Below are 57,671 nucleotides of genomic sequence, written 5' to 3'. Positions count from 1 at the left end.
CGTCGTTCGCCCCGATCAGCACCACCGCCACGTCGGGCCGCTCGCCGAGCAGTGCCCGCGCCACCTGGGTGGCCAGGTCGGTCGCGCGCGAGCCGGAGACACCGACGCTCGACAACTGCACCCGCCGGCCGGCCGGCCCCTCCGCGAGCAGGTTGGCGAGCTGGCCGCCGATGGTGTCCTCGAACCGGTCGACGCCCACGCCGAGCGCCGACGAGTCGCCCAGCAGCACCAGCCGCAGCGGCGGGGCGTCGGCGCGTCCGACCGTCGCGCGCAGCATCAGGCCCAGCTCGGGCTGGGCGTACTCCCGGCTGCGGGCGGCGATGGCCTGGCCGGCGAGGACCGCCGCGCCGCCCACCGTGCCGGCCAGCAGCGACAGGGCCGCCGCCCGGCCCCACCGGGCCACCTCACCGCGCTGGCTCATGCCGTCACTCCGCTTCGCTCCGTGCCGCCATGAGGCACCTTCGCGCTGAGCCGGCCGATTCGCTCGCTGCGCTCGCTCATGCCGTCACTCCGCTTCGCTCCGTGCCGCCATGAGGCACCTTCGCGCTGAGCCGGCCGATTCGCTCGCTGCGCTCGCTCATGCCGTCACTCCGCTTCGCTCCGTGCCGCCATGAGGCATTTTCGCGCTGAGCCGGCCGATTCGCTCGCTCATGCCGTTCCCTCCAGCGTTGCCGAGTCGGCGGCGCTGCCGGTCGGTGGCACCGCGCCGACGCCGAAGAAGGCCCGCCGGCGAAGCTGCGCCCACCGCCCGCCCGGCCCGCGGTCGCGACCCCGCAGCTGGGTGCCGCTGACCTCCGTGCCGGCGTGCCGGGCCGCCTGGTGAGCGGCCTCCGGGAGCGACCGTACGCCTTCCACGCCGGGCAGGACAGGTCTGCGTTCCGGGACCGCGCCCAGCGCGGACAGCACGGTGGGCAGCAACGCCGCCGCGGCTATCGCATACCCCTCGGCGGAGGGGTGGAATCGGTCCCAGGCGAACATCCGCCCGGGGTCGGCGGCGAACCGCGGCCCGAGCATGTCACCGAGCGAGACGGCACGGCCGCCGGCCTCGACCACACCCACCGTCTGCGCGGCGGCGAGCTGGCGGCTCCAGCGCCGGGCCAGCCAGCGCAGCGGCGGCTGGATCGGCCGGATGGTGCCCAGGTCGGGACAGGTGCCGACGACCACCTCGCAGCCGGCTGCCCGCAGCGTGCGGACCGCGTCGACCAGGTAGCGCACGGCCACCGGGAACGGTGTGCGGTTGGTGACGTCGTTGCCGCCGACCAGGATCACCGCCACGTCCGGCTCGACCTCCAGGGCGGACTCGACCTGCGGCTTCAGACCGGACGACAGCGCGCCGACCACGGCGAACCGGTGCAGCCGGACCGGCCGGTGCAGCCGGCGGGACAGCCCGGTGGCGAGCAGCGAACCCGGCGTCTCCCGGCGCCTGTGCACGCCGTAGCCGGCCGCGGAGGAGTCGCCCAGGACGACCATGGTGATCGGCGGGCCGGGCAGCCTCGCCCCGTAGACGCCGTCGCAGCGAGGCGGCGGGGCCTGGGCCATCGGGATGGTGCGGCGGGCCTGCCGGGCCTGGCCGAGCAGCACCCCGCCGGTGGCGAGCGTGGCCGCGACCGTGGCGCCCGTGCCGACCGCCGCGAGGCGGACGATCTGCCGGGCGCGCTGCCGGCGGACCGGCGCGACGGAACCAGCGTCCCCCATGAGCCGACAGTATCGCGCCGGTACGACCACTGCTGTCCGTGATCGGATGGCTGGGCGACGCCCGGAATGGGTACCGGTGGGGTAGCGGGCGCGGACTTGCCACCGGGCCGCACCATGGTCGAGCGGAGAGGGGCGACATCATGGGGAAGACGTTGAAGCGCAGCGCCGCGTTCGCCGCGCTGGCCCGGGCGCTGGCGGCGGGCACGCGGGGCGGGCCGTCGCTCGGGGCCCGGCTGGCGGCGCTGCCGCGGATGATCCGCGCGACCACCCGGGGCGAGTACGACGGTGGCCTGCGCCTGGCGCTGATGGCCGGGGCGACGGCGTACATCGTCTCGCCGATCGATCTGCTGCCGGAGATCCCACTGGCCATCTTCGGGCTGGCCGACGACGCGGTCATGGTCACCTGGCTGGCCGGCAGCGTGCTCGCCGAGACCGAGCGGTTCCTGGAGTGGGAGACGCGTCGCAGCTCCGTCATCCCGGGGCATGTGGTGCCCTGAGGGCACGTACGCTGGTCGGCGAACTGACGGCTGACCGACCGCCCCACGACGGCGGCGCGACGAAGGGCACAACGAGGTGCAGTACTACGACAACGTCGTCGAGCTGATCGGCAACACCCCGCTGGTCCGCCTGCGCAACGTCACCGAGGGCATCCAGGCCACCGTGCTGGCGAAGGTGGAGTACGTCAACCCGGGCGGCTCGGTCAAGGACCGGATCGCCCTGCGCATGGTGGAGGACGCCGAGAAGGCGGGCATCCTCGGGCCGGGCGGCACGATCGTGGAGCCGACCAGCGGCAACACGGGCGTCGGGCTGGCCCTGGTGGCCCAGCTGCGGGGCTACCGCTGCGTCTTCGTCTGCCCCGACAAGGTCAGCCAGGACAAGCAGGACGTGCTGCGCGCGTACGGCGCCGAGGTGGTGGTCTGCCCGACCGCCGTGGCGCCGGAGGACCCGCGCTCCTACTACAACGTCTCCGACCGGCTGGCCCGGGAGATCCCCGGCGCGTGGAAGCCCAACCAGTACAGCAACCCGGCCAACCCGCGTTCGCACTACGAGACCACCGGCCCGGAGCTGTGGCGGCAGACCGAGGGGAAGATCACCCACTTCGTCGCGGGCGTCGGCACCGGCGGCACCATCTCCGGCATCGGCCGCTACCTCAAGGAGGCGTCCGAGGGCCGGGTCAGGGTGATCGGCGCGGACCCGGAGGGCTCGGTCTACTCGGGTGGCACCGGCCGTCCGTACCTGGTCGAGGGCGTCGGCGAGGACTTCTGGCCGGAGACGTACGACCGGCAGATCGCCGACGAGATCGTCGAGGTGTCGGACAAGGAGTCCTTCGAGATGACCCGCCGGCTGGCCCGCGAGGAGGGCCTGCTGGTGGGCGGCTCCTGCGGCATGGCGGTGGTGGGTGCGCTGGAGGTGGCCCGCAAGGCCGGCCCGGACGACGTGATCGTGGTGCTGCTGCCGGACGGCGGCCGTGGCTACCTGTCGAAGATCTTCAACGACAAGTGGATGGCCCGGTACGGCTTCCTCGACGAATCGGGCACCGAGCCGACCGTCGCCGACGCGCTCGCCGACAAGCCCGGTGGCCTGCCCGAGCTGGTGCACGTGCACCCGACCGAGACGGTCCGCGACGCGATCGACTACATGCGCGAGTACGGCGTCTCCCAGCTGCCGGTGCTGAAGGCCGAGCCGCCGGTGGTGACCGGTGAGGTGGCCGGCTCGATCGCCGAGAAGGACCTGCTCGACGCCCTGTTCACCGGCCAGGCGCACCTGCACGACACGATCGAGCGGCACATGGGCGAGCCGCTGCCGATGATCGGCGGCGGCCAGCCGGTGAGCGAGGCGGTCGGGCTGCTGGAGAAGGCGGACGCGGCGCTGGTGCTTGTCGACGGCAAGCCCAAGGGCGTGCTGACCCGCCAGGACCTGCTGGCCCACCTGGGCGCCCGCTGACCCTCCGCGTTGTAAGGAAGGGCCCCCTATTAACACCCGGTGTTAACAAGGGGCCCTTCCTCTACCGGAGGCGTTAATAGGGGGCCCTTCCTTACACCAGGCGGGCGTAGCGGAGCTGGGGGACGAGCGCCGCGCCGATGTGCTCGTCCCGCTGCTCACCGGTGGCGGCCCAGCCGCCACGCTCGTAGAAGCGGCGCGCGGCGGCGTTGTCCCGCAGCACCCACAGCGCCGCCCGGGTCCACCCCCGTGCCCGCATCGCGTCGAGCGCGTCCACCATCAGCGCCCGGCCGGTGCCCCGGCCCCGCTCGGACGGCTCCAGGTGGATCGCGTTGAGCAGCCCGGTCGCCGGATCGCCCTCGTCGTCCGGCCCGAGGTAGCTGAACCCCACCAGCCGCCCGTCCCGCTCGGCCACCGTCATCCGGTGGTCAGCGCCTTCCCAGGTCAGCCGCTCCACCCAGTAGCGGCCCATCGCCGCGGGCGTCGGGTCGGTCAGCGCCTCGGGCGGCAGGAACGACGAGTACGCCGCCACCCGGGAGCGCTGGTGCAGGGCGCCGACCGCCATCAGGTCGGCCTCGGTCGCGGAACGTAGGGAGATCGTCACCCGGGCGACGGTACCCGTCGGGGCGGCACCTGTACCGTCTGAAGATCCTCGGCGATCACCAGATCACCGGAGAAGTGCTCGCGGGCCTCGTCGTGGAAGCGGCGCGGGTCGGCGTACCGCTGGGAGAAGTGGGTGAGCACGAGCGTCCGTACCCCCGACTCGGCCGCCACCCGCGCGGCCTGGCCGGCGGTGAGGTGGCCGACCTCGGCGGCGAGTGCCGCCTCCGACTCCAGGAACGTCGACTCGATCACCAGCAGGTCGGCGTGCTCGGCCAGCGCGTACACGCCGTCGCAGAGCCCGGTGTCCATCACGAACGCGAACCGCTGCCCCGGGCGGGTCACGCTCACCTCGTCCCGGGTCACGCGGCGCCCGTCGCGGTCCAGGTGGCCGTCGCGCAGCAGCTGCCCCACGTCCGGACCGGCGATGCCGTACGCGGCCAGCCGCTCCGGCAGCATCCGGCAGCCGTCCGGCTCGACCAGCCGGTACCCGTACGTCTCGATCGGGTGCCGCAGCCGGCGGGCCTCCAGCGTGCCGACGCCCAGCGTGATCCGCTGCCCGTCGGTGTCGATCGGCTCGACTGCCAGTTCGGCGGTCTCGTAGAAGCTGGACGCGTGGCGCAGCCGGGCGAAGTACTCGGCGCCGCCGGCCGGGAAGTGCACCGCCACCGGACGCGGTACGCGGTCCAGCGAGAGCCGCTGGATCATGCCGGGCAGGCCGAGGCAGTGGTCGCCGTGGAAGTGGGTGACGCAGATCCGGGTCAGGTCGGTGGCGGTGATCCCGGTGTGCAGCATCTGGCGCTGGCTGCCCTCGCCCGGGTCGAAGAGGATCACCTCGTCGTCCCAGCGCAGCAGGTAGCCGTTGTGGTTGCGTTGCCGGGTCGGGGCCTGGCTGGCCGTACCGAGCACCACCAGCTCACGCATGGACACGGCATCCTCCGAAAGGCAAAAAGCGACCCCCGGGGCTTCCGCGCTCGCGCGCGGGCCGGCTGGACTGGGCCGGCACCCCGGGGGTCGGGTGGCTGTCGTGGTTTCGCCGCACCGCTGCCACACGGTCTCGACGATCCTGCAGGTGCCCGCCTCGCGGCGGGCGAGTTTTCACTGTCGAGGACAGCGGCTAGCGGACAGCCACCTCACGAGTCCGATTGCTATACAAGTCTGGACCACCTCCTTTCCCGTGTACCGCCACGCTATCCACTTCGCGGCGGCCGCGGCAACGGATTTCGATCACAGGCCCGGTCAGTCCAGGCCGATCGGGCCCTCGCGCGGGCCGTCCTCGTTCGCCGGCTGCACGGCCAGCGACGGGAAGTCGGCCAGGTCGCCCTCCGGCTCGGCGTCCCACTCCGGGAAGACCAGCGGGCTCTGGAGGTAGAGGCAGAGCAGCTGGGTGAGCTGGTGCAGGCCGTCGAGGTGGGTGCGCTCGTGGCCGTGGGTGGCGTCCACGCCGAACCCGAGCAGCGCCACCCGGGCGTGCGCCCCGGCCTCGACCGCGGCGGCCACGTCCGAGCGGTAGTAGTCGAACACGTCCCGGACCAGGTCGACGCCGTGCTCCTTGGCGATCGAGGCGAGGTTGCGGGTCAGGTGGTAGTCGAACGGGCCGACGCCGTCGCCCATCGCCAGCGTGGCGGCGGTCTCCCGGGACTGCTGGCCCGGCGCGACCACCGCCGCGTCCACCGAGACGATCTCCGCGACGTCCGGGTCCAGGCCGTGGCTGGCGCCGTGGCCGATCTCCTCGGTGACGGTGACCAGCAGGTGCGCGGTGACCGCCGGGGTGATCCCGGCGTCGACCATCGCCTTGAACGCGGTCAGCACCGCCGCCACGCCCGCCTTGTCGTCCAGGTGCCGGGACTTGACGTACCCGTTCGGAGTGATCGTGGGGTTGGGCAGGAACGCCACGAAGTCCCCGGCGTCGATGCCGAGCGCCCGCAGCCCGGCCTCGTCGTGCACGGGCTCGTCCACCCGCACCTCGACCAGCTCCCAGCCGACGCCCTGGAGGTCGACCGCCTCGTTGTAGCGGTGGCCGCTCGCCTTCAGCGGCAGCACCTGGCCGGTGACGACCCGCTCCAGGTCGTCGGTGAAGATCCGCACGTGGGCGCCCTCGGCGAAGCGGGCGCTGTGCGTACCGATCGGGTTGACCTCCAGCCGGCCGTTCTCCTTGAGCCGCTTCACCATGCCGCCGATGGTGTCGGTGTGCACCACCACGGCCCGGTCTGCGCCGGTCGACCGGGGGCCGGGCAGACAGGCGCTCAGCGCCCCGCGACGGGTCAGCGTGGAGCTGATCCCGATCGCGGAGAGCCGCTCGCCCACGTACTGCTGGATGTGGTCGGTGCGCCCCGACGGGCTGGGGATCTCCAGCAGCTCCACCAGCACCTGGCGGAGGTAGTCGAGGTCGAGCTTGAGCGGTTGGGGCTTGCGTGCGGTCATGCCCCAGAGCTTGCCGCACCGGCCGGCGACCAGAGTCGCTGCGGTGCCCGGGTACCCGGGAAGAGCAGGTCGACGAAGCGCTCGGCGGTCGGCTGCGGCTCGTGGTTGGCCAGTCCGGGGCGCTCGTTCGCCTCGATGAACACGTGTTCCGGCTGGTCCGGGGCGGGGACCAGCAGGTCCAGCCCGGTGACCGGGATGTCCAGCGCCCGGCTCGCCGTGACGCACGCCTCGGCGATCGACGGGTGCAGCTCGGCGGTCACGTCGTGGATCGTGCCGCCGGTGTGCAGGTTGGCCGTCCGCCGGACCGCCAGCACCTCGCCCTCCGGCAGCACGTCGTGCATCCGGTACCCGGCCTCCGCCACCACCTCGCGGGTCATGTCGTCGACCGGGATGCGGGACTCGCCGCCGGTGGCGGCGGCCCGGCGGCGGCTCTGCCGCTCGATCAGCTCGGTGATGTCGTGCACGCCGTCGCCGGTGATCTGCGCCGGCCGGCGCACCGCCGCGGCGACCACCTCGTGGTCGATCACCACGACCCGCAGGTCCTCGCCCGCGCGCAGCTCCTCGATCAGCACGTCCGGGCAGAACCGGCGGGCCAGCTCGACGGCCGCGGTCAGGGCCTCCGGCGTACGCACGCCGACGGTGATGCCGTTGCCCTGCTCGCCCCGCGCCGGCTTGACCACCACCGGGCCCACGTCGTTCAGGAACGCCACGTCGTCGGGCTCGCCGGTGGCGGTACGCCCGCGCGGCACCGACAGCCCCGCCTCGGTGAGGATGCGCCGGGTCACCCGCTTGTCGTCGCAGCGGCTCATCGCCACCGCCGAGGTCAGCTCCGACAGCGACTCGCGGGTGTGGATGGTGCGGCCGCCGGTGGTCAGCTTCAGCTCACCCCAGTGCGGGTCGGTCACCTCCACCCGGATGCCGCGGCGCATCGCCTCGTCCGCGACGATCTTCGCGTACGGGTTCAGCTCGTCGTACCCCTCCGGCATGGCGGGCAGGAACAGGCGCTCGTTGATCGGGTTCTTCCGCTTGACGCAGAGCGTGCCGGTGCGGTGGAAGCCGAGGCGCTCGTACAGCCGGATCGCACCCGAGTTCTCGGCCAGCACGGACAGGTCCACGAACGCCCGGCCGCGCTCGTCGAGCCGGTCCGCGAGCGCGGTCAGCAGCGCCTGCCCGGTGCCGGGCGGGGCGGTGTTGAAGTCGACGGTCAGGCACCACAGGCTGGCGCCGTTCTCCGGGTCCCCGAAGACCGCGACGTGGTCCACGCCGGTGATGGTGCCGACCACCTCGCCCGTGGCGTCCTCGGCGACGAGGTGCAGGAACCGGTCCGTGCCCGCGTTGTCCACCAGCACCTCGACCGGTGCGGTGACCATGCCGTTGCGCGCGTAGATCCGGTTCACCGCCTCGGCGTCGGCGGCGTCACGCAACCGCCGGACGGTCAGCCCGGGCACCTCGCCGCCCTCGGTGGCGGCGGGCCGCTTCTCACCCAGCGGCAGCCGGTACGTCAGCGACGGGTCGATGAACAGCTCGTCCGGCAGCCGGGACACCAGCACGTGCGGATCGCGCAGGTAGATGCAGATGTCCCGGGCGCCGACCGCCTCGGAGCGCAGCACGTCGGCCACGTGCACCTGGTCGTCGAACGTCTGCCCGAACACCAGCCGGCCCCAGCCGCAGTCCAGCACCACGCCCGAGGCGTCGGTGGACGCGGTCTCCGGCTGCCGCGGCTCCGGCGTACCCGGTGCGACCGGGTCACCGCCGGGGCCGATGCGTTCCCGGCGGCGCCCCAGCACCCGTTCCCGGTCGGTACGCGCCGTTCCGGTGGCGAGGGTGTCCGTCACGGTCAGTCGATTCCGTGGCTCTGGAGCCACATTTCCAGGAGTCCCAGTTGCCACAGCTTGTTTCCGTTCAACGGGGTCAGTTCGGCATTCGGGTCGGCGAGCAGCGCGTCGACGTAGTCGGCGCGGAACAGGTCACGACGGCGCGCCTCCGGTGCGGTGAGGGCGTCGCGTACCCGGTCGAGGAGCTTGCCCTCCAGGTGGGTGAGGCCGGGCACCGGGAAGTAGCCCTTGGGCCGGTCGATGACCTCGTGTGGCAGGACCCGCCGGCCGATCTCCTTGAGCACGCCCTTGCCGCCCTGGGCCAGCTTCAGCTCCGGCGGGCAGCTCGCGGCGAGCTCGACGAACTCGTGGTCGAGGAACGGCACGCGGGCCTCCAGCCCGTGTGCCATGGTCATGTTGTCGACCCGCTTCACCGGGTCGTCGGTCAGCATGACCTGGGTGTCGATCCGCAGGCCGGCGTCCACGGCGGTCTGCGCGCCCGGGCGGCCCAGGTGCGCGGCCACGAACTCCCGCGCCGGGTCGCCGTCGGCCAGCCACGCCGGGTTGAGCACCCGGGCCAGTCCGGCCGCGTCGCGGTCGAAGAACGCCTTCGCGTACGTCTCGAGCGCCTGCTCCCGGTCCACCCCCGCCAGCGGCGGGTACCAGTGGTAGCCGCCAAGGATCTCGTCCGCGCCCTGGCCCGACTGCACCACCTTGACGTGCCGCGCGACCTCCTGGCTGAGCAGCCAGAACGCGACGCAGTCGTGGCTGACCATGGGCTCGCTCATGGCCGAGACGGCGGCCTCCAGCGGCGGCAGCAGGTCGCCGGTGGGCACCCGGATCTGGTGGTGGTCGGTGCCGAACGTCTTCGCCACCAGGTCGGAGTAGACGAACTCGTCGCCCTCCCGGCCGCCGACGGCGTCGAAGCCGATGGAGAACGTGGCCAGGCCGGAGCGGGCCTGCCCCTCGCCGGCGAGCAGCGCGACGACCAGGCTGGAGTCGAGGCCGCCGGAGAGCAGCACGCCCACCGGCACGTCGGCCACCATGCGGCGGCGTACGGCGGTGGTCAGCGAGTCGAGCAGCGCGTCCTGCCAGTCCCGCTCGGACCAGCCGGCCCGCTCGGCGGCACGGCCGAACGTCGGGTCCCAGTAGACCCGCTCGTGGGTGGAGCCGTCCGCCTCGTACACCCGGACCGTGGCCGGCGGCAGCTTGGTGACGCCGGCCAGGATGGTGCGCGGCGGCGGCACGATGCTGTGGAAGCTCAGGTAGTGGGCGAGCGCCACCCGGTCGATGGTGGTGTCGATGCCGCCACCGGCGAGCAGCGCCGGCAGGGTCGAGGCGAACCGGACCACGCCGGGGCTCTCGGCCAGGTAGAGCGGCTTGATGCCGAGGCGGTCCCGGGCCAGCACCAGGCGGCCGGTGTCGCGTTCGCTGATCGCCACCGCGAACATGCCGATCAGGTGGTCGACGAAGTCGAGCCCCCACTCGGCGTACGCCTTGATCACGACCTCGCTGTCACCGGACGAGAAGAACCGGTGGCCCTTGGCCTGAAGCTCGGCACGCAGCTCCCGGTAGTTGTAGATGCAGCCGTTGAAGACACCGGTGAGTCCGGCGGCGGCGTCAACGATGGGTTGGCCGCTCGCCGCGGACAGGTCGATGATCTTCAGGCGCCGGTGTCCCAGCGCGGTCGGGCCCTGCGACCAGACGCCGCTGTCGTCGGGCCCTCGGTCACTCATCGTGGCCGCCATCCGCTCCACGGCCGAGACGTCGGCGCGTGAACCGTCACGACGGAACTCTCCCGCAAGTCCGCACATACGAGCCAATGCTGCCAGAGCTTGTTGCGGTTCGCCTGTTGAGACGATGACGAACGTGTGACAGCTTGCTACCATGCGCCCCCACGAAGGGGGGTCGCCTCCTGTGGTGTTCTTCCGTGCCTGTCGGCGGCTGATGTCCGACCTCGTCCCACCGGGAGACGTGAGGTAAATCCCAACCGCTCATCGAAGCGACCCCGCATCCGGCCCGGCTGTGCCGGGTCGTACCTGCTGTTGCACGACCACTTCAGGTGCTGCGGCAGGTCCACGGCCCCTCGGTGGGCGCGCGAAGAATCTCCGGGCGATCGGGGCACGATGACCGGCTTGGCATACCCGGTCGGGCATGCGCCGTCCATCGTGCCCTCCTCGTCGTCGGATCCAGACTGACGACCCAGGCCTAGCCCGCGGTACGGGCCACGCCGACCGGGCAGGACATCCCGTTCGGCCCGTGGTTGCAGTAGCCGTTCGGGTTCTTCGTTCCTGGCGAAGGATGTACTACTGTGAGACCATGACCACCGCCCGCCCCGCCGCCTACGTCCGGCAGTCGACCGCCCGCGCGAACAAGTCCGAGGCATCCCCGGCAACCCAACGCACCGCGACCACTGAGCGCGCCAACCACGACCACCCTGGCGCAACCGTCCGCATGTTCGAGGACATCGACCGATCCGGCTTCCAAGCCGGCGTCGTTCGTGAGGCGTACGACCAGATGGTGGCGGCGATCAAGGCTGGCGAGATTACGCACCTGTATGTCTTCTACGTCTCCCGACTAACCCGCCAGGACCCGCGCATTGCCCTAGCCGAATGGCTGCCGCTGCTCGCCGGTGGCCTGACCATCGTCAGCATCACCGAGGGGACATTCGGCCCGGACAACACGATGGACCTGATCCACCTTCTGTTGCGCATGGACGCCGCGCACACAGAATCAAAGAACAAGTCGGCAGCCGTGAAAGCCGCAAAGGCACTCGCGCACGCGGCCGGGGGCCACGTCGGGAACCCGCCCTTCGGATTCCGCACCGTCGAGCGGATGGCCCGGACCCCGGCCGGCGAGCCGGTCGCCATCCGCGTCCTGGTCATCGAGCCGACCGAGGCCCGCGCGCTTCGGGTGGCCGTGCGTGCCGTCCTGCTCGGTCACGCCGTGCACGCCGTGGCCCGTTACTTCGACCGCCGAGGCATCCGCACGCGCGGCGCGACGGTGGGCCGATCCCGCGCGTCGGGTGCCTGGTCGGACCGGAACCTAAACCAACGCCTGCGAGACCCCCGCATTGCTGGCCTGCCGGCCGTCGCCGTGCTCGATGACCGGGGCAACACGGTCGGCTACCGCACCGCGTACGACATGGAAGACGCCCGCGTGCTGCCACCGCCGGCCGAGCCGATCATTACCACCGATGAGTTCTGGCGTCTGCAAGCCATCCTCACCGGCCGCACCCGGCCGCCGTGCCAGTCGGCCGACGGGCCGGCCCTGCTCTCAGGTCTGGGCATCCTGTGGTGTGAGTGCGGGTACCGGATGAAGGCGCGTCGGTTCGTCGCAAACGCCACCCTGGCAAATCGCGACGCCTACATGTGCACCGCCCCGGCGGGCCGGCACTCCAACACAATCAGCCTGACCGCCCTCGATGGCTGGGTCCGCATGCGGATCGACCGCCTGCTCAGCTCGATCGATCCGGCCGACGAGGACCAGACCACCGCCTCGATCCTGGCCGAGGCGACCCGCCGCTACGGCGCAGCGACGGCGACCCCGGAGACCGCCGTGCAGCGGGCCGCCGTGTCCGCCGAGCTGGCCGACGCATCCGCCGCCCTCGACCAGCAATCCGAGGCTCTGGGGACCGCCACGGGTGCCGCCGCCGCTGCGCTTACCCGCGCCGTAACGGCGACCGGTGCCCGCGTCGATGCTCTGTCCGCCCGCCTGGCCGAGCTGGACGAGCAGGCCACCGCCAAGCTGCCGCTGGACCTCTGGACGTCCAGCGCCTACGGCGACGAGCGGACATGGTGGGACGATGCCACGGTGGGGGAGCGGCGCGACTTCGTGACCCTGTTCGTTGACCGGATCACGGTTCGCCGTGCGGCATCGAAGGGTGGCCGCCCGACGAAGGCCGATCCGTGGGGCACCGTGAACGCCCGCGTAACGCTGGATTGGGCCGGCACTACATAGGTCGCACGCCCCCGTCCCGCCAAGCGTCAACAAGCGGCCCGGTACGTGCTCCGTAGCGGGCCGCTGTGCGTCCGGCGGTCAGCTCGCCCAGGTGCTCCACGATGCCCAGGGCCCGACACCCGTGGCACCTGGACAGTCCGCACGGCCGGCAGCGTGGCGTACAGCCCGTTTCCGATGCCATCCCGCCGTAACGAAAACCGCCGGCTGCACGCCCGCGTACGCGAGGCCATAAGCCGCCGGGGGCGCGCATGAGCCACCGGCCGACCCCGCCCACGAGATCGACCGACCCGAGCCGATTCGACCGGTCAAATGACCGCCCCGACGCTGGCCGCCCGGCGCTGCCCCGGCTGGGATCGGAAGCTGCCGCCGGCCGCGTTCGGCCGCGACGGACGCAGGACCGAACTAGTTTTTGGTGATCAGGAGAGGGTCGGTGCCTCAAGCCGGTAATCCGTTGATCGGCAACCATCAAGACCGGAGGGGCCTGGCCCTCGGGCAGCATCGGGATCTGCCGCCAACGTCTGATTGAGTGCGAGCAGCTGCGTGAGGGTGTCTTCGTTGGGGTCTAGCTGATAAGCCTTTATGACTGCGGCATCCAGTGCAACGTGAGCCTCTCTAAGGACATTCTTTCCAGGGCGGCGCAAGGAATCATACTGTGAACTCAGGCTAACCCCGCGTTCCAAGAATTTCGAGCGCACAGCGATGATGTCTTCGACCGCCTTGACGATCGAATCAACATCCTGCCGTGTCGGCGACTGCGGCCACGGAAAAGAGTCCCAGACCGTGGTTGGGGTATAACGTGGATCACCTTTGAAGGTGGAACACCGCGCGTCCAACCACGTCCTGTGAATCGAACTGGAAAGAATGCCAAAAGAATAATCGTCGTCGAGCGCGAACACAGAGAGCGCGTCCCCAGGATGAACGTCCGCCGATACGAACACGAATACGGTCATCCTGTTTTGAGTGGCGTGGCGGCTGGTTGCGATGTAGCGATCGGACTGCTGTATTGCGGTCAACATATCTGAGCGTCGGCGCCAGAGGTGCCACCATCGACTCATAAACCGTTGATGCTGGAGTTCGGGCTTGAATGCGGCATCCTTCGCGACTCCGCTCTCATTGGCTGCCTTTTCTCGTTCAACCAGAGCTTGCCTCTTGGGGAGTACATTCTCTTCTAGGTAAGACATGGCGCCAGCAGCAGACGTCCTGGCATCCAACACGTCATCTGTGGAGACGTCAATAACCCAGCGGTCTATCACTGGCTTATCGAGCATCTCGTTTCCCCCAAGGAACGGAAAGATGACGTCCTCGCTGCCAGGGTCCTTCCTCACAAGCGACACCGCCGTGGGAGTGTCGAGGATGTAACCTATTCCTTTAGTTATTCCGGGCGTTTGCCCCTGGAAACATAGTTGCGGCCGCTGATTCTTCGGGAGAGCTTTTGCGTGCCGAACGTCAACCCGGGAAGAAAGCGAACTAGAAATATAGTCAGTCTCAAGGTACAACTCGCCGTTACTGATCCAAAGCTTCTTCTTTCCCGGATCGATTCCTTTGGTCCAGTTCACGATGGAGATGTGGACAGCGGCATCTCCGCTCCATGGCTTGCTTGATACCGCTTCCACAATCACGCCATCGTTGTCTACGATATAATCGAGAGACGCTTTCCGGGAGTCGTTCTCACGGATCGCTGCTGTGGCCACCAGGCCGGCACGGCGCTGATCTGGCAGGTGGTCATGCGATTTTTGAAACCAATAGGTTACAAAGTTCGACACGCCGCCGATTTGCGGGTATGCGCGAGCAAGCCGCTGTGTGTAATCACTTCCGAGTTCGCCGGCCATATCTCGCCGCGCTACGAATGGCGGATTCCCGATGATCGCATCAACCTGGGGCCACGGGGAAAAAAGCGCGTCGGCGTGGACGATCGTGTTGTCCAAGTTGTCCAGCGGCAGCACTTGCTGGGCATCCCCGAACTCGTCTGCTGCTAGTTTCTTGGCGAGCATCATCGTTACCTTGGCAATTTCAACGGCGAACGCGTTGTTGTCGATGCCATGGAAGTTGTCAGGAGCCACATAGGCTAGGCGGCTCTGTGCGGCAATCTCGCTAGAACGGCGCCGCTCATTGATCATGTCAAGGGCTTCTCGTTCCAAGCGCCGCATCTCACGGTAGGCAACGTAGAGAAAATTCCCCGATCCGCAAGCGGGATCAAGCACACGGTAGGAAAACATCTCTGCCAGAAGCTTCTCGATTTCCGCGATCGAGCTTACCTTATTCAGCCGGTCGCGCCACGGAGTGACGATGGTGGGTATTACTACACTGGCGATATCGGTCTGGCTAGTGAAATGAGCGCCTTGCGCATGCCGTTCTCCCGCGTCCATCGACCCTTCGAACAAGGTGCCGAAGATTTCCGGGCGAACCGCAGACCAGTCCGTTGCTGCGGCATCTCGGAGCATTGATAGCTCTGCATTAGTAAGCTCAATAGGAGAAATATTAGCGAAGAGACCGCCATTGAAGTACGGTGTGCCGATGTACCGGCCTCCCTTCGTTGATCCAGGCGTATTCATCTCTCGAAACAAGCCAAAAAGGAGGTCATACGCTGATGCCCCGTTGCTGGCATCTTCCAGCGCTCGCGTGAAATATTTGCCTGGCAGCAGTCCGATGTCCTCGGCGAACATACCCATGACTGACTGCAAGACGAAGCGTTGAGCGACGGTTCTCTCGACGCCACGGTCATGCAGTCCCCGGAACAATGCGGCAACCATCCGCGCTGCGCCTCGGGTCACTGCGACTAGGTCATTATGGAAGATCGGCTTCGATTCGATCGGAAGCAAAAAGGATAGAGCATCGTGCCGTTTGGGTAGAGCTTCCAGCGAAATTCGGTCGACAGGAGCGTCTAGTTGGCTGTCGAAGTCGTAAACCCATAGCTCATCGAAGTTGCAGAGGATCACATACCGCGGTCGGTCGGGAACCGCCATAATCCAATAGTCGAAAGCCTGGCGGTAATGCTTGCTGAGATCCGTACCGGACTTCTTCATTTCTATGAGACAGCGCGGCTTCCACATGAGATCAGCGAATGCGGTGCCCCTTGAGTTGTTCTTTTTGAGCCGCATCTCAAGAGTCGCGCCAGCTTCCTTGACGCCTTCATGGCCGAATGCTTGAAAAAGGCGATCGCAGAAGACCTGTGCTTCACCCTTCTCGTCCCCACTGAGATACTCGCGCCTATAACGAACGAAGTTGTCCAGGGCCTGACGAAGGACGTTGGGGCTCGGGTTACTCACGTGGCTAGCGTAGTTATCGCCGGGCATCTGCGCTGCTGGCTGTTCAGCGATGTCGTGGGCACCGAGCGGACAATACCACCCATAGGTGCGGTCAAGCGCTGATGGCTCGTCCCGCTTGGCCCCGCTAGCGACCGGCACGGCCGGAACGCGAGGGTGGCGGTCGTAGACCGCGGCAGGCGACCGGCGTACCCATGTGCGCAGTTGACGGGTATTGAGTGAGCCCCGTCGCCTTCGCACATGGGCCACGAGCAGCTCCGATGACCTGCGGACCAGGAAAGAACGAGATCATGAGCACCGCCGTCACGGGGTCCGGCCGCCGCGACAACGCCGAGCCGGGCAGGACGCCGCCGCCCTCACGCTGTACCTCTTCCTGTCTGCTTGACCGCAGATACACGAAACCCCGGCACCTACATGGGTGCCGGGGTTTCGTCGTTCAGGCCCGCCGGCACCTCGATGCGTGCAGCTCGATCGCCTCGGCCAGTTCGGAGAGCGCCGTACATCGCTCGACCGCGACCACCTCGCCGCACTCGCCGCACTCCACCCGCCCGACCCACAACGGCCACCGCCACCCGCTGATGTCGACCGGCACCCGCAGCGGTTTCTCTTCGGACAGCATCGGCACCACCTCCAGAAACGGAACGGGACGCCCCGCCGCTTGCCAGGCGACGGGACGCCCCTCGTTATGTGCAGCGACCCCCGCCGCCTCGATGGCTACCGCCGGTCGCGCCTCTGCCCGCCAATCTAGTGCCAGCAGTGCGAGCAGGGCAATTAGTGCCAGGGGTGTAAGCAGGGCAGGCGTGGGAACGCGCGACCCTGTGCGCGTGCCGATCCCGCACACCGCCCGAGAGATCGAGGCCGACCTAACCCGCCGCATCGCTGCGGGGGAGTTCCGGCCGGGCGCGCGGTTGCCCACGTATGACGCCCTGGCCGAGGAGTACGGCAGCGCCCGCCGGACCGTCGCCCGCGCCGTGGACGCGCTCAAGGCTCGCGGCTTGGTCGTCGGGGTGCCCGGCAGCGGCACCTACGTGGCCGAGTAGCCCCGGCCGCCTGCTCCCCGCAGCGGCGACCGGGGGTGTTTTCGCTGCTCAGCCGCCCATCCGGGCGACCCCCACGGGGCATGTCATGCCGTTCGGGCCAATACCACACCATCCGTCAGGGTTCTTCGTCGGCGCCAGGTATTGCTGGTGGTAGTCCTCGGCGAAGTAGTAGTCGCCGAGCGGGGCGATCTCGGTGGTGATCTCACCCTTGCCGGCCCGGGCCACGATCGGCGCGAACGCGTCCCGCGACGCCTTGGCGGCGGCCAGCTGCTCGTCGGTGGTGGTGTAGATTGCCGAGCGGTACTGGGTGCCCACGTCGTTGCCCTGGCGCATGCCCTGGGTCGGGTCGTGGTTCTCCCAGAAGACCTTCAGCAGGTCCTCGTAGGCGATCTTCGACGGGTCGTAGACCACCTGGACCACCTCGGCGTGCCCGGTCATGCCCGAGCAGACCTCCTCGTACGTCGGGTTGGTGGTGTACCCGCCCGCGTAACCGGCGGACGTGGTGACGACGCCGGGGAGGGTCCAGAACAGCCGCTCGGCGCCCCAGAAGCAGCCCATGCCGAAGACGGCGACCTGCGCGCCCTCGGGGAACGGGCCCTTGAGCGAGGCGGGCAGCACCTCGTGCCGGTCGGCGATCGGCATCGCGATCGGGCGGCCCGGCAGGGCCTGGTCAGGAGAGATCATCTCGGCCTTCATGCGGCGGAGGAACACGGTGGGACTCCTCTCTTGGCTTTCCCAGCGTGTGCAACAGCGCCGGCCCCCGGTTCCTTACCCGCCCACGCCGCCGTCAGGCCAGCGCCGCCGAGATCCGGCCGGCGAACGTCGTCGCCTCGGCGTCGTCGGCGTACCGGGTACGCGGCCAGAAGAAGCCGCGCAGACCGTCGCCCCTGGTTCGGGGCACCACGTGGGTGTGCAGGTGCGGTACGGACTGCGACACCCGGTTGTTCATCGCCACGAACGTCCCACCGGCGCCCAGACCGGCCTCCACCGCCACGGCGATCCGCTGCACCAGCCGGAAGTAGCCGGGCAGCGCGTCGACCGGCAGATCCGACAGGGTGACCAGGTGGGGCCGGGGCACCACGAGCACGTGGCCCTTGAACACCGGCCGGGTGTCGAGGAACGCGACGCCGTCCGGCCCGTCGGTCACCCGGAAGGCGGGCACCTCGCCCGCCACGATTCCGCAGAACACGCACCCGCTCATCCGGGCAGGGTATGCCGTCCGGCCCCGCGCGCGCCGTCCGCGGCCCTGCCGCGCTGACGGGTCGCCCCCACGGCGGCGAGCGATTGTGGTAACTATTCATGAGTCTGGATCAGCACGTTCGGGGGCGATGGTGCTGACGCGCGACGGGACCGGTCCGGTCCCCGTCCGGGTGTGCTCGCCGACCGCCTCCGAGGACGGTCCGGCAGCCATCCGGCCGTGGCCACCGCCGCGGCCGACCTCGTGAAGGGAACACCCTTGCGCCTCGACAGACGCCTCGCGCCGGCCCTGGCCGCGCTCACCGGCATGCTGCTCGCCGCCGTACCCGGCGTGTCCGCCTCCGCCGCGGCCGCGCCCCGGGCCGTACCCCTGCCGATCGCCGACGCCGCCGACGTGGTCGCGGCCGGCGACCGGATCTTCGTCAGCGGCGGCCGGAACTCCACCGACGTGGTGGTGACCGCCGCGAACGGCGACCTGGTCAGCACCCTGTCCGGCCTGCCCGGCCCGACCGACCTCCAGCTCAGCGCGGACCGGCAGACGCTCTACGTGGCGTTGCCGTCGGCGAACGCGATCGCGGCGGTGAACACCGGCACCCTCACCGAGTTCGCCCGGTTCGACACCGGCGCGGCCGCCTGTCCCTCCTCGCTCGCGCTGACCGGCCGCTTCCTGTGGTTCGGTTACGGCTGCGGCGGGTGGGACGGCAACATCGGGCGGCTCGACCTGGGCCGCCAGCCGGCCGTCCTGACCACCGGCCTGGCCCGGGAGACCTACTACGGCGCGCCGCTGATGACCGCCCCCCAGCAGAACCGCACCGTGCTGCTTGTCGGCCAGCCGGGGGTCAGCCCGGCGTCGGTAGACGCCTACGCCATCGGCACCGGCGGCGCGCTCAGCTTCCTGCGGACGAACGACTTCATGGCAGTCGGCAGCAACCTGCGGGACATCGCCCTGAACCCGGCCGGCGACACGATCTACACCGCCTCCGGCGCCCCGTACGAGGTGCAGGCGTTCCCGCTCGCCGCCATCACCACCCCGACGGCGACGTTCCGGACCGGCGCCTACCCCAACGCGGTCGAGCTGACCCGGGACGGCACCCGGGTGGCCGGCGGCGCCGACGCCTCCTACGACCCGGACGTGTTCGTGTTCGGGCTGGACGGCACCGAGCAGGCCCGGTTCGAGCTGGGCGCGGACCTCGTACCCGGAGGGCTGGCCTGGTCTCCCAACGGCGCCCGGCTCTACGCGATCACCTCGGACTGGACCGGCGCCCGGCCGGCCACCCTGCACGTGTTGCCGGTACCTGCGGCTTGATCGTCCCGCGCCGCTCCCGCCATCGGGTGGGAGCGGCGCGGCACCCGCGACGGGGACATCGCGTACCGGGGGCGGACGCAGGGACTAGCCTTCCGGGCATGAGCCACGGCTTCGAGACACTCGCCATCCACGCCGGTCAGGACCCGGAGGCCCGCACCGGCGCGGTGATCCCGCCGATCTACCAGACCAGCACGTACGCCCAGGACGCCGTCGGCGCGCCCCGCGAGGGCTACGAATACAGCCGCTCCGGCAACCCCACCCGGGACGCGCTCCAGGAGTGCCTGGCCGCGCTGGAGGGTGGCCCGGTGGCGCTCGCCTTCGCCAGCGGCCTCGCCGCCGAGGACACGCTGCTGCGGACCGTCTGCAAGCCGGGCGACCACGTGGTGATCCCGGACGACGCGTACGGCGGCACCTACCGGCTGTTCGCCAAGGTGGCCGAGCGCTGGGGCCTGGCGTACACCCCGGCGAAGGTCTCCGACCCGGACGCCGTGCGGGCCGCGATCCGCCCGGGCGCCACCCGGATCGTGTGGGTGGAGACGCCGACGAACCCGCTGCTCGGCATCGCCGACCTCGCCGCGCTCGCCGCGGTGGCGCACGACGCGGGCGCGCTGCTGGTGGTCGACAACACGTTCGCCTCGCCGTACCTGCAGCAGCCGATCGCGTTCGGCGCGGACGTGGTGGTGCACTCCACCACCAAGTACGTCGGCGGGCACTCCGACGTGGTCGGCGGCGCGCTCGTCGCGGCGGACCGCGCGCTCGGCGAGGAGCTGCGCTACCACCAGAACGCGATGGGCGCGGTGAACGGCCCGTTCGACGCCTGGCTCACGCTGCGCGGCATCAAGACCCTCGGGGTACGGATGGACCGGCACTGCGACAACGCCGAGCGGATCGCGGCCTACCTGGACGGGCACGCCAAGGTCGCCCAGGTCATCTACCCGGGCCTGCCGTCGCACCCGGGCCACGAGGTGGCCGCCAAGCAGATGCGCCGCTTCGGCGGCATGATCTCGTTCCGCGCGGCGGGCGGCGAGGAGCACGCCGTCGAGATCTGCAACCGGGCCCGGCTGTTCGTGCTCGCCGAGTCGCTCGGCGGCGTCGAGTCCCTGATCGAGCACCCGGGCCGGATGACACACGCGAGTGCTGCGGGCTCGCCGCTTGAAGTTCCCGGCGATCTCGTGCGACTGTCTGTCGGCATCGAGACGGTCGACGACCTGCTCACCGATCTGGAGCAGGCCCTGGGCTGACCGCTGGCTGGGGAGGGTGGCAGTGCCGGAGATCTTGCCGACGACCTGGGTCGGGACGACCGCGAAACAGATCGCCCGGGCGGTCCGCCGTGGCGACGTCTCCGCCACCCAGGTCGTCGCCGACCACCTGGACCACGTCGACCGCGTCGACGGTGAGCTGGGCGCGTTCCGCACGGTACGCGGCGGCGAGGCGATCACCGAGGCGGAGAAGGTCGACGAGCAGGAGGAACTGGCGAACCTGCCGCTGGCCGGGGTGCCGGTGGCGGTCAAGGAGAACACGCCGGTGGCCGGCCTGCCCACCTGGAACGGGTCGGCCGCGATGCGTACCGAGGTGGCGGAGGCCGACCACGAGGTGGTCCGGCGGCTGCGCGGCGCGGGCGCGGTGATCCTCGGCGTGACCCGGATGCCGGAGCTGGGCCTGTGGGCTCTCACCGACGACGACACCGGAGTGACCCGCAACCCGTGGGACAAGGCGCGCACCCCCGGCGGCTCGTCCGGTGGCGCGGCAGCCGCGGTGGCCGCCGGGCTGGTGCCGATGGCCCACGGCAACGACGGCCTCGGTTCGATCCGCATCCCGGCGGCCTGCTGCGGCCTGGTCGGGCTCAAGCCCGGCCGGGGCGTGGTGCCCTGCCAGCTCGGCGCGGACGACTGGTTCGGCCTGACCGAGCACGGCATGCTCACCAGCACGGTCGCCGACGCGGTGGTCGGCTTCTCGGTGCTGGCCGGGCGCCGGCCGGACAAGCTGGTCCCGCCGGCCCGGCTGCGGGTGGGCGTCTCGCTGCGCTCCCCGGTACGCGGCATCTCGCCGGACGCGCCGAACCGGGACGCGGTCGCCGCCGCCGGCCGGCTGCTGGCCGCCGCCGGTCACGACACGGTGCCCGCCGACCCGGTCTACCCGACCCGGCTCGGTCTCCAGGGCATCGCCACCTGGTTCGCGGCCGCCGCCGCCGACGTGCGCGCCGCCGGGGTGGCGCCGCGCCAGCTCCAGCGGCGCAGCCGCCGGCACGTCACGCTCGGCGAGTGGGCGCAACGCCGGGGGTACGTGCGGGAGGCCGACCGGGCCGCCTGGCGCGAACGGTCGGTGAACTTCTTCGCGGACAACTCGATCGACCTGCTGCTCACCCCGGCGCTGGCCGGGCCGCCGCCGGAGGCCGCCGGGTGGTCCGGCCGCTCCTGGCTGGCGAACATGTCGACGAACATCAGGTACGCCCCGTACGCGGCGCCGTGGAACATCGCCGGGCTGCCCGCGATCGTGGTGCCGGTCGGCCGCCGCCCGGACGGCCTGCCGGTGGGCGTGCAGTTCGTCGGCCCGCCCGGCTCCGAACTGCTGCTGCTCGGCGTGGCCGGTCAGTTCGAGATGCAGGCGCCGTGGGCCCGGCACGCGCCCGGCTATCCCCGCGCCGGAACGGGGTCGCCGGCCACCGCGTGATCGTCTAACGTGTGCGCACCTCTGTCGCACACTCCACCTCGGACGGTCCCCGATGCACTGCCAGACCTGCGGGGACGCCACGTCCCCGGCCTATGAGGAGTGCCGGCGCTGCGGCACCCGCGTCGGTCAGCCCGCCGTCACCCCCGGCACGCCCACGTACGGCGTACGCGGTCTGGCCGTGGCCAGCGCGTTCGCGGTCGGCGCGGCCGCCCTGTTCTACCTGCTGGCGGCCCTGTCCCCGCTGGTGGGTGTGCGGATGGCCCGTTCGGCCGCCGAGCAGCTCGACCGGGACATGCTGCTCGGCGCGGTGCTGGCCGACGTGCTGTTCACCCTGCCCTACCTGCTCGCACTCCTGACCGCCGGCACGCTCGTGGTGATCTGGACCTGGCGGGCGCGCAAGAACCTGGACGCCTTCCCGGGCACCGCGCCGAATCTCAGCCCGGCGTGGGCGATCGCCGGCTGGCTGGTCCCGTTGGCAAACCTCGTCGTGCCGGCCCGGGTGCTCGCCGACCTGCTCCGCAACAGCGTCTGGCGGGGCCGCCAGTCGTGGCTGGTCGGGGTGTGGTGGGCGAGCTGGCTGGTGTTCCTGATCGGTGACCGGTTCGTCGCCCGGGCCCAGCAGCAGCGCTACGACCGGCTGACCGAGCTGCCCCGCAACGACGCGGAGTTCGGCATGTACGTGCGCTTCTACGAGGAGGCGCTCGTGCCCCGGCTGGTGCCGGCGGCGGCGTGCCTGGTCGCCGGCATCGCGTTCGTCGTGCTGATCCGCCGGATCTCGTCCGCCCAGCAGGACCGCCTCGCCCGGGCCGTGCCCGCGTGGCCGGGTCAGCCGGCGTGGCCCGGTCAGCCGGGCGGGCCGGGGCACCCCGACCGGGCCTCTTCCGTCGCGCCGGTGCCGCCCGCGCCGTCGGCCACGTCGGCGCAAATCCCACCGGGGCCGGGTGGCACGATCGGGGCATGACGGAACTGGTCGGCCTCGCCGACGTGCAGGCCGCGCGGGAACTGCTCGCCGGTGTCACCCGTACCACCCCGCTGGAGCCGTCCCGGCCGCTCAGCGCCGCGCTGGGCGGGCCGGTCTGGCTCAAGTGCGAGAACCTCCAGCGCGCCGGGTCGTACAAGGTACGCGGCGCGTACGTGCGGATCTCCCGGCTCTCCGACCGGGAGCGGGCCCGCGGCGTGGTCGCGGCGAGCGCCGGCAACCACGCCCAGGGGGTGGCGCTCGCCGCCGGGCTGGTCGGCGCGCACGCCACCGTCTTCATGCCGGTCAACGCGCCGCTGCCGAAGGTGGCCGCCACGAAGGGGTACGGCGCGCAGGTCGAGCTGGTCGGCAACACGGTGGACGAGTCGCTGGTGGCGGCGCAGACGTTCGCCGAGCGGACCGGCGCGGTGTTCATCCACCCGTTCGACCACGCCGACGTGATCGCCGGGCAGGGCACCGTCGCGCTGGAGATCCTCGAACAGTGCCCGGACGTACGCACCATCGTGACCGGGGTGGGCGGCGGCGGGCTGGTCTCGGGCATGGCGGTGGCGGCGAAGGCGCTGCGTCCCGACGTACGCGTGATCGGGGTCCAGGCGGCGAGCGCCGCCGCCTTCCCGCCCTCGCTGCGGGCCGGTGAGCCGCTGCGGCTGCCCTCGTTCGCGACGATCGCCGACGGGATCGCCGTCGGCCGTCCGGGCGAGCTGACCTTCACCCACGTCCGCAAGCTCGTCGACGACGTGGTGACGGTCTCCGAGGAGGACATCTCCCGGGCGCTGCTGATGCTGCTGGAACGCGGCAAGCAGGTGGTGGAGCCGGCCGGCGCGGTGGGCGTGGCGGCGCTGCTGGCGGGCGCGGTGGAGGTGAGCGCCCCGGTCGTCGCTGTGCTCTCCGGCGGCAACATCGACCCGTTGCTCATGCTCCGGGTGATCGAGCACGGCCTGGCCGCGGCCGGCCGGTTCCTGCGGATCACCGTGCGTTGCACGGACCGGCCCGGCCAGCTCGCCTCCCTGCTCGGCGAGATCGCCGAGCACCGGGCCAACGTGGTGGACGTGGTGCACCAGCGCGCCAACCCGCACCTGCGCCTCGGTGAGGTGGAGGTGGCCCTGTCCGTGGAGACCCGCGGGGTGGAGCACTCTGACACGCTGATCAGCGCGCTGCGGGCCAGCGGCTACCAGGTGGTCTTCACCGGCGAGGGCTGAGCCACTCGGCGGAACGCGAACGCCCCGGCCGGATGATCCGGTCGGGGCGTTCGGGTGTGCGGCTCGGGTCCGAGGAGGGCCTGTCAGCCTCGGTCGGGTTCGGGACCCGAGCCATCCGGCGCGGGTCCGGAAGGTCAGCCGCTGTACGGCTCGAAGGAGACGATGGTCACCTTGATATCGGCGCCGCTGGGCGCGGTGTAGGTGCAGGTCTGCCCCGCCTTGCCGCCGAGGATGGCCTTGCCGAGCGCGGACTCGGGGCTGTAGACCGTGAGGTCGGTGGTGGAGGCGATCTCCCTGGAGCCGAGCAGGAAGGTCTCGCTGTCGTCGGCGTCGTCGTCGAAGTAGATCTTCACGACCATGCCCGGGGACACCGCGTCGGTGTCCGGAGCCTCACCGACCTTTGCGGTGCGCAGCAGCTCCTTGAGGTAGAGGATGCGGCCCTCGGCCTTGCCCTGCTCCTCGCGGGCGGCGTGGTAGCCACCGTTCTCCCGCAGGTCGCCCTCCTCGCGCCGGGCGTTGATCTCGGCGGCGATGACCGGCCGGTTGGCGATCAGCTCGTCGAGCTCGGCCTGCAGACGGTCGTAGGCGTCCTGGGACAGCCAGGTGGCGGGCGCCTTGTTTCCATTTGTGGACACAGGCGATCTCCTCGATTGGTGCGGACTGGCTGACAGGTGAACTTGCAAGGCTACCAGTGCGGTACGCGTCGAGGTGTGATCAATCACCCCGGGTGGCGGTGACGGGCCGGGGTGTGGCTGCCGGCGACTCGCCGGCGGTCCGGGTCAGCCGGCCGGCCGGCAGCGCAGGACCTCGCCGATGAACGGCCGGGCGCTCGTGGGCACCTCCTGCCGGGTCCGGATGTGGCGCTGGCCGGGGTCGGCGGTCACGGTGACCTCCGCGCTGCCCACCTGGGCCCCGTCGTGGGAGCGGGCCCGCAGCAGGCAGGTGGCCGAACCGCCCGGCGGTACGGTGACCCGGAAGTCGACAGCCACCCGGGAGTCGGTGATGTCGGAGTAGCTGATCATCTCGCCCTGGTACTCCGGGTCGCCGTACTGGTAGTAGAGCTTCGCCGCGCCCAGCCCGAGGACTGCCAGCAGGACCGTGACGGTCAGGGCGAGCAGGAGCGGACGGCGGCGTCCCGGCTCCCGGCGGCGGCCGTAGCGGCCCGGCGGGAAGGCCGGGGCCTCCGCGGCGACTGTGGCGTGCGTCTCGCTCACCGGCGGCTGTCTCCTGGCGTTGTTGTCGGCGGCATCGGCAAGAATGGCTAGGTCCATCTTCCCAGCCCGGCGCTGAGTCAAGGATGGCAGGTCGGCCTGGACCGGCGGGCGTGGCCCTGGCCACTCCGGTGGCGGCCCCCGACCGGCCGTCACGGGGGCTTTCGCGGGCGCGGGGGGAGATTCCGGCAGGTCAGCCGCCCGGCCCCGGGTCGGTCGGCGGGCACAGACGAGGAGCGCCGAAGGTGGCAGAGAAGCTGCGTCTAATGGCGGTGCACGCCCATCCCGACGACGAGTCGAGCAAGGGTGCGGCCACCATGGCGAAATACGTCGCCGAGGGGGTGGACGTCCTGGTCGTCACCGCCACCGGTGGCGAGCGGGGCAGTGTGCTCAACCCCAAGATGGACCGCCCCGACGTGTGGGCGAACATCGGCGACATCCGGCGGGCCGAGATGGACGCGGCGCGGGCCATCCTCGGCGTCGAGCAGGCGTGGCTCGGCTTCGTCGACTCCGGGCTGCCCGAGGGCGACCCGCTGCCGCCGCTGCCGGAGGGCTGCTTCGCGCTCCAGGACGTGGACGTCGCCGCCGCGCCGCTGGTGCGACTGATGCGGCAGTTCCGCCCGCACGTCGTCACCACGTACGACGAGGAGGGCGGTTACCCCCACCCGGACCACATCATGACCCACAAGGTCACCGTGGCGGCGTTCGACGCGGCCGGTGACCCGGACCGCCACCCCGAGCTGGGCGAGCCGTGGCAGCCGCTGAAGCTCTACTACGACGTGGGCTTCTCCCGCGCCAAGATCATGAGCCTGCACGAGGCGGTGCTCGCCGCCGGCCTCGAATCGCCGTACGGCGACTGGATGAAGCGCTGGGACGAGCGCCCCGACAAGGGCGCCCGGATCACCACCCGGGTCGAGTGCGCCGACTACTTCCCGGTCCGGGACGACGCGCTGCGCGCGCACGCCACCCAGATCGACCCGGACGGCTTCTGGTTCCAGGTGCCGATGGAGCTGCAGAAGCGCGCCTGGCCGACGGAGGACTTCCAACTCGCCAGGTCACTGGTCGACAGCCCGCTGCCCGAGTCCGACCTGTTCGCGGGCGTACGGGAGGCGTGCCGTGCCCACTGACCTGGCCGGGGTCTACCCTGGTGCTCAGCCGCACATCGGAGGAACACCATGCTGACCACCGTCGAGGTGCTCGCGCAGAACAACTTCGGTGACACCCGCACGGGTGGTCTGGCCGGTCCGATGGGCCTCTTCCTCATCGTCGCGCTGGCCACCGTCACCGTCCTGCTGATCCGCAACATGAACGCCCGGCTGCGCCGGCTGCCCGACCGCTTCCCGCAGCAGGGCGGCCCGGGCCGGGCCGATTCCGCAGTCGCCGATCCGACAGACGGGCTCGTCGAGCAGGATTCACCGACGAACGCGTCAAACGGCTCTCAGCAGCGCCGCAACAGCTGAACACCGCATGAATCACGTCGAAGCCGGTCGTCGCCCCCTGTTGCGACCACCGGCTTTGGCTTAGCCTTCCGCCGGGGGGACCGTCAGGCCACCGGACCCTGCGCGGAAGGGGCACGCCGATGTCGATGGCAACACCGGCCCCCGGCCATGCCCCGGCCCGACCCGTCGACGGGGCGGCCCCGTGACCACCGAGCCGGCCGACCGTTCCCCCGACCGGATCGGCCTGCGCGGGACACCGACGGGCGTGGTCCTGCTCACCGTCGCGGTCGCGCTGACCGGTCTGCTCGCCGCAGTGCTCGGCCTCACCGTCCCGGCGTACCTGCCGGCCGGCCACCCACTGCCGGGTCCGGCGCGGTTCGGCATCGCCGTCGCCGCGTTCGCGGTGGCCCAGCTCGCCCGGCTGCGCTTCCGTACCGCTTCGGGCATGGTGAGCATCACCTGGGGTGAGGCCGCACTGGTGGTCTGCCTCTGGCTGGTGCCGGCCGGCTGGCTCCCGGCCGCGGCCCTGCTCGGCGTGGGTGCCGCCTGGACCGTGATGTCGGTGCTCTCCGACCGCCGTCCCGCCCTGGAACTGGTGGGGATCGCCGGTTCGCTGACCGCCGCCACCGCGCTCGCCGCGGCGGTGGCCACCGCGCTCGGGGCGCCGCTGCTCGCCGCGCCCACCCCGGAGCTGGCGCTCACGCTCAGCGCCGCCGCGGTGACCTACCTGCTGACCACCGCCTTCCTGGGCGCCGTCGCGCTCGCCCTGCGGCACGGCATCGCGATCGGCCCGCCGCTGCTCGCCGCGCTGCGCGGCAAGCTGCTCATGTTCGTCGGCAACGTGGCGGTCGGCCTGGTGGTCGTCGCGCTGCTCGAACTCGACGCGCGCTGGCTGCTGCTCCTGCCGCCGCCGCTCTGGCTGCTCCAGCAGACCTACCGCCACCGGCTCCGGGCCGACCAGGAGCGGCGGACCTGGCGGGCGTTCGCCGAGGCCACCGCCGCACTCAACCAGCTCGACGAGCGTGGCGTGGCGACCGCCGCGGTGACCGGCGCGCTCACCCTGTTCGGCGCGGAACTGGTCGAGGTGGACGTGGCCCGGGGCGAGGGACGCTGGCGCCGCTACCGGGCCGACCGCGGCGGCCAGGTACGCGACCGGGAGGTGGAACCGTCGGCCGGCCTCGGCGTGGGGGAGCACGAACTGGTGCGGCGCCTCGCGGTGGGTTCGGCCGAGGTCGGCCGCCTGCGGGTGCGGTTCGCCCGGTCCGCCCCGCCGAGTGCCCGGGAACGCGACGGCGTGGCGGCATTCGGGGACGCCCTGGCCGCCGCGCTGCACGACGCCGCCACGCACCGCGAGCTGCGGCTGGTCACCGCCCGCTCGTCGTACGACGCGGTGCACGACCAGCTCACCGGCCTGCTCAACCGGTCGGCGTTGCTCGCGAAGGGCGACCAGGCGCTGCGGCAGCGCGCACACGACCACCCGGTGGCCCTGCTGCTGCTCGACGTGAACCAGTTCAAGGAGGTCAACGACACGCTGGGGCACTCGGCGGGCGACCAGTTGCTGCGGCTGACCTCCAACCGGCTCGCCGCGCTGACCCGGCCGGGTGACCTGCTCGGCCGCCTCGGCGGCGACGAGTTCGCCCTCCTGCTGACCTCGGTTCCGCTGGTCGAGGACCGGACGGCCCCGCTGGCGTACGCGCTGCGTCAGGCCCGGGAGGTCGCCGAGCGCCTCGCCGCACCGACCGAGGTGGCCGGGGTACGGATGTCCGTCGAGGTGGCGGTGGGTGTGGTGGTGGCCGACGCGGGCACCGCCGACCTGACCGAGCTGCTGCGGCGTGCCGACATCGCCATGTACCAGGCGAAGGAGGGCGGCGGCAGCGTCGCCGCGTACGACAGCTCGCGCGACGCGGCGAGCACCGACCACCTGGCCTTGCTGGCGGAGATGCGGGAGGCGCTGGCCGCCGACGACCAGCTGGTGCTGGCGTTGCAGCCGGCGGTGGACCTGGCGACCGGCGCGCCGACCGGGGTGGAGGCGCTGATCCGGTGGCGGCATCCGCGCCGGGGCTGGCTCGGCCCGGCCGACTTCATCCGGCCGGTGGAGAACAGCGAGCAGCTCGGCAGCTTCACCCGGTACGTGCTGGACAAGGCGCTGGCGGTCGCCTCCGGGTGGGCGCGGGACGGGCTGGACGTGCCGATCTCGGTGAACCTGTCCGCGCGCAGCCTGCTCGACCCGCGGCTGCCCGTCGAGATCGAGGAGGCGCTGCTCCGTCACCAGGTGCCGCCGCACCGGCTGGTCCTGGAGATCACCGAGACGGTGGTGATGAGTGAGCTGGAGGTCATCGACGAGGTGCTGGCGACGCTGCGCGCCATGGGCGTGCAGCTCGCCGTGGACGACTTCGGCACCGGCTTCTCGTCGCTGACGTTCCTCACCCGGATCGCCGTGGACGAGTTGAAGGTGGACCGCTCGTTCGTGCTCCGGATGGCCGACTCACCGGAGGCGGCGGCGATCGTCCGGACCACCGTGGGCCTGGCCCACGAGCTGGGGCTGCGGGTGGTGGCCGAGGGCGTGGAGACCGCCGAGCAGCGCACCGCGCTGGCCGAGCTGGGCTGCACCGCCGCCCAGGGCTACCACTTCTTCAAGCCGATGCCGGCCGACAAGATCGGCGCGGTGCTCGGGTCGCTGCGGGACTCCGCCCGGGGCAACGTCTTCCCGCTGCGCGCCGACGGCGCCTCCTGACCCTGAGAGGGGTTAACAGCATGCGTACGCGAATACGCTTGCTGAATCGGACTTGGAGGCGGTAAGTTCTTACCTGTCCGGGGGCCGGTCGCTGGCAGCTTCCCCAGAAAGAGCCGTGCCCCGGGCGGCATGCAGAGCAGAGGCGGACCCGGGGCTTACCGGCCCAAGATATCACACCGCCCTGCCCACACACCTCTCGGATGGAGCCGCAGTGATGCCTGCCGACCTGCCGGACTGGATCAGGCGCTCGTTCTCGGTAGCTCGGATGCGGCCGTATGTGGAGGCCGTGGCGGGAGACCACGATCAGGCAGTGGCTCTCTACTGGTGGAACATCGAGATTTCGGCGGCCTTCTACGGCCCCTTGCATTGCCTCGAGATCGCGCTGCGCAACGCGCTGCACCGACGCCTCGCCAGTCACTACGACAGGCCGGACTGGTGGGCCGTTGCGCCGCTGACCGAACACGGGTCGCGTCTTGTGCGTGAAGCGGCGGACAAGTGCCGGCGCCGATTCGGCCGTCGCGGCGTGCTGGCGCCGGGGGCAGACGACGTGGTCGCGGAGTTGAGCTTCGGATTCTGGGTGTCGCTACTCAGTAATCGGCCGGGGTCCCGGTACGACCGATTGCTCTGGGTGCCTGCCCTGAACCAAGCATTTCCCGGCTATTCCGGTTCCCGTGGACGCCTCCACGAATCTTTCGAGACCATGCGTCTACTGCGGAACCGCATAATGCACCACGAGCCGATCCACCATCGGGATCTCGCAGCTGACCATCGAAGGCTGTACCAGTTGTTGGCGGCAGTCGATGGATCCGTCGTCGAAGTGGTGCGGGCCATGGACCGGGTCCCGTCAGTCCTGTTGAGGCGCGATGACGTCCGGTCGTGCCGGACGCAGCCACGGTTCTGAGGACGCGCATGGGTCCGGCGCAGGCGCACTTGGTATCGCGATCCGAGATCGCGCGGCTCGCCGGTGTGGAGCGGCCTGCCGTGACGAACTGGCAGCGACGTCACCAGGACTTCCCGAAACCTCTCCCCACCGCGGACGGGGAGATGTTCCGCAGGGACGAGGTGGCCGCCTGGCTAGCGTCAAGGCAGATTCCTACCAAGGGACTTCGAGCGGGCGAAACACCCGGAACGACATACGGTGACCGGTTGGTGGCGACGGCGGCGGGAAACGATTCCCGGCGAGCCTCGCCTGCTGCCGTCGGGTCAGACGGCCGGCGAGCGCTGAACGACGTCGTCTGGCGGCTCCACGACTTGTCCAGAACGACGGCTAGGGACGGCGACTATTGGCAGGTTCTGTTGGCGCTGATTTTCGTCCAGCGTTTTCGACCGGATGTTTGGCAGGTGTTCGCGGCTGAGTCCGATGTCGCGGACACGCCGGCGCGTCTCTCGTCGTCCTTCGAGTTGTCCGGGCTGCCCGATGCCGCCCGAGCGGTGCGACACCTCACCACCGTGACGCCGACGGCCCAGCAGACCCTGGCAGGAGTGATTGGCATCCTCACAGAGTTCGCCGGTTCAGCGGCACCCTCCCGGGCCCTGCAGGACGACCATGTCGCGACGCTTTTCGACTACGCCTTCGACCGGTTGGCGGAGGAGGTCCGCTATGCCTTCGTCACGCCCAGGTCACTTGCTCGTCTGATCGGTGACCTAGTTGGTCCGGTCGCGGGCGGAGAACGATGCGTCGATCCGTTTTGTCGCGGCGGGGAGCTCTTGGTGGAACTGGCCCGGTCGGCGGGGAAGCTGCCTGTGGCACCGATCAAGATCGCCGGTACGCATCCCGATCCGCGGATGGTGGAACTCGCGCGGATGAACGTCGCCATGCACGGATTCGACGGGTCACCTTTGGAGCTGATCGAGCAGGGAGAGCCACGCGTGCGCGGCAGTGCCGACGTGGTGGTGACAAACCCTCCCTTCGGGGCTCTACCCAACGAAGCCGCCGCCAACGGCCCTTTCGGCTCGGCCCGGCGGAAGGAGACGGCCCTGCTCCAATCGGCCATCTCGTCGCTCACCGAGGACGGCCGAGGAGCCGTCGTCATGCCTCAACTGGCCGCCTTCGGCAAGGGGACAGCCGATCGAGAGATGCGACGGGCCTTGGTGGAAGCGGGGGCGGTGGCCGCAGTGGTGGCGCTACCGGCCGGCCTGTTCGCCGAGACCACCATCGGAGTGACGCTCTGGCTCATCCGGAGGCCGAGGGGAAGCGCCACCGATGTGCTGTTCATAGATGCTCGTACGGCCGGTGAGGCGGCATCCCGCGGCCGCAGGACACTTCGGCCCGAAGACATCAAGTCGATTGTCGATGAGTACCGGCGCTGGCGGTCTACCTCCCCGACGGGTGTTCCGTTCGAGCCTTCAGCCGGTATGAGCGCCGTGGTTTCCCCGGCATTGATCTCCACCCGGGACTACTCGCTACTGCCGTCGACCTACGTCGCGGCCGAGTCCTCTCAGACAGTCGGAGTCTCGTGGCACGACCTGACTGTCGTACGCGCGGAGTTGGCCCAGCTGGTCGATCGGGCGAAAGCCGTGGACTCCGAGGCGCACGAGATGCTGGAGGGGCTCGGTGGCGGATGAGTGAACACAGAGCCGTGCCGACGGGATGGCCTGAGGTGCGATTGGGTGACGTGGTCGATATCCGATCCGGGCCGTCGGGTGCGACGGTGGGGTCGGGAGACCGTCAAACCGAGGGGCACCCGATGATCATGCCCAAGGACCTCGTCGACGGCCGCGTACGCTCGGAAGGCTTAGCTCGCGTTCGGCACGACGTGGCGGCTCGCCTAACTCGTTACAGCGTTTTGCGCGGCGATGTCCTGGTCACGCGCACCGGTACCGTAGGTCGGATCGCCTGGGTGCCTGAGGAGTCCGAGGGCTGGTTGTTCTCGACGGGGCTCCTCCGGCTACGCCCACACCGGATCAACTCCCGATACCTCGTCTACTACCTGACTCTGCCCGAGATTCAGGACTGGTTCGAGCACAACCGCGCGGGTACCGCAATTCCTGCCCTCAATGCGTCCACCCTGGGCAGCATGCCCGTTCTCGTGCCGTCCACGGAACGTCAGGAGACAATCGTGCGCCACCTCGATCTGCTGAACGAGCAGGCGGAGGTGCACGCCCGAATCAGCCGAACCGCCGAGCGGGCGCGCGACGTCCTCGCGCAGCTTTTGATTCGGGGAGTCGAACCTCCTCCTGAGTAGGCGTGCGCGGTGGTGGCTGGCACATTGCCGGGGTGGCGTCGCACCGACGGTGGACTCGCTTGACGGTTAGGGTCGGGTGGTGAACCGACTCGCCCAGGCCACCTCGCCCTATCTGCTCCAGCACGCCGACAACCCGGTCGACTGGTGGCCGTGGTGCGACGAGGCGTTCGCCGAGGCGAAGCGGCGCGACGTGCCGGTGCTCATCTCGGTCGGCTACGCGGCCTGCCACTGGTGTCACGTCATGGCTCACGAGTCGTTCGAGAACGAGGCAGTGGCCCGGCTGATGAACGAGGACTTCGTCTGCGTCAAGGTCGACCGCGAGGAGCGTCCCGACGTCGACGCGGTCTACATGACCGCCACGCAGGCGATGACCGGGCAGGGCGGCTGGCCGATGACGGTCTTCGCCACGCCGGACGGCACGCCGTTCTTCTGCGGCACCTACTTCCCCCGGGCCAACTTCATCCGCCTGCTCGGCTCGGTCGCCACCGCCTGGCGCGACCAGCGGGAGGCGGTGCTGCGGCAGGGCGCCGCCGTGGTCGAGGCGATCGGCGGCGCGCAGGCCGTCGGCGGCGTGACCGCCCCGCTCACCGCCGACCTGCTCGACGCCGCCGCGAGCCAGCTCGCCCGGGAGTACGACGAGACGAACGGCGGTTTCGGCGGGGCGCCGAAGTTCCCGCCGCACATGAACCTGCTCTTCCTGCTCCGGCATTACCAGCGCACCGGCTCGGCGCGCAGCCTGGAGATCGTCCGGCACACCTGTGAGGCGATGGCTCGCGGCGGCCTCAACGACCAGCTCGCCGGCGGCTTCGCCCGCTACTCGGTGGACGGCCACTGGACGGTGCCGCACTTCGAGAAGATGCTCTACGACAACGCGCTGCTGCTGCGCGTCTACACCCAGCTCTGGCGGCTCACCGGCGACCGGCTGGCCCGCCGGGTGGCCCGCGACACCGCCCGGTTCCTCGCCGACGAGCTGCATCGCGCGGGTGAGGGCTTCGCCTCCGCGCTGGACGCGGACACCGAGGGCGTCGAGGGGCTCACCTACGTCTGGACGCCCGACCAGCTCGCCGAGGTGCTGGGGGAGGCGGACGGCCGGTTCGCCGCCGACCTGTTCGAGGTCACTGCCGACGGCACGTTCGAGCACGGCACCAGCGTGCTGCGGCTGGCCCGGGACGTCGACGACGCCGACCCGGCGGTGCGGGCCCGCTGGCAGGACGTGGTGGGCCGGCTGCTGGCCGCCCGCGACACCCGCCCCCAGCCGGCCCGCGACGACAAGGTGGTGGCCGCCTGGAACGGGCTCGCGATCACCGCGATCGCGGAGTTCCAGCAGGTCGCCGCGCTTCTCGTGTCGCCCGACGACGAGGACGCGAACCTGATGGACGGCGTGCTGATCGTCTCCGACGGCGCGATGCGGGACGCCGCCGAGCACCTGGCCGCCGTGCACCTGGTGGACGGCCGGCTGCGCCGGGTCTCCCGGGACAGGGCCGTGGGTCAGCCCGCCGGGGTGCTGGAGGACTACGGCTGCGTCGCCGAGGCGTTCTGCGCGATGCACCAGCTGACCGGCGAGGGGCGGTGGCTGACGCTGGCCGGTGAGCTGCTCGACGTGGCGCTGGCCCGGTTCGCCGGCCCGGAGGGCGCCTTCTACGACACCGCAGACGACGCCGAGCGCCTGGTCACCCGGCCCGCCGACCCGACCGACAACGCGACCCCGTCGGGCCGCTCGGCGATCGTCGCGGCGCTCGTGGCGTACGCGGCGCTGGCCGGGGAGCCCCGCTACCGGGAGGCGGCCGAGAAGACGCTGACGACTGTCGCGCCGATCGTCGACCGGCACGCCCGGTTCACCGGGTACGCGGCCACCGTCGGCGAGGCGCTGCTGTCCGGGCCGTACGAGATCGCGGTGGCGACCGGCGACCCGGAGGGCGACCCGCTGGTGGCCGCAGCCCGGCGCCACGCCCCGCCCGGCGCGGTGGTGGTGGCCGGTGCCCCGGACCAGCCCGGGGTGCCGCTGCTGGCCGGGCGGCCGTTCGTCGGCGGGCAGCCCGCCGCGTACGTCTGCCGGGGTTTCGTCTGCCAGCGTCCGGTGACCAGCGTCGACGAGCTGATCGCGCAGCTCGGCTGAGCCGAGTGGGCCGGGCCGCCCTCGCGGTCCGGCCGGGCACCGGCCCTTATAGGCTGGCGGCGCTATGGACTCCCGTACCGGTCTCCCCGTCGTGGGCATGGTGGGTGGCGGCCAGCTCGCCCGGATGACCCACCAGGCCGCCATCGCTCTCGGCCAGTCGCTTCGCGTGCTGGCGCTCGCCCCGGACGACGGCGCCGCGCTGGTCGCCGCCGACGTCCAGTACGGCGACCACACCGACCTGGCCGCGCTGCGTACCTTCGCCAAGGGCTGCGACGTGGTCACCTTCGACCACGAGCACGTCCCCAACGAGTACATCCGCGCGCTGACCGACGAGGGTGTGAAGCTGTTCCCGCCGGCCGAGGCGCTGGTGCACGCGCAGGACAAGCGGGTGATGCGGGAGCGGCTCGGCGAGCTGGGCGCGCCGAATCCCTCCTGGCGCCCGGTGGAGTCCCCGGCCGACCTGGTCGCCTTCGGCGAGGAGGCCGGCTGGCCGGTGGTGCTCAAGGCCGCCCGGGGCGGCTACGACGGCCGCGGCGTCTGGATGGTCGACGACGCCGACCGGGCCGGCGAGCTGGCCGCCACGCTGCTCGCCGGAGGTACGCCGCTGCTGGTGGAGGAGCGGGTGGCGCTGCGCCGGGAGCTGGCCGTGCAGGTCGCGCGGTCGCCGTTCGGGCAGGTCGCCGCGTACCCGGTGGTGGAGACGGTGCAGCGTGACGGCATCTGCGTCGAGGTGCTGGCACCCGCGCCCGACCTGCCGGAGGAGCAGGCCGTTGCCGCGCAGCAGCTCGCCATCGACCTCGCGACCGCGCTCGGCGTGGTCGGCCTGCTCGCGGTGGAGCTGTTCGACACGCCGTCCGGGCTTGTCGTCAACGAGCTGGCGATGCGGCCGCACAACTCCGGGCACTGGACCATCGAGGGGGCCCGGACCTCGCAGTTCGAGCAGCACCTGCGGGCGGTGCTCGACTACCCGATGGGGGACACCTCGCTGACCGCGCCGGTCGTGGTGATGGCGAACGTGCTCGGCGGCGAGCCGGGCGGCATCTCCATCGACGAGCGGCTGCACCACCTGTTCGCCGCCGAGCCCGGGGCCAAGGTCCACCTCTACGGCAAGCAGGTCCGCCCGGGCCGCAAGATCGGGCACGTCACTGTGCTCGGCAACGACCTGGCCGAGGTACGGGCCCGGGCCGCGCGTGCCGCCCGCTGGCTCCAGGAGGGGCACTGATGAGCACCGTCGGGCTGATCATGGGCAGCGACTCGGACTGGCCGGTCATGCGGGCCGCCGCCGAGGCGCTCGACGAGTTCGGCGTGCCGTACGAGGTGGGTGTGGTCTCGGCGCACCGCACGCCGGTCAAGATGATCGAGTACGGCCGGTCCGCCGCCGATCGTGGGGTCCAGGTGATCATCGCGGGCGCGGGCGGAGCGGCCCACCTGCCCGGCATGGTCGCCTCGGTCACCCCGTTGCCGGTGATCGGCGTCCCGGTGCCGCTGAAGTACCTGGACGGCATGGACTCGCTGCTGTCCATCGTGCAGATGCCGGCCGGCGTGCCGGTCGCCACCGTGTCGATCGGCAACGCCCGCAACGCCGGCCTGCTCGCGGTACGCATCCTGGGTGCCTCCGATCCGGTGCTGCGCGAGAAGATGGCCGCCTACCAGGCGGGCCTGGAGGACCTGGTCGCCGAGAAGGAAGCCGCGCTGCGCGCCTCCCTGGCCTGACCGCTCGTCACTCAGCGTACTCAATCCGGATGGTCGCTCAGCGTGACCGGCCCAGCGGGCCGGAGTGGATGCCCTCCGCCTACTTTGCTCTGCAGCCATCGGCGCAGCGTGGCTCTGACCTGCGGCGCGGCGTTTCGCTGCAAATCGCTCGGCGGCCGCTCATGTCACTGCGAGTGGCCGCTGCTTCCGTGGGTGCAGAGCAAAGTCGGCGCAGGGTGCCATGCCGGCCGCAGCTAGCCGACACGGACTGTGATGGGCAGGCGCGTGGGTCGGGCGTGCTGCCGCGTGCCTGAGGGCCCGGCCGTCACGGCTGGGCTCAGCCGGTCATGGCTAGCCCGCGACCGGCTGAGTCCGGCCGGCTCACCGCATGCCGCGTAGTGCGGTCTGGAGACGCTCCTGAGCGCGGCGTCGGCGCTCGTTGCTCGCGCCGAGCACCAGCAGCACGATGCCGACCGGGATCAGCACCAGCCACGGGCCGAGGCTGAACAGCGCGTGCACGGCCGCGATCGCGGTCACCGCCGCGCCCACGATCACCGGGGCCTGCTGCCGGCTGGTCGAGCCGAAGATCAGCACTGCGACGGCACCGAGCAGCAGCAGCACCTGACGCAGCATGCCGGAGTCGGTGGCGATCACGATCGCCAGCGTGGGCAGGAACGCGGTGACCAGCGCCGGGCCGTACGCCACCCAGCTCGACAGGTCGGGCCGGTGCCGCAGTTGCAGCACGCCGACCAGGAGGGCGAGCGCGGCGAACGGCAGCGTGTAGGCCTCCGGCAGCGCCACGTCGGCCACCCGCATCAGAATCCACCAGGCGCTGATCTCACAGGCCACGACCGCCCAGAACAGCAGGTTGCGTTCCATCGGCCGCCGCCCCGGACGGCTGGCCGCCACCCCGAGGACCGCGCCCCAGGCGGCCAGCAGTGCGGCGATGTGCCGGGGCGAGTCGTACGCCAGCGCCAGCGCGATGAGCGCCGCCCCGTAGCCGCTCCACTCGACTGTGGCCGCCTCCTGGTACGCCTCGGGACGGCGCAGCCGTGGCAGCGTGGCGGCGAACACCTGCAACGCCGCGCCGACCGCGAGCACCCCGAACGCGGACCAGACCGCCGCCAGCCCGGACTTCAGGCCGACCGTGAGCACGAACAGCTGCGCCATCACCGAGCCGAACAGCCAGCCCAGGATGCGGGCCCGCTGGGTGGTGCCGAACAGCGCGGCGACAGTGCCCACACCGACCGCCCCGCCCAGCGTGAACACCGTCAGGTCGCTCGTGGCCAGGCTGCCCGCGAGCCCGGCGCCACCGGCGGCGAGGCCGAGCGCGAAGACCAGCACCCGGGCCACCCGGATCGACCGGCCCGGCTCGGCCAGCGCCGGCGGCGGGGTCAGCGCCAGCCCGAGCATCGAGATGGTGAACACCGCCAGCGCGGCCAGCGCGGTCACCGGCCAGCCACGGCCGAGCGCCACCGGCGTGATCAGCAGCGTGATCGCCGCCCCGGGCAGGATCACCGGCACCGCCCGGGACCGCCGGCCGCCACTGAACCCGGTGGCGGCGAGCGCCGCGGTCACGGTCAACAGCAGCGCGGTGAGCACGTGCGTGGGGTTCACCGCGTTCGGCGGCGGCGTCAGCAACTCCGGCGGCGGCCCCTGCCACACCCGCTTCAGCACCGTGAACGGCGAGAACAACGCCACCACGAGCGACGGGGCCAGGGTGGCCAGCGCCAGGGCGACGGGTAGCGCCGCGGCGGCCAGCGCTCCGGCGGCCGGGCTGACCCGCCAGCGCAGCTCCGGATCGTCCGGGGCACGCCGTAGCGCCCCGTTGAGCAGCACGGTCCAGCGGCGTACCGGCCGGCCCGAACCGGCGGGCGGGACGGTGGCGGCCCGTACCAGTTCGGCGAGCACACCGAGCAGCGCGGCGGCGGCGGCGAACACGCCGGCCGGCAGCCCGACCGCGAGCGCGGCGGCGGCGGTGACGGTGGCCGCGCCGACCACCGCGACGCTGGCGTACGGAAGGTATTGCGGCACCTGCCGGCGTACCGCCGCGATCGCGGCCAGACCGATGCTGGCGGCGGCGAGCGCGGCGGTGAGCACCACCTGGGGTGGGCGGCCGTACTCGACTGCCAGCGCGGCCACCGCGCCGGGCGCGGCGAGCAGCGCGGCTCCGGCACCCGCGCCGCCGACCTGCACCAGGTGTGGCGGCATGCCCTCGGTGCGTACGTCGTCGACGAGCGACGGCGCGAGCGTCCGCGCCACGGCGGCCACCGTCGCGCCGATCAGGGCGATGCTGCCCAGCGCCAGCGCGGTGGTCCACGGGCGTACCAGCCCGGCCCCGGCGGCGTGCAGCGCCACCACCCCGGCCACTGTGGCCCGGGACAGCGCGGCCCGGGGGTCGACAGAGGCCGCGGCCGCCATGCCGTAGACGGTGGCCACCATGCAGCCGACCAGCACCGGGGACCACCAGGGCAGGTCGAACGCGGCCGGGGCGCCCACAGTGGCGAGCACGGCGGCCAGGCCGGAGACGTCGTACTTCCAGGGTGGCGGCAGCAGGATGGCCGCGGTGACCGCCAGCAGCGCCAGCGCGACCGGGGCCTGCCAGGTCGAACCGCCGGTCGGCGCGGCCGGCCAGCCGGTCAGGTCACCGGCCCAGATCGGGCCGGGGGTGGCGAGCACGCCGAGCCCGCCGCGCAGGGCGCTCCAGGCGGCGATCAGGCCGATCAGGGTGCCACCGGCGGCGATGCCGAGGATCGGGCCGCGCCGCCACTCCTCGGGCAGCGCACGCGCGGCCACCGCCACCAGCAGCACCAGCGCGGAGGCCACCACGAGCTGACCACCGGGGGCGAGCACCGCGGCGATCCGGGCCAGTGTGGCGACCAGCGCCACAGTGGTGGCGGCAAGGGCCAGGTCGGACCCGTCGAGGGACATGTCGGCGCGACGCCCGGCGTCGATGCGCGGGGAGAGCGCCAGCAACGCGGCGGCGACCAGGAGCAGCCCGCCCACCCAGGCGTCGGCCGAGGTCGTGCCCGGCGCGCCGAACGCGGCGGCGGCGACTGCCACCGTGCCCAGCACCGTGCCGAGCGCGTGCGGCATGCTCAGGTGCCGCTGCGCCACCTGCACCAGGGCGGCGTAGCCGAGCGTGACGCAGACGGCGAGGAAGCTCGCCGCGAGGATCGGCACGGTGATCTCGCGCAGGTTCGCCGGTGTGGCGACCGGCGGCGTCGGCACCGTGGCGGCGACGAACGCGGCGACGGCGCCGGGCAGGGCGAACGCCGCGCCGCCCGCCGCCCAGGCGCACACGGTCTCGGTCGCGGCGGCGGCGAGCCGGACCCGGGGGGCGAGGGACACCAGCGCCCCGGCCAGGAACAGCACCGTCAGCGCGGCGGCGGTGAGGGCCGGGCGGCCGAGCGCCGCACCCGCGCCGACCAGGCCGAGCCCGGCCGCTGTCACCGCGTGCGCCACAGCGGCCCGTTCCGTGCGGGCGGTCAGCCCGAGCACGCCGATCGCGACCGCGGTCAGCAGCATCGGCCAGCAGGCCGCCGCCCAGCCCAGACCGAGCGAGGCGGGTACGGCGAGCGCGGTGAGCGCCGCCCCGACCACAGCGAACTCGCGCCGGATCTCGGCCGGCAGGGCGATCACGGCGGCGACGGTGAGCAGCAACGCGCTGGCCGCCAGCTGCCAGCCGGTCGGCCCGACCGCCCGGGCCAGCTCGGCGTGCCATCCGCTCAGGTCCGCCGACCAGGCGGGCAACGCGGCCCGGGCCGGGGCCAGCCCGGCGCGCAGCGCGCCACCGGCGACCACCAAACCGCTGACCGTGAGCGCCACCGCCGACGCGATCTGCGGACCACGCCGGGCCGACTCCGGTACGGCCCGGACGGCGAGCCCGGTCAACGCGATGACGGCGGAGATGAGCAGCAGGGACCGGCCGGGCAGGGCCACCGAGGCGACCCGCCCGAGCGCGCCGATGACCGCCAGTGTGAGGACGGCGGCGCCGACGTCCGGCAGCGGCGGCCGGCGCAGCACGAGCGTCCCGGCCAGCGCGACCAGGGCGGCGAGCAGCAGCACCGTGCCCGCTGCGGCGGCCGGCGGCACCGTGGTGGCGCGCAGCAGGCCGGTGACCGCGTACGCCAGCGCGACCGCGACCGCCACGCCGTGCAGCAGCCAGGTCAGCTCGGGCAGCCAGGGCACCGGCCGGGCGGTGACGGCCGGACCCGGCGGCGTCTCACCGCCCAGCACCTCGGCGGACTCCTCCGGGGCCGACTCGGGCCGGTCGTCCTCGGCGCGCTGCCGGGGCGGGCCGGGCGGTACCGGCCCGGTGGCGGGCAGGTCACGCCGGACGGGCCGCTCGCGTACCACCGCCGAGCGCGCCAGCGCCAGGTCGAGCACCGCCACCACGGTCAGCACCAGCGCCCAGCCGACCGGCCCGGTGATCCGCCCGTACGCCAGCAGGGGCAGCACCGGCTGGGCGGCCAGCACCGTGGCGAAGCGTGGTGCGCGCAGACCGGTGCCGTACGCGTATCCGAGTGCGACGAGCGTGGTGACCAGGAAGATCGTGCCGGCGAAGGCGGCGCCCGTCCCGTCGCCGCCGATCCGGTCGACGGCCCAGAGCGCGTACCCGGCCAGCGGCACCAGCAGCAACCCGACCGCGGCGATGGTCTCGGCGGTGGAGGTCAGCCCGCGCCGGGCCAGCACCGGCGGGGCGAGCAGCATCAGTGCCGTCGCCACCAGCAGCACGCCGAGCCGGGCCAGCGCGTCCATCGAGCTGGTGGCGACCGCGGCGAAGACCACCGCGGCGACGCCGAGCAGGAGCGCGCCCAGCCCGAGCGGGATGTTCTGCACCTCCCGCGAGGACGCCTCGGGCGGGTGCTCCGGATCGTCCGCGTCGAGCCAGCGCGGGCGACCGCGCGGCGGCGACGGGGGCAGGTCCTCCGGGCCGGGCGGCGGGGTGCCCTGGCGGGGCACCCGGGGCGGCGCGCCGGTGGCGGCGGTGGGCGGGCGGCGGCCGGCCCGCCGGCGCAGCACCCGGCGCGGCCGGGTGGCCTGCCGGATCCGTTCCTCACCGGCGTGCGCGAGGATGTCCCGCTGGAAGAGGGCAGCCTGCATCTTGGCGGCGATCTGCCGCTGTTCCCGGGCGATCTCGGCGTCGCGGGCCTTCATCTCGGCGATCGAGCGCTCGATGTCGGCCAGGTGCTCGGACCACTGCTGCTGGGGCGCGCCGCAGTGCGGGCAGACGACGGCGGGCTTGATGTCCTGCCCGCACGAAGCGCACCTGAAGCTCTCCACGACAGTCTCCCGTCCGCCCGTGCCTCCGCACTGTGGACCTCCCAGAGGCAGCATGCCTTGAGTGGGCCGGGATTTCGACAGTTGCCGCCGCGTTCCGGACAACAAAAAGGACCGGCCCGGTCGGGGAGGTGTCCCCGGCGGGCCGGTCCAGCTGGTCAGCGGGTCAGGGGCGGCCCATGCCGCGGTACTCCCAGCCGGCCTGTGTCCACAGTGTGGAGTCGAGGCAGTTGCGCCCGTCGACCACCTTGCGGCCGTTCGCCAGCTCGCCCAGGGCCACCGGGTCGGCGTTGCGGAACTCGGCCCACTCGGTGAGCACGCAGACCAGGTCGGCGCCACGGACCGCGTCGTTCATGCTCTCCTCGTACGCCAGCTCGGGCACCGCCCGGCGCGCGTTCTCGATCCCCTGCGGGTCGAACACGTGCACGTCGGCGCCGGCCTTGCCGAGCAGCGAGGCGACCGCGAGCGCCGGCGCGTCGCGTACGTCATCGGTGTTGGGTTTGAACGTGGCGCCGAGCACCGCGACCCGGGTGCCGGACAGGTCCGGGCCGGCCGGGCCGGAACGGCGGCCGAGCAGTTCGGCGGCGAGCTGCACCACGCGGCTGCGGCGGCGCTGGTTGATCAGGTCGACCTCGTGCAGGAAGCGCAACGCCTCACCGGCGCCCAGTTCCTGGGCGCGGGCCTGGAAGGCGCGGATGTCCTTGGGCAGGCAGGCGCCGCCGAAGCCGAGCCCGGCCTGGAGGAAGCGGTTGCCGATGCGCGGGTCGTAGCCGATCGAGCGGGCGAGCTGGGTCACGTCGCCGCCGGCCGCCTCGCAGACCTCGGCCATCGCGTTGATGAAGGAGATCTTGGTGGCGAGGAACGCGTTCGCGGCGACCTTTACCAACTCGGCGGTGGCGAAGTCGGTGACCACCAGCGGCACCTCGCGGTCCTCGGTGGCGGCGAGGTCGAAGACGCCCTTGTGGGCGGCGAAGAGCATGCCGTTTGCCCACTCGCTCTTGACGCCGACCACGATCCGGTTCGGACGCAGCACGTCGTCGACGGCGAAGCCCTCCTGGAGGAACTCGGGGCTCCACGCCACCTCGACGCCGAGGTCGGCCGGGGTGTGCTTGCCGACGAGCTGCTCCACCCACTCGGCGGTGCCCACCGGCACGGTGGACTTGCCGACGATCAGCGCCTTACGGGTCAGGTGCTGGGCGAGGCTCGTCACGGACGCCTCGACGTACGACAGGTCGGCGCCCATGCCGTCGGCCCGCTGCGGGGTGCCGACGCAGATGAAGTGGACGTCGCCGAAGTCGGCGGTCTCCTGGATGTCGGTGCTGAACCGCAGCCGGCCGGCGGCCAGGTTGCGGCGCAGCAGCTCGTCGAGGCCCGGCTCGTGGATCGGCACCTCGCCCGCGTTCAGCTTGGCGATCTTGTCCGCGTCGACGTCGAAGCCGAGCACCTCGTAGCCCAGTTCCGCGTAGCAGATGGCGTAGGTCGCACCGAGGTAGCCGGTGCCGAGGAAGGTCACCCGCGGGCGGGCGGCGCCGGACGGCGGGGTCACCGCGGCGATGGCGGGCATCGGCTGGGTGTTCGGGTACGGAATCGTCACGCCTGTCTTCTCCGCTCGCACTGGCGGCGCTTCCACGCGTCGCATTCTGCTGGGGCGCCGAGGCCGGGCACCGAGGGAACTGGATGTCTGCTGTGAGGGTAATCGGGTCGGGCGGGCGAGGCTCGGGCGCGAGCCTACCCGCCGGTAAGGTCCGGCCGGGACCGGTGGCTATCCTTCAGTTTGCGGCAGTCGTCGGCCCTCGGGCGGCACAGACTGCGCATGATAGCGGTGGAAGGGGAGGGCCGACATGGCCGCAGAGCAGTCGTTCGACGTCTATCGGTTGCCGGAGGAGCACGAGGCGATCCGGGAGGCGGTCCGTGAGGTCTGTGCGGCCAAGGTGGCTCCGCGCGCCGCCGAGGCGGACGAGACAGGTGAGTTCCCGAAGGCGTCGTACGAGGCCCTGCGCGCGGCCGACTTCCACGCCCCGCACATCCCTGTCGAGTACGGCGGCGCCGGCGCGGATGCGCTGGCCACGGCCATCGTGATCGAGGAGGTGGCGCGGGCCTGCGCGTCGTCCTCGCTGATCCCGGCGGTGAACAAGCTGGGCACCATGCCACTGCTGCTGGCCGGCTCCGAGGAGCTGAAGCGCAAGTACCTCACCCCGGTCGCGGCCGGGGACGGCATGTTCTCCTACTGCCTCTCCGAGCCGGAGGCGGGCAGCGACGCCGCCTCGATGACGACCAAGGCGGTACGTGACGGAGACCACTGGGTGCTCAACGGCGTGAAGCGGTGGATCACCAACGCGGGCGTGTCCGAGTACTACACGGTGTTCGCCGTGACCGATCCCACAGCCCGGTCGAGGGGCATCTCCGCGTTCGTGGTGGAGAAGTCCGACCCGGGCGTCAGCTTCGGTGCCCCGGAGAAGAAGCTCGGCATCAAGGGCTCGCCCACCCGGGAGGTCTACTTCGACAACGTGCGTATCCCGGCCGACCGCATGATCGGCGCCGAGGGCACCGGCTTCGCCACCGCCATGAAGACGCTGGATCACACCCGGGTCACCATCGCCGCCCAGGCGGTCGGCATCGCGCAGGGCGCGTTGGACTACGCCAAGGGCTACGTCCAGGAGCGCAAGCAGTTCGGCAAGCCGGTCGCCGAGTTCCAGGGCATCCAGTTCATGCTCGCCGACATGGGCATGAAGCTGGAGGCGGCGCGGCAGCTCACGTACACCGCCGCCGGCAAGTCCGAGCGCGGCGACGCGGACCTGACCTACTTCGGCGCGGCCGCCAAGTGCTTCGCCTCGGACGCCGCCATGGAGATCACCACGGACGCGGTCCAGTTGCTCGGCGGCTACGGCTACACCCGTGACTACCCGGTCGAGCGGATGATGCGCGACGCAAAGATCACCCAGATCTACGAGGGCACGAACCAGGTCCAGCGGATCGTGATGGCCCGTCAGCTGCTGAAGGGCTGACCACCGGCGTTCGGGCGGGCGGGCCGGCGTACCGGCCCGCCCGCGCTCGTCAACGGGTCTCGGTGCCCTCCGGCCGCCCGGCGCCGCGCGGGGGCGCGGACCAGGGCGACTCGCCGCCGGTACGGCGGGGCAGGGGTTCGGTGGGGGTCTCGGGATAGGCCAGCGTGAGCGGCGCGGTGTCCGGGTCCTTCGGCGCGTCGGCCGGGGGCCAGTCGGTGAGCGTCGGCTTGTGCTCCACCGGCGCGACGGCCGGGGTCAGCTCCGCCCCGGCCGCCGGGGGTGTGGCGGGACGCCGCCACCGGCTCGTGCTGAACACGGCCATCAGCAGCAGCACGCCGATGAGGAACAGGGTGCCGTTGTCCAGCGGCTCGCGCAGCGGCAGCGGGTCACCGAGCAGCTTCAGGTCGTCCGGCACCCGGTCCCGCACGCTGAACGGCGCGACGAACAGCCCGACGTACGGGGCGGCGAGCAGCAGGCCGGCCACCAGCGGGCCGAACGGCGAGAAACGCAACGTGCCGAGCAGACCGAGCAGGATGCCGGCGACGCCCAGATAGACGGCCGGCTCGATCAGGTTCGGTGTGCTGTACGTCCCGATCTCCACCCAGCGGTCGACGGTCCGCTCAGATCCGTCCTGACCGAGCGTGACGAGCACCCAGGTGACAGGCGCCACCGCCAACCCGGCGAGGAAGCTCCAGAGATGTCGCATCCGCGCACCGTACCGTTTTCGGCATGACAGATCATCCCGCGGTCCCGCCGGGTAAGCCCACGTCGTACTCCCGCGTCACGCTCAGTCGCATCATGACCGCGGTCGATGTCAATCTGTACGGGACCGTGCACGGTGGGGTACTGATGAAATTCGTGGACGACGTTGCCGGCGCGGCGGCGGCGCGGCACAGCGGCGGCACCGCGGTGACCGCGTCCATCGACGAGATCGTCTTCTCCGAGCCGGTCCGGGTGGGCGATCTCGTGCACGCCCACGCACAGGTCAACTGGACCGGCCAGACCTCGATGGAGGTCGGGGTGAGGGTGGTCGGCGAGCGCTGGGACTCGGCCGAGGAGGAGCCGGTGCGGGTCGCCACCGCGTACCTGGTCTTCGTGGGCGTCGACGTGGGCGGTGCGCCACGGCCGGTCCGCCCGGTGCTGCCCGAGACGCCGGAGGACGAACGCCGCTTCCGGGAGGCCGAGATCCGGCGCGCGCACCGGCTCGCCCGGCGCCGCGCGATCCAGGCCCACCGCGCCGGCTGAGGTGTAAGGAAGGGCCCCCTCTTAACGCCTGCGGTAGAGGAAGGGCCCCCTATTAACACCCGGGCACGCACGCTGCCCCCGCCGTCCGGCGGCGGACCCCCGCGGGAGTGAGGTGTTAACAGGGGGCCCTTCCTCTGCACGAGGCGTTAAGAGGGGGCCCTTCCTTCCATGTGGGCCACATGGGGTGGGGGTACGGGGTGTGGGCGGGGCACGCCCCGTACGGCGCACCCGGCGCGGACAATGGCGGCACGAGGTAGGGCAAGATGGCGCCACGGCTCCGGCACACCGTCGTGGCGGGCCCAGGGGAGGGTGGAACAGTGGCTGACGTGCTGTGGACGCCGCCGGCGGACGTGCGGGAGCGGTCCCGGATCGGTGACTACCTGCGCTGGCTGGCCGAGCACCGCGGGCTGGAGTTCGCCGACTACGACGCGCTGTGGCAGTGGTCGGTGACCGACCTGGACGCGTTCTGGCGCTCGATCTGGGACTACTTCGACGTGGTCGCGCACACCCCGCCGACCGCCACGCTCACCGACCGGGCCATGCCGGGCACCCGCTGGTTCCCCGGCGCGACGCTGAACTACGCCGAGAACGTGCTGCGCATGCCGGGGCTGGACGACGACGACCCGGCGGTGATCGCGCACGGGCAGACCCGCGCGCCGGAGACGCTCACCGCGGCCGAGCTGCGCGAGCGGGTCCGCCGGGTGGCCGCCGGGCTGCGCCGCCTCGGCGTGGGACCGGGCGACCGGGTGGCCGCGTACGCGCCGAACATCCCGGAGACGTACGTCCTGCTGCTCGCCACCGCCAGCCTGGGCGCGATCTTCTCCTCCTGCGCGCCCGAGTTCGGCACCCGCAGCGTCACCGACCGCTGGCAGCAGATCGAGCCGACGGTGCTGGTCGCCGTCGACGGCTACCGCTACGGCGACAAGCCGGTCGACAGGCGCGCCGAGGTGGCCGCGATCCGGGCCGCGCTGCCGTCGCTGCGGCACACCGTCGCCGTCGCGTACCTCGATCCGGACGGCCCGGCCCCCGACGGCGCGCTGCCGTGGGCGGAGCTTGCGGCGCCCACCGACGAGCCGCTGACGTTCACCCCGGTCGCCTTCGACCACCCGCTCTACGTGCTCTACTCCTCCGGCACCACCGGCCTGCCCAAGCCGATCGTGCACGGCCACGGCGGCATCCTGCTGGAACACCTCAAGATGCTGGCGCTGCACCACGACCTGGGTCCGGCCGACCGGTTCCTCTGGTTCACCACCACCGGCTGGATGATGTGGAACTTCCTGGTCTCCGGCCCGGCGGTGGGCGCGGCGATCGTGCTGTTCGACGGCAACCCGGGCCACCCCGACCTGGGCGCGCTGTGGCGGCTGGCCGCCGACACCGGCACCACGTACTTCGGCACGTCCGCGCCGTTCCTGCTGGCCTGCCGCAAGGCCGGCCTGGTGCCGCGCGAGGTCGCCGACCTGTCCGCGGTGCGCGGCCTCGGCTCGACCGGCGCGCCGCTGCCGGCCGAGGGCTTCACCTGGGTGTACGAGAACGTGAGCGACCGCCTCCAGCTCCAGTCGCTGTCCGGCGGCACGGACGTGTGCACCGGCTTCGTCGGCGGCGTGCCGCTGCTGCCGGTGTACGCGGGGGAGATCGCCTGCCGGGCGCTCGGCGCGAAGGTGGAGGCCCGTTCCGCCGACGGCAGCGCGGTGATCGGGCAGCTCGGCGAGCTGGTGATCACCGAGCCGATGCCGAGCATGCCGGTCGGGTTCTGGAACGACCCGGACGGCGCCCGCTACCGGGAGGCGTACTTCGAGGTCTATCCCGGCGTGTGGCGGCACGGCGACTGGATCACGGTGAACGAGCGCGGCGGATGCGTGATCACCGGGCGGTCCGACGCCACGCTCAACCGGGGTGGGGTACGGCTGGGCACCGCGGAGTTCTACTCGGTGGTCGAAGGGCTGGACGAGGTGGTCGACTCGGTGGTCGTGCACCTGGAGGACGACGAGGGCGGCGCGGGTGAGCTGCTGCTGTTCGTGGTGCTCGCCGAGGGCCTGGAACTCGACGACGACATGCGGAAGAAGATCTGCCGGGAGCTGCGTACCGCGCTGTCGCCCCGGCACGTGCCGGACGAGATCCACCAGGTCCGGGCCGTGCCCCGCACGCTGAGCGCGAAGAAGCTGGAGGTGCCGGTGAAGAAGATCCTGACGGGCACCCCCGTCGACCGCGCGGCGGCCAAGGGCGCCCTGGCCAACCCCGAGTCCCTGACGGCGTTCGCCGCCCTCGCCCAGCGCCGTTCCACCACCGACAGCCCCGTCGCCCCTGGCTGATCAGCCCTGTCGCCCTCGCTGATCTTGCACTTTCCGCCCCGGCGAAAGGGGTGAATCCCCCGTACCGAGGGCCGAAGGTGCAAGATCAACAGGGAGAGGGGCGGGGCGGGCTCAGGCCAGGGTGTGCGTGGTCTTCTCGGTTGTGGAGCGCGCCTCAAGGCGAGCCGGGTCGGGGTGGGCGCACGCGACCACGCTGGCTCCCGCCGTGAGCGGGGTGAGCAGCCAGTCGACCGGGTCGGGGTGAGTGGTCACGTCGACCAGGAGGCGGTCGCCCGGAGTCAGGCCCAGCTCGGTGGCGCGGACCGCCGCCCGGGCCAGCAGCGCCGCGTCCGCTTCCCCGCCGGACGGGTCCGGCGTGAAGTGGTCGCCGTGTCCGCGTACCGCGGTGACGAAGTCCGCGCAGCCCGCCGGCACCTGCCGCATCGGCAGTGCGAACGGGTCGAGCGCCAGCGCGTACCGCTCGCCGGCCGGCCAACCGGCTGCCTCGTCCGCCCGGTCGACGGCCACGAACAGCGCCTCCACCGGCCCCGGCGTGCCGACCACGGTCAGCTTCGCCGACCAGCAGCCGAGCAGCACGGCGGCGGTCTGCCAGTGCGGCGGCAGCAGCACCCCGGCCGCGTCGCCGGGCGCGGCGCCCACCTCGTCGGTGAGCAGGTTGGCGGTCTTCGCCACCCAGTTCGCGAGTGTCGCCCCGGAGAGTTCGGTGCGTTCGCCGGTGGCGTCGTCGTACCAGGTCAGCAGCGGTCGGGTGGGGTCGGGCGCGATCGCGTCGGCGAACACCCGGGCAATGTTGTCGGCCATCGGCGCGAACGATACGCGCCCCGCGTGCGTACTCGATGACAGCGACAAGTCGGCGTACCGTCGGGTCGCGGTCAGCGCCTGGCGCCCGGCCCGGCGTAGGCTTGCCGAAAGTGTTCTTTCCCACAACCGCGCCATCTGAGGAGTCGCCCCGTGACCGCCGGTCGCCCGCCCCGCGTTCTCATCGACGCCACGAGTGTCCCCGCCGACCGTGGCGGCGTCGGTAGATACGTCGACGGACTGCTCGGCGCGCTGGGCCGGGTCTGCGGCACCAGCATCGACCTGGCCGTGGTCAGCCTCCGCACCGACCTGGAGCGCTACTCCCGGATGCTGCCCGGCGCGGAGGTGATCCCCGCCCCGGCAGCGGTGGCGCACCGGCCGGCGCGGCTGGCCTGGGAGCAGACCGGCCTGCCGCTGCTGGCCCAGCAGGTCGGCGCCGAGGTGCTGCACTCGCCGTTCTACACCTGCCCGCTGCGGGCCGGCTGCCCGGTGACTGTCACCGTGCACGACGCGACGTTCTTCACCGAGCCGGAGCACTACGACAAGTCGCGCCGGACGTTCTTCCGCAGCGCGATCAAGACCTCGCTGCGCCGCGCCGGCCGGGTGATCGTGCCGAGCAAGGCGACCCGCGACGAGCTGATCCGCCTGCTGGACGCCGACCCGACCCGGATCGACGTCGCCTACCACGGCGTCGACCAGGACGCGTTCCACGCGCCGGGCGACGAGGAGAAGGCACGCGTCCGGGCCCGCCTGGGGCTGGGCGACAGCAGCTACATCGCGTTCCTCGGGGCCAAGGAGCCGCGCAAGAACGTACCCAACCTGATCCGCGGCTGGGCCCGGGCGGTGGCCGACCGGCCGAACCCGCCCGCGCTGGTGGTGGCCGGCGGTCAGGGCCACGACGACGACATCGACCGCGCGGTGGCCGAGGTGCCGTCGCACCTGCGGCTGCTGCGTCCCGGCTACCTGCGCTACGCCGACCTGCCCGGCTTCCTCGGCGGCGCGCTGGTGGCGGCCTACCCCTCGTACGGCGAGGGCTTCGGCCTGCCGATCCTGGAGGCGATGGCGTGCGCCGCCCCGGTGCTCACCACGCCGCGCCTGTCCCTGCCCGAGGTGGGCGGCGACGCGGTCGCCTACACCAGCGAGGACCCGGACCAGATCGCCACCGACCTGGGCGCCCTGCTGGACGACGAGCAGCGGCGGCTGTCCCTGGCCAAGGCCGGCTTCGACCGGGCCAAGGAGTTCACCTGGGAGTCCAGCGCCGAGGTGCACATCGCGGCGTGGCGTCGGGCCCGCTCCTGAGTCCCGGGCGACCGACCGTGACGGCTCGCCCGCTTCGGGCATGATGTGCTGATGTTCTACGCCGTCATCCCGGCGGGCGGCAGCGGCACAAGGTTGTGGCCGTTGTCCCGTGCCGGCCACCCCAAATTCCTCCACCCGCTGACCGGCACCCCCGCCTCGCTGTTGCAGGCCACTGTCGACCGGTTGTCGCCGTTGACCACGCCGGAGCGCACGCTCGTGGTCACCGGGGCCGCGCACGCCGCGGCGGTGGCTCGGCAACTGGCGGGTCTGCCGGAGGAGAACCTCCTGGTCGAGCCCTCTCCGCGCGACTCCTGCGCGGCGATCGCGCTGGCCGCCGCGGTGATCGCCACCCGGACGCCGGACGCGGTGATGGGCTCGTTCGCCGCCGATCACCTGATCGGTGACCCGGCCCGGCTGGCCGAGGTGGTGCGGCAGGCCATCCGGGGCGCGGAGCAGGGGCTGCTGATGACAGTGGGCATCACCCCGACGCGCCCGGAGACCGGCTACGGCTACCTGGAGACCGGCGAGCCGGTCGGGGACGGCCCGCTGCGCCCGGTACGCGAGTTCAAGGAGAAGCCGGCCGCCGAGGTGGCGGAAGTCTACGTCCGCTCCGGCCGGCACCTCTGGAACGCCAGCATGTTCGTCTGGCGGGTGGACGTCTTCCTGGCCGAGCTGGCCCGCCAGCAGCCGGAGCTGCACGCCGGGATCACCGCCATCGCGGCGGCCTGGGGCACGCCGGAGCAGGACGACGTGCTGGGCCGGGTCTGGCCGACGCTGCCCCGGATCTCGGTCGACTACGCGGTGATGGAGGGCGCGGCGACGGCCGGGCGGGTCGGCACCGTGCCCGGCGACTTCGGCTGGAACGACGTCGGCGACTTCCACACGCTCGGCGAGGTGCTGCCCGCCGACGGCGCCGGCAACGTGGTGCTGGGCGGGGACGCGAAGCCGGGCGTGCTGCTGCACGACACCACAGGCACCGTCGTGGTGCCGCACTCCGGCCGGCTGGTGGCCACCGTGGGGGTGCACGATCTGATCGTGGTGGACACCCCGGACGCGCTGCTGGTCTGCCCGCGTGACCGCGCGCAGGACGTGAAGAGGATCGTGGACGAGCTGAAGGAACGCGGCGAGGAGGGCCTGGTCTGATCCGCCGCGCGACGCGCCGCTGGAGTGTGGAACGCGCCCGGCGGCGCGTCGGGGCGCCGCCGCTCAGCGGCCGGCGTGGCGGGCCAGCACCGCGAGGGCCGGCCGCACGAGCTGCGCGGTGGCGTGGGCGAGCGGCTCGGGTAGCCGGTCCGGCGGGAACCAGCCGAGCGCCTCGGACTCCGCGCTGACCCGCTCGACCGCTCCCGCCGGGGCCAGCGCGGCGTACCGGACGTCGTAGTGGAACGACCCGCCCTGACAGGCGACCTGGTGGATGTCCACGTCGATCGGTTGCGGCTCGACGGTCAGGCCGGTGATGCCGGACTCCTCGGTGGCCTCGCGCAGCGCGGCGCCCACAAGCGTCCGGTCGCCGGGCTCGCAGTGCCCGCCGAGCTGCATCCACCTGCGGATCTTGCCGTGCAGGCAGAGCAGCACCCGGCCGTCCGGGCCGAGCACCAGCGCGCTCGCGGTGACGTGCCCGGCCCGGTGCGCGCGGCTCATCGCCACCGGCCCGTCGGCCAGCAGCGCCAGGGTCCGGGTCCGGGCCGCGTCGGCGGCGGGGCTGGTCGCCGTCCAGCGGCTCAGCGTCGCGACGGCGTCGGCGTGCAGCTCGGTGTACGGGGTGAGATCAGGCACCCGGACACTCTACGAGCGCCGGCTTCGTACCCTGACGCGGTGACCCTGCGACTCGTCGAGTTCCTGGTGGCCGGCAACGAGGCGAGCGACCTCCTGCCGGTGCGGTCGGCCGCGCTGCTGCGGGCGCACGGCGCGCGCCGCGGCTTCTGGACCGTGCTGGACGAGGGGCCTGTCGAACAGTGCCTGGCGCTGCTGCTGGAACTCGACGACGGCCACTGGGAGGCGCACCACGTGGCCGCCGACGCCGGGCGGGAGAACGGCCGCACCGAGGACGGCGAGGCACTGGCCCACCACGACGGCTGGGTGTACGTCTTCGGCTCGCACTTCGGCTCCAAGGGCGGCCCGCTGCGGCCCCGGCGCGCGTTCGTGGCCCGGTTCCGGGAGGACGACGCCGTGGCCGGGCCGCTGCCGGTGCACGTGGTGCGCAACCGTTTCCGGCTGCACCGGGCGGTCAACGACGCGCTCGCCGCCGCCCCGCTGACGCTACTGCCACCGGGCGACCGGGTCCGGCAGCGGTTCATCGTGGAGACACTGGCCCGGGGCACCGCCCGCGCCAAGAGCTGGGTGACCCGGCTCGCCGACGGCGACCTGCCGATCAACGTCGAGGCGGCGGCTTTCACGCCGGCCGGTACGGCGCTGCTCGGCCTGCGTTTCCCGGTGACCGCCGAGGGGGAGCCGGTCTACGTCGAGATGGCCGGCGTACCGGAGATGTTCGACGACCCGGAGCACTCGGGTGACCCGCGGGCGCTCGGGGCGTACGCGCTGACCGGTGTGACGCCGCCCGGTGCGCTCGCCGGCTTCCGCGCGATCACGCCGACCGGCGACGGCGGCTACGCGGCGGTGACCGGGTCGATCGACGCGCTGGGCAAGGGTTCGGTGCTGCTGGACGACCACCCGCACGGCGGCGAGGTGACCTCCCGGCACGTGCGGTTCCGGCACGACGCGGGCGGGGACGCGCTGGTGGCGGGGGAGGTGGTCGCGGAGCTGGCGCCGTTCCATCACGTGGAGGGGCTGGCCGAGCTGGCCGGGCGCTGCTATTACGTCACCGACGAGGACCATCGGGTGGCGCTCTGGATCGGATGAGCGAGGGCCGGGCGGCACCCCTGCGACTGATGCCGCAGACCCTCGTGGTGCCGCCCGGCCACGCCCGTCAGCCGGCGACCGGATCGATGTCGCTCCCCGGCGTCGGCAGGCAACAGAGAGTTTGCCGAACCGGCCCGCCCAGCGTCGAGGTTTTTCATCTCACGCTTAAAGATGGAGATTAGTACCGGCGGGTACAGTCGGAGTGTGGCTGGCACCCCCGCCGTCCGCACGGGAGCAATCCATGTTGAAGATCATTTTCTCCGGCGAGGACGTCCTGCGGACCCGGGTCGCCCCGGCCGCGGACCCCCTGTGGGAGTTGGTCCTCAGCCTGCACCTGCTCCAGGGGCGCGGTCGTGACCCGATGATGACCACCTGGCGGCGCACAGTGGCGCACGGACTGCGCACCGACACCGACGCCGAGCAGTACCGCCTTCTGCTGGCGCTCAATCCGCCACGCGGCTACTTCCCCGACTTCCTCACCCCGTTCGCCAGCCGGGACGGCTTCCAGGCCGGCCTGGAAGCGATCCGGGGCACCCCCGTCGACATGCTGCGCCGCGACCTGACGCTGCTGGCCGGGGAGAACGCCCTGCCGTCCTCGGCCACCGCGCTCGCCCGTGGCGAGCCGGAGACGCTGCACCACCTGACCGGCGCGATGGCGCGGTACCAGTCGCTGGCCGTCACGCCGTACTGGTCCCGGGTGCAGGCGGCGGTCGAGGCGGACCGGGCCCGGCGTGCCCGCGCCATGCTCGACGGCGGCGCCGAAGGGCTGCTGGCCAGCCTGCGGCCGAACATGCGCTGGGATTCGGGCGTGCTGGAGGTGCTCGACTACCCGGACACCCGGGAACTGCACCTGGACGGCCGGGGGCTGCTGCTCGTGCCGTCGTTCTTCTGCTCGCGTACCCCGGTGGCGCTCGTCGACCCGACCCTGCCCCCGGTGCTGGTCTACCCGGTCGACCGGCTCGCGGGCCTGACGTCCGGCTCGGTCGCCGGGGAACCACAGCAGGGCGAGGCGCTGGCCGCCCTGCTCGGCCGCACCCGCTCCCGGGTGCTCCAGGCCGCCGACGGCGGCTGCACCACCGGCGAGATGGCACGCAAGCTGCGCATCTCGGCCGCCGCGGCCAGCCAGCACACCACGGTGCTGCGCAACGCGGGGCTGCTGGTCAGCCGACGCGACCGCAACACCGTCCTGCACACGCTGACCCCGCTGGGCCGAGCAGTCCTGGACGCCTGAGCGCGCCCGCCGGAGTCAGAGCGCCAGCGTGGCGCTCGCGGTGCTGCCGGACGGGGGCGGAAGCAACGTCGAGTCGATCCCCTCGGCGGCCAGCGCGGCGCGCAGGCGTTGCAGGTCCGCGCCGAACCGGACCAGGTCCGCCCGGCCGACAGGGGTGGGCGCCGCGCCGAGCAGCAGGCCGGTGGCCGAGGCGGGCCAGCCGGGCACCGTGGCGGCGAGCCCGTCGCGTACCTCGTCGTCGGTGACGTGGGTGAACACAGTGCCCGGCGCGACCACGTCGGCCACCGCGTCGATCGCCCGCCGCACCGCGTCCGCGCCCGCGGGTTCGGCACCGACCCGGTCGGCGAGTGTCGCCGCCGCCCGCAGACCGGCGGCGCGCGCCTCGGCGGTGCCGAGCGAGAACAGGTCCATCGAGGCGTCGCGGACGAGCGTGCGTGCGCCCTCGTCGTCGTCCCGCGTCGCGGTGAGGTAGCCCCGCACCACAGCGACCGGGACCTGGTCGCACTTGCCCTTGATCAGCTCGCCGGCGCCGGCCAGTTCGTCGACCACGGCCATCTGGGTGACGAACAGCTCGTTGCCGTACGGGTCGACCTCGCCCCGGTGGTCGCGGATCGCCGGCATGCCGGCCACGCCGAGCGCCACGTCGGTGAGCCCGTTGCGCCACGGCCGGCCCATGGTGTCGCTGACGATCACGGCGACGTCGAGGCCGTGCCTGTCCCGCAGCGCGTCGCGCAGCGCCCGGGCGGACGCGTCCGGGTCGACAGGCAGCAGCACCAGCCGGGTCTTGTCCACGTTCGAGGCGTCGATGCCGGCCGAGGCCATCACGAACCCGTGGTGGGTCTGCACGATCCGGGTCGCGCCCCGGGTCGCCACCACCCGGGCGGTCTCGGCGGCCAGGATGCGGTCCCGCTCGGCGAGCCGTTCCGGGCCGTCGGCCGGCACGTCGACCAGCCGGCCCTCCGCCTTCGACACGATCTTGCTGGTGACCACCAGCACGTCGTGGTCGCGCAGCCAGGGCGCCGCGCCGGTGATCAGCGCCGCCAGGTCGTCGCCCTCGGTCACGTCGCCGATGCCCGGCACCGGCAGGATCTCCAGCCTCACATCAGCTCCAGCGCGGCGCGCACCATCGCGGCGGTCGCCGCCTCGTCGGTCATCCACAGCGGCGCCGCGCGGACCGTCACGCCCGGCACCACGGTGCCCTCGTCCTCCGGGGCGACCAGCCAGCCGTCGAGCAGCCCGCCCGCCGACCGGGCGCCGTAGAGGCCGCCCACGCCGGCCGCGCCGCACTCCACGCCGAGCACGGCGAGGCAGCGGTCGGCCATGCCGCGTACCGGCGCGCCGCCGATGATCGGCGACACCCCGATCACCGGGGCCGGGCCGCCGGCCACCGCGTCGCGCAGGCCGGGCACCGCCAGCACCGGGGCGATGCTCACCACCGGGTTGCTGGGCGCGATCAGCACCACGTCCGCGGCGGCGACCGCCTCGACCACGCCGGGCGCGGGCTTCGCCGCGTCGGCGCCGACGAAGACGAACCGGTCGGTGGGTACGTCGGCCCGGTACCGCACCCACCACTCCTGGAAGTGGATCGCCCGCCGGCCCTGCTCGTCGGAGACGACGGCGTGGGTCTCCAGGCGGTCGTCGGTGGCCGGCAGCAGCCGTACGCCCGGTTGCCAGCGGGCCGCCAGCGCCTCGGTCACCTGGGACAGCGGGTAGCCGGCGTTGAGCATCGTGGTGCGCACGAGGTGGGTGGCGATGTCCTTGTCGCCGAGACCGAACCAGCTCGGCTCCGCGCCGTACGCGGCCAGCTCGTTCTTCACCGTCCAGGTCTCGCCCGCCCGGCCCCAGCCCCGCTCCGGGTCGGCGCCGCCGCCGAGCGTGTAGAGCACGCTGTCCAGGTCGGGGCAGACCTTCAGCCCGTGCAGCAGCAGATCGTCGCCGACGTTCACCACGGCGGTCACCTCGGCGCCCACCTCGCGGGCGTACGCCCGAACGCCGAGCAGGAAACGGGCGCCCCCGATGCCGCCGGTCAGTACCACGATGCGCATGGCGTCCATCCTTCCGCACGCGCCGCCGTCGATCGTCCGGTGGCCGGAGAGACTACGCTCACTTCGGCAACTGTCCGCTTTCGTCCCCTGGGGGAGTCCGTGACCAGCCCCGCCGAGCCCGCGTCCGGCGACGCCGCGCAGGCCAGCCAGTTGATCAAACCGTTGCGCGAACTGGCCGCGCTCGTCCTTCTCGGCGCCAACGCCGTGATTCTCTTCGTCGGCCTGCTGCGCCTGCTCGTGCCGGTCGACGACTACAGCACGTTCAGCGGCCGGGCCGGGAGCACGTACTTCACCTTCATCGGCCTGGAGTCGACGGTCCTGCCGGTGCTCGCCGTCCTGATCTCCACAGTCGTCCTCCCGGTCGTGCCGAAGGCCAGGATGATCACGCAGGTGGCGCTGGTCGAGTACGCCGTGTCCGCCGTGTTCGGCGCGCTGACGTTCCTGATCTGGCTGGTCGGCCGGCTCGCCGACGGTGAGGTGCTCGACGCGTTCCTCGGCCTGCTGACCCGCGCGGCCTGGCTGGCGATCTTCGCGGTCGCCGCGTTCGTGGTGTTCAAGATCTGGCGCGCGCTCTACTACGTGCCGAAGCCGAAGGCGCAGCCCGGCGTGTACGGCCAGGCCCAGCCCGGCTGGCCGCAGCAGCCGGGTCAGCCCGGTGGCTACCCCGGCCCGGGCGGCTACCCGCAGCAGCCCGGCCCGGGCTACCCGCAGGCCGGCTCGCCCCAGCCCGGCTGGCCGCAGCAGCCCGGCCCGTACGGCCAGCCGCAGACGGCGCCGCCGTTCAACACCGCGCCGCCGCACGCGCCGCAGTCCGGTCCGCCGGCCGCCGACCCGCAGTCAGGTGTCCCGTACGCCGGTCCGCAGTACGGCTCGCCGCAGTCCGCGCCGCCGTTCGGGCAGCCGCCGTCGGCCGACCCGACGCAGGCGATCCCGCGCCAGTCCGCCGAGCCGGGCGCGCCGTCGCCGGGCGCCGACGACGAGCGCACCCAGCGGTTCGACCGCGAGGACCCGAACCAGCACCGCTGAACCCCGTCGCGGCGGGCGACGGACGACCGTCGCCCGCCGCCCGCCGCGCCGCCGCCCGCGCCGCCCCCCGGTGCTCCGTGGTGCGCGCTGGTGCTCAGCGGGCGCG

Annotated in this window: 46 protein-coding genes and 1 pseudogene (1 of these 47 running past the window's edge); 26 read left to right on the top strand and 21 right to left on the bottom strand. The window is 72.2% G+C overall.

Annotated features, from left to right (window positions below):
• Window positions 1-421, bottom strand: partial view of an SGNH/GDSL hydrolase family protein gene (locus tag AB0C17_RS14665; protein WP_357470184.1) — the 5' portion only. Its footprint begins 392 nt before the window's first position; the window shows 421 of its 813 coding nt (coding positions 1-421); it begins with the start codon at window positions 419-421; the stop codon falls past the left edge of the window.
• Window positions 422-648: 227 nt separating this feature from the next.
• A complete protein-coding gene (locus tag AB0C17_RS14660) occupies window positions 649-1,695 on the bottom strand; it encodes an SGNH/GDSL hydrolase family protein (protein ID WP_357381707.1) in 1,047 nt (348 codons plus the stop codon).
• Window positions 1,696-1,835: 140 nt separating this feature from the next.
• Here AB0C17_RS14660 and AB0C17_RS14655 point away from each other — a divergent pair, with 140 nt between their 5' ends.
• Window positions 1,836-2,192: a YkvA family protein gene (locus AB0C17_RS14655; RefSeq protein ID WP_357381709.1), complete on the top strand. Its 357-nt coding sequence runs from the start codon at window positions 1,836-1,838 to the stop codon at window positions 2,190-2,192.
• A gap of 76 nt (window positions 2,193-2,268) precedes the next feature.
• Window positions 2,269-3,639, top strand: coding sequence for a cystathionine beta-synthase (locus tag AB0C17_RS14650; RefSeq protein ID WP_357381711.1), 1,371 nt, complete (start codon window positions 2,269-2,271; stop codon window positions 3,637-3,639).
• 91 nt (window positions 3,640-3,730) lie between these two features.
• On the opposite strand, the gene AB0C17_RS14645 is transcribed toward AB0C17_RS14650, so the two are convergent.
• The 6 genes and pseudogenes from AB0C17_RS14645 to AB0C17_RS14620 all read right to left on the bottom strand — a co-directional run.
• A complete protein-coding gene (locus AB0C17_RS14645) occupies window positions 3,731-4,240 on the bottom strand; it encodes a GNAT family N-acetyltransferase (protein WP_357381713.1) in 510 nt (169 codons plus the stop codon).
• The gene (locus AB0C17_RS14640; RefSeq protein WP_262012498.1) at window positions 4,237-5,166 is read right to left on the bottom strand and encodes a ribonuclease Z; all 930 of its coding nucleotides are present in this window, start codon (window positions 5,164-5,166) and stop codon (window positions 4,237-4,239) included. The genes AB0C17_RS14645 and AB0C17_RS14640 overlap by 4 nt, the downstream gene beginning before the upstream one ends.
• A gap of 309 nt (window positions 5,167-5,475) precedes the next feature.
• Window positions 5,476-6,660, bottom strand: a complete 1,185-nt coding sequence (locus AB0C17_RS14635; RefSeq protein WP_262012497.1) for an osmoprotectant NAGGN system M42 family peptidase — start codon at window positions 6,658-6,660, stop codon at window positions 5,476-5,478.
• Window positions 6,657-8,495, bottom strand: a complete 1,839-nt coding sequence (gene ngg / locus AB0C17_RS14630) for an N-acetylglutaminylglutamine synthetase (protein ID WP_357478847.1) — start codon at window positions 8,493-8,495, stop codon at window positions 6,657-6,659. The genes AB0C17_RS14635 and ngg overlap by 4 nt, the downstream gene beginning before the upstream one ends.
• Window positions 8,496-8,497: 2 nt before the next feature.
• Window positions 8,498-10,288 carry an N-acetylglutaminylglutamine amidotransferase gene (locus AB0C17_RS14625; protein WP_357478844.1) on the bottom strand — a complete coding sequence of 597 codons (1,791 nt, stop codon included), beginning with the start codon at window positions 10,286-10,288 and terminating at the stop codon, window positions 8,498-8,500.
• A 394-nt stretch (window positions 10,289-10,682) separates the two neighbouring features.
• A pseudogene (locus AB0C17_RS14620) lies at window positions 10,683-10,763 on the bottom strand (peptide-methionine (S)-S-oxide reductase); the annotation flags it as partial.
• A gap of 30 nt (window positions 10,764-10,793) precedes the next feature.
• On the opposite strand from AB0C17_RS14620, the gene AB0C17_RS14615 reads away from it, so the two are divergent.
• Window positions 10,794-12,434: a recombinase family protein gene (locus tag AB0C17_RS14615; protein ID WP_357478842.1), complete on the top strand. Its 1,641-nt coding sequence runs from the start codon at window positions 10,794-10,796 to the stop codon at window positions 12,432-12,434.
• A gap of 416 nt (window positions 12,435-12,850) precedes the next feature.
• Here AB0C17_RS14615 and AB0C17_RS14610 read toward each other — a convergent pair whose 3' ends face one another.
• Window positions 12,851-15,700 (bottom strand): DNA methyltransferase, encoded by a 2,850-nt coding sequence (locus AB0C17_RS14610; protein ID WP_357478839.1) that lies wholly within the window; start codon window positions 15,698-15,700, stop codon window positions 12,851-12,853.
• A 433-nt stretch (window positions 15,701-16,133) separates the two neighbouring features.
• On the bottom strand, window positions 16,134-16,316 hold the full coding sequence (locus AB0C17_RS14605) for a hypothetical protein (protein WP_357478836.1): 183 nt from the start codon (window positions 16,314-16,316) through the stop codon (window positions 16,134-16,136).
• A 205-nt stretch (window positions 16,317-16,521) separates the two neighbouring features.
• Here AB0C17_RS14605 and AB0C17_RS14600 point away from each other — a divergent pair, with 205 nt between their 5' ends.
• Window positions 16,522-16,737 carry a winged helix-turn-helix domain-containing protein gene (locus tag AB0C17_RS14600; RefSeq protein WP_184534184.1) on the top strand — a complete coding sequence of 72 codons (216 nt, stop codon included), beginning with the start codon at window positions 16,522-16,524 and terminating at the stop codon, window positions 16,735-16,737.
• Between the two features lie 48 nt (window positions 16,738-16,785).
• On the opposite strand, the gene msrA is transcribed toward AB0C17_RS14600, so the two are convergent.
• Window positions 16,786-17,448, bottom strand: a complete 663-nt coding sequence (msrA, locus tag AB0C17_RS14595) for a peptide-methionine (S)-S-oxide reductase MsrA (RefSeq protein ID WP_357478832.1) — start codon at window positions 17,446-17,448, stop codon at window positions 16,786-16,788.
• Window positions 17,449-17,524: 76 nt separating this feature from the next.
• The gene (locus AB0C17_RS14590) at window positions 17,525-17,938 is read right to left on the bottom strand and encodes an HIT family protein (RefSeq protein WP_357470188.1); all 414 of its coding nucleotides are present in this window, start codon (window positions 17,936-17,938) and stop codon (window positions 17,525-17,527) included.
• A 255-nt stretch (window positions 17,939-18,193) separates the two neighbouring features.
• Between AB0C17_RS14590 and AB0C17_RS14585 the strand changes: the two genes are divergently transcribed.
• The 5 genes from AB0C17_RS14585 to ilvA all read left to right on the top strand — a co-directional run bounded on the left by AB0C17_RS14585 (window position 18,194) and on the right by ilvA (window position 24,088).
• The gene (locus tag AB0C17_RS14585; protein WP_357381728.1) at window positions 18,194-19,240 is read left to right on the top strand and encodes a hypothetical protein; all 1,047 of its coding nucleotides are present in this window, start codon (window positions 18,194-18,196) and stop codon (window positions 19,238-19,240) included.
• Between the two features lie 98 nt (window positions 19,241-19,338).
• On the top strand, window positions 19,339-20,481 hold the full coding sequence (locus AB0C17_RS14580) for a cystathionine gamma-synthase (protein WP_357381730.1): 1,143 nt from the start codon (window positions 19,339-19,341) through the stop codon (window positions 20,479-20,481).
• A 16-nt stretch (window positions 20,482-20,497) separates the two neighbouring features.
• Window positions 20,498-21,910: an amidase gene (locus tag AB0C17_RS14575; protein WP_357381732.1), complete on the top strand. Its 1,413-nt coding sequence runs from the start codon at window positions 20,498-20,500 to the stop codon at window positions 21,908-21,910.
• A 52-nt stretch (window positions 21,911-21,962) separates the two neighbouring features.
• Window positions 21,963-22,871, top strand: a complete 909-nt coding sequence (locus tag AB0C17_RS14570; protein WP_357381735.1) for a DUF4328 domain-containing protein — start codon at window positions 21,963-21,965, stop codon at window positions 22,869-22,871.
• Complete coding sequence (gene ilvA, locus AB0C17_RS14565; protein WP_357381737.1) at window positions 22,868-24,088, top strand: threonine ammonia-lyase; 1,221 nt, start codon at window positions 22,868-22,870, stop codon at window positions 24,086-24,088. The genes AB0C17_RS14570 and ilvA overlap by 4 nt, the downstream gene beginning before the upstream one ends.
• A gap of 134 nt (window positions 24,089-24,222) precedes the next feature.
• Here ilvA and greA read toward each other — a convergent pair whose 3' ends face one another.
• Both greA and AB0C17_RS14555 read right to left on the bottom strand, forming a co-directional pair.
• Entirely contained in the window at window positions 24,223-24,723 is a 501-nt protein-coding gene (greA, locus tag AB0C17_RS14560; RefSeq protein ID WP_357381739.1) for a transcription elongation factor GreA, read from the bottom strand.
• A 144-nt stretch (window positions 24,724-24,867) separates the two neighbouring features.
• Window positions 24,868-25,302, bottom strand: a complete 435-nt coding sequence (locus AB0C17_RS14555) for a DUF4307 domain-containing protein (RefSeq protein WP_357381741.1) — start codon at window positions 25,300-25,302, stop codon at window positions 24,868-24,870.
• A 242-nt stretch (window positions 25,303-25,544) separates the two neighbouring features.
• On the opposite strand from AB0C17_RS14555, the gene mca reads away from it, so the two are divergent.
• The 9 genes from mca to purE all read left to right on the top strand — a co-directional run bounded on the left by mca (window position 25,545) and on the right by purE (window position 36,486).
• On the top strand, window positions 25,545-26,426 hold the full coding sequence (gene mca / locus AB0C17_RS14550) for a mycothiol conjugate amidase Mca (RefSeq protein WP_357381743.1): 882 nt from the start codon (window positions 25,545-25,547) through the stop codon (window positions 26,424-26,426).
• Between the two features lie 48 nt (window positions 26,427-26,474).
• On the top strand, window positions 26,475-26,759 hold the full coding sequence (locus AB0C17_RS14545; protein ID WP_357381745.1) for a hypothetical protein: 285 nt from the start codon (window positions 26,475-26,477) through the stop codon (window positions 26,757-26,759).
• A 217-nt stretch (window positions 26,760-26,976) separates the two neighbouring features.
• A complete protein-coding gene (locus tag AB0C17_RS14540) occupies window positions 26,977-29,472 on the top strand; it encodes a bifunctional diguanylate cyclase/phosphodiesterase (protein ID WP_357479024.1) in 2,496 nt (831 codons plus the stop codon).
• Between the two features lie 214 nt (window positions 29,473-29,686).
• Complete coding sequence (locus tag AB0C17_RS14535) at window positions 29,687-30,373, top strand: hypothetical protein (protein WP_357381747.1); 687 nt, start codon at window positions 29,687-29,689, stop codon at window positions 30,371-30,373.
• An 8-nt stretch (window positions 30,374-30,381) separates the two neighbouring features.
• Window positions 30,382-32,037 (top strand): N-6 DNA methylase, encoded by a 1,656-nt coding sequence (locus tag AB0C17_RS14530; protein ID WP_357478829.1) that lies wholly within the window; start codon window positions 30,382-30,384, stop codon window positions 32,035-32,037.
• Window positions 32,034-32,657, top strand: a complete 624-nt coding sequence (locus AB0C17_RS14525; protein ID WP_357381752.1) for a restriction endonuclease subunit S — start codon at window positions 32,034-32,036, stop codon at window positions 32,655-32,657. The genes AB0C17_RS14530 and AB0C17_RS14525 overlap by 4 nt, the downstream gene beginning before the upstream one ends.
• Before the next feature lie 79 nt (window positions 32,658-32,736).
• On the top strand, window positions 32,737-34,773 hold the full coding sequence (locus AB0C17_RS14520; protein ID WP_357478827.1) for a thioredoxin domain-containing protein: 2,037 nt from the start codon (window positions 32,737-32,739) through the stop codon (window positions 34,771-34,773).
• A gap of 64 nt (window positions 34,774-34,837) precedes the next feature.
• Window positions 34,838-35,995, top strand: a complete 1,158-nt coding sequence (locus tag AB0C17_RS14515) for a 5-(carboxyamino)imidazole ribonucleotide synthase (RefSeq protein ID WP_357478824.1) — start codon at window positions 34,838-34,840, stop codon at window positions 35,993-35,995.
• Window positions 35,995-36,486 (top strand): 5-(carboxyamino)imidazole ribonucleotide mutase, encoded by a 492-nt coding sequence (gene purE, locus AB0C17_RS14510; protein WP_357381758.1) that lies wholly within the window; start codon window positions 35,995-35,997, stop codon window positions 36,484-36,486. Before AB0C17_RS14515 ends, purE begins: the two co-directional genes overlap by 1 nt.
• Before the next feature lie 360 nt (window positions 36,487-36,846).
• Here the strand turns inward: purE and AB0C17_RS14505 are convergent, their stop codons facing one another.
• Both AB0C17_RS14505 and AB0C17_RS14500 read right to left on the bottom strand, forming a co-directional pair.
• A complete protein-coding gene (locus tag AB0C17_RS14505) occupies window positions 36,847-41,751 on the bottom strand; it encodes a permease (protein WP_357478821.1) in 4,905 nt (1,634 codons plus the stop codon).
• Window positions 41,752-41,914: 163 nt separating this feature from the next.
• Window positions 41,915-43,342 carry a UDP-glucose/GDP-mannose dehydrogenase family protein gene (locus AB0C17_RS14500; protein ID WP_354865003.1) on the bottom strand — a complete coding sequence of 476 codons (1,428 nt, stop codon included), beginning with the start codon at window positions 43,340-43,342 and terminating at the stop codon, window positions 41,915-41,917.
• 247 nt (window positions 43,343-43,589) lie between these two features.
• Here AB0C17_RS14500 and AB0C17_RS14495 point away from each other — a divergent pair, with 247 nt between their 5' ends.
• Window positions 43,590-44,753, top strand: a complete 1,164-nt coding sequence (locus AB0C17_RS14495) for an acyl-CoA dehydrogenase family protein (RefSeq protein WP_357381763.1) — start codon at window positions 43,590-43,592, stop codon at window positions 44,751-44,753.
• Between the two features lie 49 nt (window positions 44,754-44,802).
• Here the strand turns inward: AB0C17_RS14495 and AB0C17_RS14490 are convergent, their stop codons facing one another.
• Window positions 44,803-45,459, bottom strand: coding sequence for a hypothetical protein (locus AB0C17_RS14490; protein ID WP_357381765.1), 657 nt, complete (start codon window positions 45,457-45,459; stop codon window positions 44,803-44,805).
• A 23-nt stretch (window positions 45,460-45,482) separates the two neighbouring features.
• Here AB0C17_RS14490 and AB0C17_RS14485 point away from each other — a divergent pair, with 23 nt between their 5' ends.
• Both AB0C17_RS14485 and AB0C17_RS14480 read left to right on the top strand, forming a co-directional pair.
• On the top strand, window positions 45,483-45,998 hold the full coding sequence (locus AB0C17_RS14485) for a hotdog domain-containing protein (RefSeq protein WP_357381767.1): 516 nt from the start codon (window positions 45,483-45,485) through the stop codon (window positions 45,996-45,998).
• 317 nt (window positions 45,999-46,315) lie between these two features.
• Complete coding sequence (locus AB0C17_RS14480) at window positions 46,316-48,307, top strand: acetoacetate--CoA ligase (protein ID WP_357381769.1); 1,992 nt, start codon at window positions 46,316-46,318, stop codon at window positions 48,305-48,307.
• A gap of 111 nt (window positions 48,308-48,418) precedes the next feature.
• Here the strand turns inward: AB0C17_RS14480 and AB0C17_RS14475 are convergent, their stop codons facing one another.
• Window positions 48,419-49,108 carry a TIGR03089 family protein gene (locus AB0C17_RS14475; protein WP_357381771.1) on the bottom strand — a complete coding sequence of 230 codons (690 nt, stop codon included), beginning with the start codon at window positions 49,106-49,108 and terminating at the stop codon, window positions 48,419-48,421.
• Between the two features lie 150 nt (window positions 49,109-49,258).
• On the opposite strand from AB0C17_RS14475, the gene AB0C17_RS14470 reads away from it, so the two are divergent.
• On the top strand, window positions 49,259-50,404 hold the full coding sequence (locus AB0C17_RS14470; RefSeq protein ID WP_357470202.1) for a glycosyltransferase family 1 protein: 1,146 nt from the start codon (window positions 49,259-49,261) through the stop codon (window positions 50,402-50,404).
• 51 nt (window positions 50,405-50,455) lie between these two features.
• The gene (locus AB0C17_RS14465; RefSeq protein ID WP_357470205.1) at window positions 50,456-51,547 is read left to right on the top strand and encodes a sugar phosphate nucleotidyltransferase; all 1,092 of its coding nucleotides are present in this window, start codon (window positions 50,456-50,458) and stop codon (window positions 51,545-51,547) included.
• A 63-nt stretch (window positions 51,548-51,610) separates the two neighbouring features.
• On the opposite strand, the gene AB0C17_RS14460 is transcribed toward AB0C17_RS14465, so the two are convergent.
• Window positions 51,611-52,180 (bottom strand): NUDIX domain-containing protein, encoded by a 570-nt coding sequence (locus AB0C17_RS14460; RefSeq protein ID WP_357470208.1) that lies wholly within the window; start codon window positions 52,178-52,180, stop codon window positions 51,611-51,613.
• A gap of 39 nt (window positions 52,181-52,219) precedes the next feature.
• Between AB0C17_RS14460 and AB0C17_RS14455 the strand changes: the two genes are divergently transcribed.
• The gene (locus AB0C17_RS14455; protein WP_357470212.1) at window positions 52,220-53,263 is read left to right on the top strand and encodes a hypothetical protein; all 1,044 of its coding nucleotides are present in this window, start codon (window positions 52,220-52,222) and stop codon (window positions 53,261-53,263) included.
• Between the two features lie 241 nt (window positions 53,264-53,504).
• Window positions 53,505-54,494 (top strand): winged helix-turn-helix domain-containing protein, encoded by a 990-nt coding sequence (locus AB0C17_RS14450; RefSeq protein ID WP_357381782.1) that lies wholly within the window; start codon window positions 53,505-53,507, stop codon window positions 54,492-54,494.
• Between the two features lie 15 nt (window positions 54,495-54,509).
• On the opposite strand, the gene AB0C17_RS14445 is transcribed toward AB0C17_RS14450, so the two are convergent.
• Complete coding sequence (locus AB0C17_RS14445) at window positions 54,510-55,595, bottom strand: coenzyme F420-0:L-glutamate ligase (protein WP_357381784.1); 1,086 nt, start codon at window positions 55,593-55,595, stop codon at window positions 54,510-54,512.
• Window positions 55,592-56,539 carry a 2-phospho-L-lactate transferase gene (gene cofD / locus AB0C17_RS14440; RefSeq protein ID WP_357381786.1) on the bottom strand — a complete coding sequence of 316 codons (948 nt, stop codon included), beginning with the start codon at window positions 56,537-56,539 and terminating at the stop codon, window positions 55,592-55,594. The genes AB0C17_RS14445 and cofD overlap by 4 nt, the downstream gene beginning before the upstream one ends.
• Window positions 56,540-56,638: 99 nt before the next feature.
• Between cofD and AB0C17_RS14435 the strand changes: the two genes are divergently transcribed.
• Entirely contained in the window at window positions 56,639-57,565 is a 927-nt protein-coding gene (locus AB0C17_RS14435; protein ID WP_357478818.1) for a hypothetical protein, read from the top strand.
• The last annotated feature ends 106 nt before the right edge of the window (window positions 57,566-57,671 follow it).

Source organism: Micromonospora sp. NPDC048887 (assembly GCF_040649715.1).
Lineage (GTDB): Bacteria > Actinomycetota > Actinomycetes > Mycobacteriales > Micromonosporaceae > Micromonospora.
The sequence above is the reverse complement of the archived record's forward strand: the minus strand, read 5'-3'. Positions and strand labels throughout refer to the sequence as shown.

Coding starts and splice junctions, on each gene's coding strand:
- AB0C17_RS14660 (WP_357381707.1), bottom strand. CDS start 1,695: ATGGGGGACGCTGGTTCCGTCGCGCCGGTCCGCCGGCAGCGCGCCCGG.
- AB0C17_RS14655 (WP_357381709.1), top strand. CDS start 1,836: ATGGGGAAGACGTTGAAGCGCAGCGCCGCGTTCGCCGCGCTGGCCCGG.
- AB0C17_RS14635 (WP_262012497.1), bottom strand. CDS start 6,660: ATGACCGCACGCAAGCCCCAACCGCTCAAGCTCGACCTCGACTACCTC.
- AB0C17_RS14625 (WP_357478844.1), bottom strand. CDS start 10,288: ATGTGCGGACTTGCGGGAGAGTTCCGTCGTGACGGTTCACGCGCCGAC.
- AB0C17_RS14615 (WP_357478842.1), top strand. CDS start 10,794: ATGACCACCGCCCGCCCCGCCGCCTACGTCCGGCAGTCGACCGCCCGC.
- AB0C17_RS14605 (WP_357478836.1), bottom strand. CDS start 16,316: ATGCTGTCCGAAGAGAAACCGCTGCGGGTGCCGGTCGACATCAGCGGG.
- AB0C17_RS14590 (WP_357470188.1), bottom strand. CDS start 17,938: ATGAGCGGGTGCGTGTTCTGCGGAATCGTGGCGGGCGAGGTGCCCGCC.
- AB0C17_RS14580 (WP_357381730.1), top strand. CDS start 19,339: ATGAGCCACGGCTTCGAGACACTCGCCATCCACGCCGGTCAGGACCCG.
- AB0C17_RS14570 (WP_357381735.1), top strand. CDS start 21,963: ATGCACTGCCAGACCTGCGGGGACGCCACGTCCCCGGCCTATGAGGAG.
- ilvA (WP_357381737.1), top strand. CDS start 22,868: ATGACGGAACTGGTCGGCCTCGCCGACGTGCAGGCCGCGCGGGAACTG.
- AB0C17_RS14545 (WP_357381745.1), top strand. CDS start 26,475: ATGCTGACCACCGTCGAGGTGCTCGCGCAGAACAACTTCGGTGACACC.
- AB0C17_RS14535 (WP_357381747.1), top strand. CDS start 29,687: ATGCCTGCCGACCTGCCGGACTGGATCAGGCGCTCGTTCTCGGTAGCT.
- AB0C17_RS14530 (WP_357478829.1), top strand. CDS start 30,382: ATGGGTCCGGCGCAGGCGCACTTGGTATCGCGATCCGAGATCGCGCGG.
- AB0C17_RS14525 (WP_357381752.1), top strand. CDS start 32,034: ATGAGTGAACACAGAGCCGTGCCGACGGGATGGCCTGAGGTGCGATTG.
- AB0C17_RS14515 (WP_357478824.1), top strand. CDS start 34,838: ATGGACTCCCGTACCGGTCTCCCCGTCGTGGGCATGGTGGGTGGCGGC.
- purE (WP_357381758.1), top strand. CDS start 35,995: ATGAGCACCGTCGGGCTGATCATGGGCAGCGACTCGGACTGGCCGGTC.
- AB0C17_RS14495 (WP_357381763.1), top strand. CDS start 43,590: ATGGCCGCAGAGCAGTCGTTCGACGTCTATCGGTTGCCGGAGGAGCAC.
- AB0C17_RS14490 (WP_357381765.1), bottom strand. CDS start 45,459: ATGCGACATCTCTGGAGCTTCCTCGCCGGGTTGGCGGTGGCGCCTGTC.
- AB0C17_RS14485 (WP_357381767.1), top strand. CDS start 45,483: ATGACAGATCATCCCGCGGTCCCGCCGGGTAAGCCCACGTCGTACTCC.
- AB0C17_RS14475 (WP_357381771.1), bottom strand. CDS start 49,108: ATGGCCGACAACATTGCCCGGGTGTTCGCCGACGCGATCGCGCCCGAC.
- AB0C17_RS14465 (WP_357470205.1), top strand. CDS start 50,456: ATGTTCTACGCCGTCATCCCGGCGGGCGGCAGCGGCACAAGGTTGTGG.
- AB0C17_RS14450 (WP_357381782.1), top strand. CDS start 53,505: ATGTTGAAGATCATTTTCTCCGGCGAGGACGTCCTGCGGACCCGGGTC.
- cofD (WP_357381786.1), bottom strand. CDS start 56,539: ATGCGCATCGTGGTACTGACCGGCGGCATCGGGGGCGCCCGTTTCCTG.